The sequence below is a fragment of the Staphylococcus edaphicus genome, from assembly GCF_002614725.1.
GTDB classification, from domain to species: Bacteria; Bacillota; Bacilli; order Staphylococcales; family Staphylococcaceae; genus Staphylococcus; species Staphylococcus edaphicus.
In genome coordinates this window covers 1-57671 of record NZ_MRZN01000015.1, presented here as the reverse complement: position 1 = coordinate 57671, position 57671 = coordinate 1, and the positions used below count along the sequence as shown (strand labels likewise).

Here is a 57671-nt window from a genome sequence, read left to right as displayed (position 1 = left end):
GTAATCACAGTTTATCGTTTTTTCAAATATTTTCGATTTATATGATGAAGGAGCGTCTATGTATAATATAATTCATTTTGCTTACACAAATGCACATAATTACAAAACCGAAAAAAGTATATATAATATTATCACAGGTAAAAAGTCTCATCAAACCTTTTTTGATGCCTGTAGTCAACAGCTTATGTCATTGTATCACAGCATGCCTAATTTAAAATATCCGTCATTCGAGCGATATTCTAGTCATTTTAACATTGAATCACAGCAATATCAAAATGTCAGTAATCACCCTCGACATACATATGATAGTCTTGTGAACACGTTTAATGCAATACAATTGCTAACACAAACATTATCAAATATTAAGCATGACATTCATCAATTTATACCTGTTACACAGCATAACATTGTACAAACTCAAGTAAAACGTCTGTATCAAAAAATAACTAAGGACAATTTACAAACTCAATTTATTGAAGAACTCACAAGCTTATTTCATAATTTATGTCAAAAAAATACTAATGTTTATCTTCATTATTATTTACAAGGATTCGAAGAAAGTATGTACACGAGACAACAAGTAAGTTTGATTGAAGCTATACCTCAAGAAAAACTATTCGAATTAGAAATAAGAGATTTAGTTACATTAATGTATGAACTAGAAATTAAACAGCAATACCCACTATTGAATCAACTCATTATACTTCCTTCACTACTATATAAAACAGAATTAACCTACCATGGTATACAACAAGGTATGCGGTTTGAAGAATTAGCAGCACAACAGAATGTTAAACCAAATACAATCCAAGATCATATTTTAGAATTATTTATTAAAGGATATTTAACACAATATAGTTCATATTTATTACATAAGCAATACGAACAATTTATACCATATTACTTATCAAATCGTAGTGAACGCTTGCGGAATTATAAAACAGCATTTCCAGAACTGAGTTATTTTGAAATTAAATTAATTATTGTTGGTTTAGAAAGGGGGGATATACGTGCTTGATGAAACATTAAAAAATAGATTTGGTTTTGAAACTTTTAAACCAGGTCAAAAAGAAATTATAGAACATGTGCTCAACCAGACAGATACATTGGGCATCCTACCAACAGGAAGTGGTAAAAGCCTATGCTATCAATTACCTACATATATAAAAGAACAACCAACTCTCATCATTTCACCATTAATCTCTTTAATGGATGATCAGGTAATGCAACTTAAACGCCATGGCGAACACCATGTAGCTTGTATACACTCTGGTATGGATGAAACTGAGCGAACCCAAAATGCAAAACAATTAGCAAATAGTCGCTTTATTTTCTTAAGTCCTGAATTTCTACTTCAACCTCATAATTTTAAATTAGTTAAATCATTAGATTTAGGTATGATTGTATTAGACGAAGCACATTGTCTTTCAGAATGGGGTTATGATTTCCGACCTCATTATGCATTAATTGGCAAAATCGTCAATCATTTTCAAAATGCTACGATACTAGCTTTAACAGCTACAGCACCCTCATATCTATCATATGATTTAAAACAAATATTAAATAAATCCTTTTACGTCGTTAAGACGACAATGAATCGCGATAATATCTCGTTATCACATAAAAATTTTGCAGACGATGAGGAAAAATTAAAATGGTTATTACCAACATTGGAACATGCGGGTCCTACAATCATATATGTATCATCTAAAAAGATGTGTTTAACATTAGCACAAAAAATTTATAGTTATGGTTTTTTAACTGGGATTTATCATGGTGATTTGTCATATCAAGAACGTCATACAGTACAACATCAGTTTTTAAACAATGAAATACCTATTATCGTTGCAACAAGTGCATTTGGTATGGGAATTAATAAAAAAGACATCCGTACTATAGTTCATTTTCATTTATCTACAAGTCCTTCAAATTATATGCAAGAAATAGGGCGTGCTGGTCGTGATGGTGAGCAAAGCCAAGCAATCAGTCTATACCAGCCTGATGACAACTTTTTATTAGAAACATTGTTATTTACCGATATTGTCACAATAGAAGATGTTGAATCATTTGAACTTGGCCAGTTTCTACCGCCGGAAAAATCGGAAGTTTTAGAAATACTTTATGGTCATTATACTTATCAACAATTGCGTACTATTTTTGAGATATCATACAAGCGTAAACGTTTGGGTTATATGCGTATGTTAGGATATAAAAATCTCGATCAATGTCGTAGAGCATATATGATAGAATTTTTTGAAGAAAAGTTAAGTGAAAAGCCAAAACAATGTTGTGATAATGACTCCGAAATTAATAAAATAAATATATTAAACAGAAAAAAAGTTAAAAGAAAAATGGATTTTAATGAAAAATTACAAAATTTATTTAAATAATAGACAATTACTTTACTTCATATTTTCAAACAAGCTATAATACGATATATACACATGTTTAATAGTATTTTTTCTTAAAAAAAGTATACATATTTACATTCTTTTAGGGTAAAACAGTATATACTTAAATAAAAATAGGAAGGATGATGAATTTGTCTAACAACAATTTTAAAGATGATTTTGAAAAAAATCGTCAATCCATTGATCCAAAAGAACACCAAGATAACACTCAGGATTCGGTTAACGATTCCGTTGACAATGTAAAAGAGGAAGTGTCTGATAAATCAGATGAACAATTTCCTCCGAGAAATGCTCAACGTAGACAACGAAGAAGAGACACAGCAACAAACCAAAGTGAAAACGACGAGCAGTCAAACCAAGAACATCAATACGAAAACAACAAATTTGGTGGTCATGAACATGGTTTGCAACATGAAGACAATTCTTCTACAGATTCACAGCGTGAAAATGAATCTGTAGATCCTTCACAAAACAATAATTTAATACATGAGTCTTCAAATGATACTCCGCAATCTGATGATAAATTTGATTCAGATAATCAACATAATGATGTCGATGAAGATAATAACAAGAAAAAAGGTGCTGCTGCAGCTGGTGGTGCTACAACTGCTGGTGCTTATGCTGCTAGCAAACATAATAATGACAATTCAAGCTCTAAAGACGCTAGTAACAAAACACATGAACAAAATCAAGATTTAGAACAACATAATCAATCTACTAATTCTAAAAATCAACCTAATAATGACGAAAACAATAAAGATAAAAATGGTTCTAAGAAAAAAGGTGCTGCTGTAGCTGGTGGTGCTGCAGCTGCTGGCGCTGGTGCTTATGCAGCTGGTAAACATAAAGGTCAAAAAGACCAAAAAGATAACAAAGACAAAGTACAAGACAATGCGCAAAATAAAGAGGGTACTGGCTCTAAGAAAAAGGGTGCTGCTGTAGCTGGCGGTGCCGCAGCTGCTGGTACTGGCGCTGTTGCCTCACACTCTAAATCAGGTGGTGGCAACGGTGGCAATGGCAATAATAACCACGATCACGATGATGATAACAAGAAGAAAAAAGGCGGTTTATTAGGAAAGCTACTTCCTATTATAGCAGCAGTATTAATTTTAGCAGCAATTGGTATTTTCGGTGGAATGGCTTTAACTGGTAACAACGATGATAAAGGTAGCGATGACGATAAAAAAGTAGCTGATAATAAAGACAAAGATGCTAATAAGTCTAAAGACTCCGATAAAGATAGTAAATCTGATAAAGATAAAGCTAAAGACGATGATAGTGATAAAGCATCATCGGATTCTGAGGATAGTGATAGCTCCGATAACACTAACACTGATTCTGATCAAGCTAATAGCGATTCTCAAGATCAAGCTAACAGTGATCAAAATCAAGGCAACCAAAATGATCAAACTAGTCAAGATCAACAAAGTAATCAAGCTCAACAAAATGATCAAGCCAATAGTAATCAAAGTAACGATACAGAGCAGTCACAAAATGCAACAAACAACAGTAATCAACAAAATAATCAGTCATCAAATAGTAACTCTGGACAACAAACACATGTTGTAAATGGTCAAAATTTATACAGAATTGCGATTCAATACTACGGTGAAGGTTCACCAGAAAACGTCGAAAAAATTAGAAAAGCGAATAACATTCAAGGCAATGATATCCATAATGGCCAACGCCTTGTTATTCCACAGTAAGATTTATCAATTATGTTAAATAAAAAGAGCGCTTGCCTATAATAGGTGAGCGCTTTTTTGTATGATCAAATGTACCAAAATTTATATAGTGAATTTTCCAATTACAAAAATAAATTGCTTTAATTGCAAAATAAATACAGTTCAAAATAAGTTTCGACTACAATTGTTATAATTTTTTCAAATTCTTTCATTTGGTTTTTGCGAAACTATTGGTATAATATATTGGTGGTAAAAGGAGGACGAATAAAGTATGCAAACAGTTGAAAGTATAATCATAGGTGGCGGCCCTTGTGGATTAAGTGCTGCGATTGAACAAAAGAAAAAAGGAATAGATACTTTAGTTATTGAAAAAGGAAATGTTGTAGATGCAATCTATAATTATCCTACACATCAAACATTCTTTTCTTCTAGTGACAAATTAAGTATCGGGGACATACCATTTATAGTTGAAGAAAGTAAACCGCATAGAAATCAAGCATTGGTTTACTATAGAGCAGTTGTGAAACATCATCAATTACGAATTAATGCCTTTGAAGAAGTCCTCACTGTTAAAAAAATCAATAATCGTTTTACAATTACAACAACTAAAGACGTTTATCAATGTAGGTTTCTTACTGTAGCAACAGGCTATTACGGTCACCATAATCAACTTGAAGTTGAAGGGGCAGAACTTTCAAAAGTTATGCACTATTTTAAAGAAGCACACCCTTATTTCGATCAAAACATTACTATTATTGGTGGTAAAAACTCAGCCGTAGACGCAGCTTTAGAACTAGAGAAAGCTGGCGCAAATGTAACTGTTATTTACCGTGGTAGTGATTATCCAAAAGCGATTAAACCGTGGATACTTCCTAATTTTGAATCACTCGTTCGCCATGAAAAAATCGATATGGCCTTCAATGCAAACGTCACTAAGATTACGGAAGAGAGCGTTTTTTATGAACAAGACGGACAAACATTTGAGATTGCAAACGACTATGTATTTGCAATGATTGGTTATCATCCAGATTATGAATTCTTACAATCAATTGGTATTAAAATCAATCGTAATGAATATGGTACTGCACCAGTTTACAATAAAGAAACTTATGAAACTAATGTAGAAAACTGTTATATAGCAGGTGTCATAGCTGCCGGTAATGATGCCAACACAATTTTTATAGAAAATGGCAAATACCATGGCGGTATTATTACACAAAGTATCTTATCAAAAAAACAAACACCTCTAGAATCTTAAGCACATATCATCATATTAAAGCTGAGACAATTTGACGATATGCGCTTTGAATTTTTCACTTATGAAGTTAAGTGTTTAATTTAAAGCGCGCATGTCATAAGTCTCAGTTTTTTAATAATTTTAAAGTTGTGATTCGAAATATTTTTTTAATTGTTCTTTTGTTAAATGGTTACTCAAACCTACAAGAAGTTTTAATCTTGCTTTAGGACCATTTAATCCATTTGAAAAAATAACACCTTTATCTGCCAATGTAACGCCTCCGCCTTCATAAGCATAAATAGGGCCAACAATGCCGTTAAATGATCTAGACACTAAAATAATTGGTATATTTTTTTCTAAACATTTGTTTAAACCCTCTAAGCATGTTGGTGGTAAGTTACCTTGTCCAAGTGCCTCAATGATGATACCGTCGACATTCTTTTCACTATGAAAAGTCAACACATCACTGTCCATACCCATATAGGCCTTAACCAGCGGTATATTTAATGTGTAATCTATATCATTTAATATAAGATGATCATAGGGCTTATGATGAAATTGAACACTATTTTTAGTTACAACGCCAAGTGGACCATGGTTAGGGCTTTGAAACGTATTGGTATTCGATGTATGTGTTTTTGTAACATTTCGAGCAGTATGTATTTCGTCATTAAATACTACCATTACGCCATTATCAGAAGATTCATCACTTGTTGCTACACGTATTGCTGAAATGAAATTATACAATCCATCAGAACCAATTTCATTGGATGAACGCATAGCCCCAGTAATGGCGATTGGTTTAGAAATATCTGTCGTTAAATCTAATAAATAGGCCGTTTCTTCCAGCGTATCTGTTCCATGTGTGATCACAAAGCCATCAAAATCTTTAGTAGTTACTGCTTCCTCTATGATTTCTTTCAATTTTTCCACATATTCGATATTCATATGTGGTGAAGGCACATTGAATGGTGTCATCTCTGTCACATTTGCATATCGTGCAATCACATCTTGATGATTAGATATTGGATTATTTTTATTAGTCACCACTTTATTAGCTTCATCTTGAGACATGCTAATCGTTCCACCGGTATGTATTACAAGAACATTTTTCATGCTGGCATTCCTCCTATTTATAATTCACATATTTATGATAAAATATTATTCATAAAACAACAAGGAAGGGTTACTAAAATGAAATTATTAAATATCGCACTTGATGGACCTGCCGCTGCAGGGAAAAGTACCATCGCTAAGTTGCTAGCTGCTAAATTATCTATGATTTATGTAGATACAGGAGCAATGTATCGCGCCATTACCTACAAATACTTACAACAAAATAAACCTGAAGACTTTGAACATCTTATTAAAACTACTGATTTATCTTTAACTTATGATGAAGTTAAAGGTCAAAGAGTCATCTTAGATAATCAGGATGTCACTGACTATTTAAGAGAAAATGATGTAACAAACAACGTATCTTATGTAGCATCTAAAGAGGCTGTTAGAACTTTCGCTGTAAAAAAACAGCAAGAATTGTCAGCTAAAAAAGGTATCGTAATGGATGGAAGAGATATTGGTACTGTCGTATTACCAGATGCAGATTTAAAGGTATATATGATTGCTTCAGTTGAAGAAAGAGCGATTCGAAGACAAAAAGATAATGAAGAACGTGGTATAGATTCTAAAGTTGATCAACTTAAACAAGAGATTGCTGATCGAGACCATTATGATATGAATCGTAAAATATCACCTTTAAAAAAAGCAGACGATGCTATTACCGTTGATACAACAGGAAAAAGTATAGAAAATGTTATTGAAGAAATATTAACCTTAGTTCATTCTATTGCTTAATTCAAAATAAATATAACAGAGAATAATCCCTTTCTTTCCAAATTGTGTAAAAAGGTTATATAATACAATTAACGGGTATATAAAGTACATGTGTTTTAGATACCCATCGGTAACTGCATATAAAATAAAATTGTAAAACATAGGTGAATTTTTGTTAATTTTCCGTTAGCTAAAAACCCCAATTTTACAGCATTTTAACAATTGTTATTTGAATTCTTTTAATAAAGGGGAATTTCTTGACAATTCTATTAGATTATAAGATGTTATAAATATGTAGTGTAATAAGGAGGCAGACAAGATGACTGAAGAATTTAACGAATCAATGATTAGTGATATTAAAGAAGGGGATAAAATTACTGGTGAAGTTCAAAAAATAGAAGATAAACAAGTAATTATAGACGTTAATGGTGCAAAATTTAACGGTATTATCCCTATTAGTCAACTATCTACGCATCACATTGACAACCCAAGTGATGCTGTTAAAGTTGGTGATGAAATTGGTGCATATGTTACTAAAATAGAGTATGACGAAGAAAATGAAACTGGTACTTACATTCTTTCTAAACGTCAACTTGAAACTGAAAAATCATATGAATTTTTACAAGAACAATTAGATAATAATCAGACTATTGAAGCCAAAGTCACTGAAGTGGTCAAAGGTGGTTTAGTAGTTGATGTTGGCCAAAGAGGGTTTGTTCCAGCTTCATTAATTTCTACAGATTTCATTGAAGATTTCTCCGATTTTGAAGGTAAGGTACTTAAACTAAAAGTAGAAGAATTAGACCCTGCTAACAATCGTGTCATTCTTAGTCGTAAAGCTGTAGAAGCATTGGAAAATGCAGAGAAAAAAGATGAATTACTAGAATCACTTAATGAAGGCGATGTAATCGAAGGTCAAGTTGCTCGACTTACTAATTTTGGTGCATTCGTAGATATCGGCGGTGTTGATGGACTTGTCCACGTTTCTGAATTGTCTCATGAACATGTAAAATCTCCTGAAGATGTCGTGTCAATTGGTGAAACAGTAAAAGTCAAAATCAAATCTGTTGATAAAGATTCTGAACGTATCTCATTATCTATTAAAGATACATTACCTAGTCCATTTGAATCCATTAAAGGAGAAATCAATGAAGGCGATGTAATAGAAGGTACTGTTGTAAGATTAGCAAACTTTGGAGCATTTGTGGAAATTAAACCTGGTGTTCAAGGATTAGTTCATATCTCTGAAATCAGTCATTCACATATTGGTTCTCCGGGTGAAGTACTGGACCCTGGTGATATTGTAAGTGTTAAAGTGCTTGGTGTAGATACTGAAAATGAACGCATTTCGTTATCTATTAAAGCGACTTTACCAAATGAAAATGTTGTCGAGAGTGATAGTGAAACAACACAATCATACTTAGATAGTGGATCTGATGACGAAGATAATCCAACATTAGGTGATGTATTCGGAGATAAATTAAAAGACTTTAAGTTTTAATACAAAGTACGATGGCAACTTTAAATCTTGTCCTAATTATAACTAGGGCAAGATTTCTTTTTTTGTCATAAAAAGTAGTGTTATTATATTGGCTTCACTTTGTTTTAATATTTCTTTTTATTTATCTAACCCTTATGATAGAATTATAGAGATTAAAAAAGAGAGGAAGTTAGTTATGACTAAACCTATAGTAGCAATTGTTGGTAGGCCAAACGTTGGTAAATCGACAATTTTTAACAGAGTCGTAGGAGAACGTGTATCAATTGTAGAAGATACACCAGGTGTGACTCGTGATAGAATTTATTCATCAGGTGAATGGTTAACACATGATTTTAATATCATTGATACAGGTGGTATTGAAATTGGAGATGCGCCTTTTCAAACTCAAATAAGAGCACAAGCCGAAGTAGCAATTGATGAAGCTGATGTCATCATTTTTATGGTTAATGTAAGAGAAGGGTTAACTCAAAGTGATGAAATGGTAGCACAAATGTTATATAAATCAAAAAAACCTGTAGTTTTAGCAGTAAATAAAGTAGACAATCCCGAAATGAGAAATGAAATTTACGATTTCTATTCCCTAGGTTTTGGAGATCCTTATCCAATTTCTGGTTCTCATGGATTAGGCCTCGGTGATTTATTAGATGAAGTCGTTAAACATTTTAAAGAGGAAGAGCCAGATCCATACGATGATGATACAATTAGACTATCCATAATCGGACGTCCAAATGTGGGTAAATCCAGCTTAGTAAATGCGATATTAGGTGAAGATCGAGTTATCGTTTCCAATGTAGCAGGTACAACACGCGATGCTGTAGATACCGAATATAGCTATGACGATCAAGACTATGTATTAATCGATACAGCTGGTATGCGTAAAAAAGGTAAAGTATATGAAAATACTGAAAAATATTCCGTCTTACGTGCATTGAAAGCTATTGAAAGATCAAATGTTATTCTTATTGTCATTGATGCTGAGCAAGGTATCATTGAACAAGATAAACGTGTTGCAGGCTATGCACACGAAGAAGGAAAAGCGATTGTCATCGTAGTTAATAAGTGGGATACAGTAGACAAAGAAACAAACACTATGAAAAAATTCAAAGATGAAGTACGTAAAGAGTTCCAATTCTTGGATTACGCGGAAATCGCATTTGTTTCAGCAAAAGAGAAACAACGTCTCAGAACGCTGTTCCCATATATTAAAGAAGCTAGTGAAAATCACAAAAAACGTGTACAAAGTTCTACGCTTAATGAAGTAGTAACAGATGCCATTTCGATGAATCCAACTCCAACAGATAAGGGCCGTCGTTTAAACGTATTTTATGCTACACAAGTTGCAATAGAGCCACCGACTTTTATCGTCTTTGTAAACGATGTAGAATTAATGCATTTTTCTTATAAGCGTTATTTGGAGAATCAAATTAGAGCTGCATTTGGATTCGAAGGTACGCCCGTGCACATAATAGCTAGAAAAAGAAATTAATTATCGGAGGGGATATCATGTCTAAAGTAACTGTCTTTGGTACAGGAAGTTTCGGAACGGCATTAGCAAATGTCTTGGCTGAGAATGGGCATCAAGTGTTAATGTGGGGGAAAAACACGAACACTGTTAATGAAATAAATGAGCAACATATCAATAGCAAGTATTTAAACACAGCTAAATTGAATGAATCTATCAAAGCAACACTTGATATTGAAACAGCTGTTGCTTTTGCAGATATTTATTTAATGGCTTTACCAACTAAAGCGATGAGAGAAGTAGCAAAAACAATAGATCATTTATTATCATCTAAAAAAACGTTCATTCATGTAGCGAAAGGTATTGAAAACGAAACGTATAAACGTGTATCTGAGATGCTGGAAGATTCCATTGCTCCTGAACACAATGCAGGCATTGGTGTCTTGTCTGGCCCAAGTCATGCGGAAGAAGTTGTTATAAAACAACCTACAACTGTGGCAGCTTCATCAAAATCAGAAGACGTTCGAAAACTTACACAAGATTTATTTATGAATGATTATTTACGCGTATATACGAATGAAGACCTTGTAGGTGTTGAACTTGGTGGCGCATTGAAAAATATTATTGCTGTTGCAAGTGGCGTCATTTCAGGTATGGGATTTGGGGATAATGCAAAAGCTGCTTTGATGACGAGAGGCTTAGCTGAAATAAGTCGGTTAGGTGAAAAATTAGGTGCAGATCCAATTACTTTTCTTGGCTTAGGAGGCATTGGTGATCTAATCGTAACATGTACATCGACTCATTCCAGAAATTATACATTGGGTTATAAATTAGGTGAAGGCAAATCACTTGATACGGCTTTAAATGAAATGAATATGGTTGTTGAAGGTGTCTATACTACAAAATCAGTTTATCATTTAGCAAATGAAGTAAATGTCGATATGCCAATAACAACTGCATTGTATAAAGTATTATTTGAAAACAGACCAGTAAATGAAAGCGTTAAAGACTTAATGGGACGAGGAAAGAAAGCGGAATAACATAGTATAATTACACTTTTTTTAGAATATATAACGATTTACTATCAAAATCCTATTATTTCAACGTTTTTTGCACATAAATCATTGCAGTAGCTATAATCGTTGTGTTAAAGTCATACCATAATGATATAAAGTATCATTATAAACCCTAGGGGAGGTGAATTCATAATGAACAAGACAGATTTAATTAATGCTGTAGCAGAACAAGCGGATTTAACTAAAAAAGAAGCTGGTTTAGCTGTAGATGCAGTATTCGAATCAATTCAATCATCACTTTCTAAAGGTGAAAAAGTACAATTAATTGGATTCGGTAACTTCGAAGTACGCGAACGTGCTGCTCGTAAAGGCCGTAACCCTCAAACTGGTAAAGAAATTGATATCCCTGCAAGCAAAGTTCCAGCATTCAAAGCTGGTAAAGCTTTAAAAGATGCAGTAAAATAATTCTTTACTCAAAGTGAAGCCCTTTTAAAGGGGCTTTTTCTTTTTTATTTGATAAATAATCAAATATAACCAACTATAAGCATATCAATGTATGATATCATTCGAGATAGTTGCTTTATGAACTTATTCGTCCATTATGGACTATGGATAAGAATTACATATGAATCAAACAATTAACTATAACTCAATTCCATATAAATTGAGTTTATTACATACATAACACATGAATATATATGACTTTGATTTTCGTTGATTTTATTTTTCTCAATATAATGTTAATATGTATATGGATAATAACGTGAGGTGTGAACATGGAAACGACATTAAACATATTAGAAACACAGATTACACAGCGGCTTCGCGGTGTAAATCATTATGAATCAATATATATAAATAAAGCGTTGGCACAAATTCTTGATTCTTATGATATCCCACAAGAAGCTAAGTTGGCTTGCCTCACAATAGATACAGCGATGCGTCACTTAGACGAAGTTTCTACCAATTTATCGTCTAAAAAATCTATTTTAATCGGTGACTTGTTAAGTGCACATTTTTATACATTATTAGCTAATTTAAATGATTCAGCTTATCAAAAAGAGATTAGCACAGCTATTGTAGAAGTAAATGAAATGAAATCTTCCATTCATCATGAAACGATAGATATCAATGATATTGGACAATATATATTAAAAATAGAAAATACGTTTCCTCTAATTACGATAAATCGATTTGCTTCAAATGCTAATACAGCTTTTATCAACGATAAACTATTAGACAATTTAAGCGATAATCACCCTTCTTACTTAAGCAAATATTCTAAAGAAGTGTTAGCGTCATTTTTAGATCAAATAAAAACTGAAATTCATTCAAAAAGAGGTAATTAATATGGCAGATAATAAAGCAAAAAAAGAACAAGTTCATGATGTTTTTCAAAATATTTCTGGAAAATATGACCGCCTTAATAACATCATAAGCTTCGAACAACATAAAACATGGAGAAAGCGCGTTATGAAAGAAATGAATGTGACACCAGGATCAAAAGCTTTAGACGTTTGTTGTGGTACTGCTGATTGGACAATCTCATTAAGTAAAGCAGTTGGGCCAACTGGCGAAGTTATCGGTGTTGATTTCAGTGAAAATATGTTGGAAGTAGGTAAACATAAAACAAGTGATATGCAAAATATTAAACTTGTACATGGTGATGCAATGAATTTGCCATTTGAAGACAACGAGTTCGATTATGTCACAATTGGTTTCGGTTTAAGAAACGTGCCTGATTATCTAGCAACATTGAAAGAATTAAATAGGGTTCTTAAACCCGGTGGTATGATTGTTTGCCTAGAAACAAGCCAACCTACAACACCTGTATTTAAACAATGTTATAAACTTTATTTTAAGTTCGTAATGCCAATTTTCGGAAAAATCTTTGCGAAATCAAAAGATGAGTATGAATGGTTACAACAATCAACGTTTGATTTTCCGGATAAAGAAAAATTAAAACGCTTATTTAATCAAGCAGGTTTCAGTAATGTTAAAATCCGTAGCTTCACAGGTGGCGTTGCAGCAATGCACCTTGGCTATAAATAAAAATGAATCAACCAAAGGTGATTAGCGTGTCAAAGTTAAATATGAATAATGAAATTAAAAAAATAGAAAAACGATTAGAACTATCTATTAAAAGTAATGATAAAGTACTTGAGGCTGCTTCACACCATTTATTTTCTTCAGGTGGTAAGCGTGTTAGACCTGCGTTCGTAATTTTAAGTAGCCAATTTGGCAAAGAAATGAATGAAGACGTTTATCGTGTCGCAGTTGCCTTAGAATTAATTCATATGGCCACCTTAGTGCATGATGATGTTATAGATAAAAGTGATAAACGTAGAGGTAGTCTAACTATCTCTAAAAAATGGGATCAAAACACAGCCATACTCACTGGTAATTTCTTACTTGCTCGAGGACTTGAACATATTTCTAATATTGAAGCTAATCGTGTACACGCTGTTATATCTAGTGCCATTGTAGAAGTATGCATGGGCGAACTATATCAGTTTCAGGATCAATTTAATGGACATCAAACCATAACGAATTACTTGCGCCGTATAAATCGAAAAACGGCATTGTTAATACAATTATCCACAGAAGTAGGAGCAATTACTTCTGGTGCTGATAAAAAAACAATCCATAATTTAAAAATGATTGGCCATTATATAGGTATGAGTTTTCAAATTGTAGATGATATATTAGATTTTACAAGTACAGAGAAAAAATTAGGTAAACCTGTTGGTAGTGATTTAATGAATGGTCATTTAACCTTGCCAGTACTTCTTGAAATGAGAAATAATGACACGTTCAAACAACAAATTCAACAATTAAGTCCTGATACTAGTCATGAGACATTCATTAAATTGATTAATCAAATTAGAAATTCTGACGTTATCACACATGCGCAAGAAATTAGTGATAAATACTTGCATAAAGCATTGCGTTTAATTGACGAGCTAGAAAATGAAGATTCAAAACCATTATTTAAAAAATTAATAAAAAAAGTCGGCAAAAGAAATGTGTAACTTATGTGAAAACCATTGAAAGCGCTTTAATAACCTGTTAATATGTTAATGTGATTCAAAACACATTTTGATTTTGATGCATATTTGTGTACTTTATATTACTTATTATAAGTACAACGATACATAACAAACAGGGGGAGACACATATAATGGAAAGAACATTTCTAATGATTAAACCAGATGCAGTACAAAGAAATTTAATAGGGGAAATTATTTCTCGAATTGAAAGAAAAGGACTAAAACTAGTTGGCGGTAAGTTAATGACTGTACCGCAATCACTCGCAGAAGCGCATTATGCAGAACATACCGATAAACCGTTCTATAAACATTTAATTAGTTTTATTACTTCTGCACCAGTGTTTGCGATGGTCGTAGAAGGCGAAGATGCTGTTCATGTAGCTCGACATATTATTGGTAAAACTAACCCATCTGAAGCAACACCAGGTACGATTAGAGGAGATTTAGGCTTAACAGTAGGACGAAACATTATTCATGGCTCTGACTCAGTTGAATCAGCCAATAAAGAAATCAATCTATGGTTTAATACAGAAGAATTAAGCGAATATACCGAACCAAGAGAACCTTGGTTATACGAATAATATTTATTAATAAATACGATTTTTAAACTGATTAGATTACAGTATCTAATCAGTTTTTTTGTTCGCTAAATTAAAAGCAATAATTTTATATCAGTTCATATATAACGGACTAGATTTAATATAATTCGTTTAGCGCAAGTGTTACACTAGTAAATAATGATATTTGAAATAAATTTTATTAATGTTCATCTTTTATTATTTTACTGTTAATTTGAACAAATGAATATGATAAGATATAGAGCATATATTAATTTAAAGTACTAAAGAACGGAGTGGGTAAAGTATGAGATATTTAACTTCTGGTGAGTCACATGGACCACAGTTAACAGTCATTATTGAAGGTGTGCCAGCTAATTTAGAAATTAATGTAGCTGAGATAAACGAGGAAATGTTTAAAAGACAGGGAGGCTATGGTCGTGGTCGCCGTATGCAAATTGAAAAAGATGCTGTAGAAATAGTTTCAGGTGTAAGAAATGGGTACACGCTAGGCAGCCCCATTACTTTAATTGTTACAAATGACGACTTTACACATTGGAAGAAAATCATGGGTGCGGATCCTATCAGTGAAGAAGACCAAGATAATATGAAACGTGTTATTACTAAACCTCGTCCTGGCCACGCAGACTTAATTGGAGGTATGAAATACAATCACAGAGATTTAAGAAATGTGTTAGAAAGATCATCTGCAAGAGAAACAGCGGCTCGTGTTGCTGTTGGCGCAGTTTCAAAAATACTCTTAAAACAATTAAACATTCATTTTTACAGTAGAGTAGTGGAAATTGGCGGCATTAAAGACGATATCGAATATGACCTTGAAACAATTAAATCAAATATAGATAAGAATGACGTGCGCGTTGTTAATGATGAAATAGCACAAACGATGCGTGATAAGATTGATGACGCTAAAAAAGCAGGTGATACAATCGGAGGTGTGGTACAGACTATCATTGAAGGAGTTCCAGTAGGCATAGGTAGTTATGTACATTATGATCGTAAACTAGATGGCAGAATTGCTCAGGGTGTTGTTAGTATCAATGCATTTAAAGGTGTTAGCTTTGGCGAAGGTTTTAAAGCTGCTGAAAAACCAGGCAGTGAAATTCAAGATGAAATATTATACGATACTACAAATGGATATTACAGAGGTTCAAACCATTTAGGCGGTTTCGAAGGAGGCATGTCTAATGGTATGCCAATCATTGTAAATGGTGTAATGAAACCCATCCCAACATTATACAAGCCATTAAATTCTGTAGATATTAATACCAAAGAACCGTTTAAAGCTTCTATTGAACGTTCCGATAGTTGTGCTGTACCCGCAGCAAGTGTAGTAGTTGAAAATGTAGTTGCCTTTGAATTAGCGAAAGCATTGCTTGAAGAATTCCAATGCAACCATATAGAACAACTACAAGCGCAAATTGAAGAGCGTCGCTTATTAAACATCGAATATTAAATAGTGATCAAAATATTATGGAATAATCAGGTGATAACATGAAATTAGAAACTACTTATCAATCTAATAATTATCCAATTATTGTAGAACATCAAGCATTAGATCAATTGCATCCCTTTATCAAAGACTATCAAGATGTGGTACTCGTTGTTGATGAGCATGTCTATAATGATTGGCATGAAACGTTAGATTTTATCACTACTGAAAATAAAGCACATAAACTTGTCATTCCTTCTGGGGAAACAACAAAAACTTTATCTTATTATGAAAAAATCATTGAAAAACTACTGGCAGAACAATTAACACGAAACACATGCTTAGTTGCAATTGGTGGGGGAGCTACTGGAGATTTCACAGGATTTTTAGCTTCAACTTTATTAAGAGGCGTTGATTTCATACAGGTACCAACAACTATATTGGCACATGATTCAAGCGTTGGTGGAAAAGTCGGTATAAATTCAAAGCATGGTAAAAATTTGATCGGGGCTTTTTATAGACCCAAAGCAGTCATTTATGATCTCAATTTTTTAAATACGTTGCCTTATACTGAAATTTTAAGTGGCTATGCTGAAGTATATAAACATGCTTTATTAAACGATATTGCATCAGTTAAAAATATAGAAGCGCAATATCCTAACGAACAAGCACTCGCTTCTTTAAAGGACATCGAATATTATCTGTTTAAAGGTATAGAAACAAAGTTAAATATTATAGTTCAAGATGAAAAAGAATCTAATGTACGCAAATATCTTAATTTAGGACATACTTTTGGCCATGCTGTTGAATATCAATTTAAGATTCCACATGGTCACGCAGTAATGATTGGTATCATTTATCAATTTATTGTCTCTAATATATTATTAAACACCAATTACGATATTTTGCATTATATTCAGTATTTAAAATCATTAAATTATCCTTTGGACACTATCCAATCATTTGAATTTGAATCCTTGTATCAATTAATGTTAAAAGATAAAAAAAATAACCAAACAGGCGTTCAAATGGTACTTTTAAATGCAATTGGAGATCCACAGGTGAAACATGTAGACAAAGCCGTACTTTCACAGGCTTTCGAGGCATTCATAACATATTTTAAAAAGTAGGTGCTTGAATATTGTCAAAAACAAAATTAGTAGAAATCAATGGACCATTAGTTGGGGAAATCGAAGTACCTGGCGATAAATCAATGACACACAGAGCCATTATCTTAGGTTCTCTAGCTAGTGGTAAGTCAACTATTTACAAACCGCTTCTAGGTGAAGATTGTCTTCGTACAGTTGAAATTTTCAAACTATTAGGTGTTCAAATTGAGGTGAGTGAAGATAAAATATCAATTGATTCACCTGGGTATAAACATTTCAAGACACCACATCAAGTATTGTATACAGGAAATTCCGGTACAACGACACGTTTAGTTGCTGGATTATTGTGTGGGCTTGGCATCGAAACGGTTTTATCTGGAGATGAATCTATTGGCAAAAGACCAATGGATAGAATAATGAAGCCTTTGGAACGTATGAATGCAAATATCACTGGTATCAATGATAATTATACGCCACTTATTATTAAACCTGCTTCGATTAAAGGAATTACATATGAGATGGAAGTAGCAAGTGCTCAGGTTAAAAGTGCTATTCTGTTTGCCAGTCTGTTTGCCAGTGAACCTACAACAATCAAAGAATTAGACACAACGCGTAATCATACCGAAACCATGTTTGAACATTTCAACATTCCCATTTCGGTAACAGATCAAGCCATTGAAATGCCAAGTCGAGGCATCGAACACATCAAACCATCCGACTTCCATGTACCTGGTGACATATCATCCGCTGCATATTTTATCGTTGCTGGCTTGATAACACCGGGTAGTGATATTACAATACACAATGTTGGCATTAACCCCACACGTTCAGGTATTATAGATATCGTGACACAAATGGAAGGGAATATAACATTATTTAATCAAACTGATCATCCCGAGCCAACAGCTTCTATTCGTGTACAATATTCACCCGATATGAAACCAATTCAAATTGATGGAAACCTTGTACCTAGAGCGATTGATGAAATACCGATTATAGCATTACTTTGCACCCAAGCTAATGGGACAAGCATTGTAAAAGAAGCAGAAGAACTTAAAGTTAAAGAAACAAATCGCATTGATACAACTGCAAATATGCTTAATTTATTAGGCTTTATGTTACAACCGACGAATGATGGTTTAATCATTCATCCATCGGCACTAGAACAAACTACGACTGTTAACAGCTTTACTGATCACCGTATTGGCATGATGTTAGCTATCGCATCCTTACTAACAGATGAGGCATTATCAATTAAGCAATTTGATGCGGTCAATGTTTCTTTCCCAGGATTCTTACCGAAGTTAAAACAATTAGAAAAAGAGGGATAATAGTATGGAAGATATCTATAAACTCATAGATGATATCAACTTACAAAAATTAGATAACTTAGACACACGTGTAAATGATGCATTAAGCTCTCCTAAGGACGATGCTTTATTCATACTAGGTGAAACGTTATATAACTATGGTTTAATGCCACAAGGCTTAGAAGTGTTCCGTACGCTTTACCACAAATATCCTGATGAAAGTGAACTTTTAATCTATTTCATTGAAGGATTAATGTCTGAGAACCATACCGATGAAGCATTAGAATATCTGAACGAAGTGGAAATATCTACCGAAAGATTAATGTTAGAAGCTGATCTTTATCAACAATTAAATATGCTTGAAGTAGCAATTAGTAAACTTGATGAAGCTATAGATATTGAACCAAACGATCCGATTATTCATTACGCATTAGCAGAGTTATTGTACTTCGATGGGCAATATTTAAGAGCTACTTCTGAATACGAAACCGTTCTTGAAACAGGAGAATATGAAGTCAACGGTGTGAATTTATTTTCTCGTTTAGCTGACTGTAGTTTACAAAGCGGAAACTACAGTGATGCTATCAAAATGTTTGATGAAATTAATGAAGACGAAATGGATTCCGAAGATTATTTCAAAAAAGCAATCGCTTATGAAAAAAATGAACTTACTCAAGAAGCAATCAAGTTGGTACAAACATTATTATCAAAAGACCCTGATTTCTTACAAGCCTATTTTTATTTACAGCAATTATATGAAAATGAACATAACCATGCTGATGCAATAGAAATAGGTAAAGAAGGATTAAGATTAACGCAGTTTTATAAAGAATTAATGGTTTCTACAGGTACGATACAAATTGAGCATGGTGATGCAAATGAAGGTGTACAATTACTCATCCAAGCATTAGAAGTCGATAATGCATATCAGGAGCCATTGTTGATACTAAGTGATTTATATAGACAAGAAGAAGATTATGAATCACTAATAGGATTACTTCAATATGTAGATGAAGAAGATTTAGATCCTGTATTTATGTGGCATCTCGCCTACGCACTTGGCCAAGAAGAACGCGATAGAGAAGCACAACATTTCTTTGAATTAGCATATAATACCCTGCAATCACAATCCGCATTTTTAAGTGATTATTATTTCTATTTAGTAGAAATTGGAGAAACACAACAAGCCAAAGTAATTTTAAACCAATTATTAGAATTAGAACCAAGTAATGATACTTGGCATGACGAAGCAGAAAGATTGCAATCTTTCTAGAACAAGGAAGGTGAGTTTGAATGTCCAATACGCTACAACAATCAAAGGCAACTTTTATTGAATATCTTCTTTTTCATTATCAGTTTAAATCTAGGATTAGTGTGTGGATATTGAACTTACTCAAATCATCACCAGAATTATTACAACAAATACACTTTGTAGATGAAAGTATTCCTGGCCATAATACATTAGCATTAGCTATGGTTAATGCGGTAACACCAGTTGCAATTAAGTATACATCAGACAATCAACAAATCATAAATAGCAATGAAATTTTTGAAGTTATTGCTAATCATAATGAATCTTTTGATATAAAGATATATTTTGATAAAACACAAAAGAGAGATCAAAAACTAGATGACTTATTGTTAAAACAATTACTTCAATCTCCTTATTATGCTGTATATATGCAAGATATATACAGCATTCCTTTATCAAAGCAAAGTGAGACTTCTATTATTTCTTATTTACAAGATAATATTGATTTAAGCTTACAATTACAAGATAAAGTGTTGTTTTATCAACTCTCTCAGATTCTTAATACATTTAAATTAAGAAATGTAAACACAACAACGAAGGACTGAAGTAAATGAATATAAAAATATTATGGCAGTCAATGATCTATCATAAAGGAATACTGTACTTTTTACTCTTATGTAATTTATTAGGTACGCTTTATGGTTATATATGGTATAGTAGTCAATTGAGTGTTACTGATTTGCAGTTCAAAGCATTTGTACCTGATAGTCCAACAGCATCATTATTCCTATGCATTGTTATTTTAGCTTATATATTGGGTAAACAAATACCGATAGTTGAAGCTTTAGCCTTTGTATCACTTATAAAATACGGTGTATGGGCAGTCATTATGAATATTATTATGTTTATTCAATATGATGAAATAACAATTACAGGTTGTATGCTCATATTGTCGCATGGTGTGATGGCAATGGAAGCATTTATTTTTTATCCAAGATTTAACATATCTATCACGCCGTTCATTATTGCGATGATATGGGTGTTCCATAATGACATAATAGATTATGTTTTCATGCAATATCCTTACTATGATTTTATTGCAAGTCATATTGAAGGTGTCGCATACCTTGCATTCTGGTTAAGTGTAATTCCATTAACTCTATATTTAAATTTAACTCGATTTAAAAAGGATAAAATATTTGACCACTAGTGAAGGACACAGTAAAATGTTTATAAAGGAGTGAGGTTTTTGTCTTTTATCTATATGATATTATACTTTGTTATATTAATGGTATTACCTCTTTGGGCACAGCACAAAGTAAAATCTAATTATGAAAAATATTCACAAGTCAGATCTACAAGTGGCAAGACTGGTCAAGAAGTTGCATTAGAAATACTTCATGCTAATGGTATTTATGATGTTGATGTTGTAGAAGGACAAGGGTTCTTGACGGATCATTACGATCCTCGTAAAAAAGTCCTTGTACTTTCGCCAGCTAACTTTAGTAGACCTTCAGTTGCAGGAACAGCAATAGCTGCACACGAAGTTGGACACGCAATTCAACACGCACAAGGTTATTTCTTCCTAAGATTTAGAACATCCTTAGTACCGCTTGCAAATATCGGCAGTTCAATTGGTTACTTAGCTGTTTTTGCTGGTATTATCTTAACAAGCCTACAAAGCACTTTAGGTTCTACAGCTTTATGGATTGGTATCGCGTTTATGTCATTTGCAGTGTTATTCTCTATCGTTACATTACCAGTAGAGTTTAATGCTAGTAGTAGGGCGATGAAACAAATTCAAAGTTTAGATATTGTTAATGAAAAAGAATATCGTCATGCTAAAAAAGTACTTACTGCTGCTGCAATGACTTACGTTGCATCAACTGCAGTTGCATTAGCTGAACTTGCAAGATTTATTCTTATTGCTAGATCAAGTGAGTAATACAATATATTCCCAAACATCTTAAGATGTTTGGGTTTTTTTATGTCTTAAAACTATAATAATTATAAAATTATAGCATTCAGATTTAAAACGTATTTCCAGTCAGTCTTAACAATTACGACATACACTTAAAATATCTAAAAAAGCAATATTTCCCACCCTATAATTTAATAATAGAGTTTATTGTTGACTACTTAGTTTATAAGTCATAACTGTTGCAGGAATAATGCATGAAACATAAAATTAGTCTATACTAGAAAAGAAATCGTTAGAAATGAGAGGCGTATATTATGAAGTCTATGAAAGATATGCAAACCGAAGTTGATGACTATATCGGTCAATTTAAATCAGGTTATTTTTCCCCGTTAGCTAATCTTGCACGCTTAACAGAGGAAGTTGGAGAACTTTCAAGAGAAATCAATCACGTATACGGTGAAAAAAAGAAAAAAACTTCCGAATCAGAAAATACAATTAAAGCTGAATTAGGAGACAACTTATTTGTCTTAATGTGTATTGCCAATTCTTTAGACATTGATTTGACAGAAAGCTTTGATGAAACTATGGAAAAATTTAATACACGCGATAAAAATCGCTTCGAACGAAAATAAATTAAGAAGAATGAGAAAGGGTGTTACCGCCTTATGAAAATAGGCATCACTTGTTATCCATCTATGGGTGGTTCAGGCATTATAGCTACAGAATTGGGTATCAAACTCGCTGAACGTGGCCATGATATTCATTTCATTACATCAAATATACCATTTAGAATTCGCAAACCCTTACCGAATATGACTTTTCATCAAGTTGAAGTAAATCAATATGCTGTTTTTCAATATCCGCCTTACGATATTACTTTAAGTACAAAAATTGCTGAAGTTATTAAAGAATATGATTTAGATTTATTACATATGCATTATGCAGTCCCTCATGCTGTATGTGGTATTTTAGCTAAACATATGTCAAATAAAGATATTAAAATCATGACAACTTTGCATGGTACTGACATCACAGTACTAGGTTATGATCATTCTTTAAAAAATGCGATAAAATTTGGTATCGAAGGTAGTGATGTAGTTACAAGCGTAAGCAAATCGCTAGCACAGCAAACATACGACATTATCGAGACTGATAAAGAGATTGTACCCATTTATAATTTTGTAAGGGAAAAAGAATTTCCAACCAAACCCAATATACCAACACAAAGTGACGAAAAATTAAAAGCGTGTTATGGCATTCAACCCGATGAAAAAGTGTTGATTCATGTATCTAATTTCAGGTCAGTAAAACGGATTGATACTATTATTGATACATTTGCAAAGGTACGTAAATCTATTCCTTCCAAACTCATCTTACTTGGTGATGGACCAGAGCTGATGGATTTGAAAGAAAAGGCACGTCACCTTAATTTAGAAGATGAAGTGTTATTTTTAGGAAAACAAAATTGGGTTAGTGAATTTTATCAAATATCTGACTTAGTCTTATTACTGAGCGAAAAAGAAAGTTTTGGATTAACTTTACTTGAAGCAATGAAGTCGGGCGTTCTACCAATTGGTTCTACTGCAGGTGGTATCAAGGAAGTTATTAAGCATGAAGAAACAGGGTATATTGTAAATATCGGAGACAGTACAGCCGCAAGTGAATATGCAATTAAATTATTATCTAACTCAGAACTTTATAATACAATGCAGACACGCATGTTAGAAGATGTTGCTAAAAGATTTTCTTCTGATTTAATTGTAGACCAATATGAGTATTATTACAAAAAAATGTTAGAGGTTAACAATGACTAATTCTTTATTTGAAACAGCCAAACCAATTTTAGAAACATTACAAGCACACCATTATCAAGCCTATTTTGTTGGAGGGTCAGTACGTGATTATTTAATGAATAAACCTATTCATGATATAGACATTACTACAAGTGCGACTCCTGATGAAATCGAAGCTATTTTCGATAAAACCATACCTATAGGTCGAGAACACGGCACGATTAATGTGGTTTACAATGGAGAACAGTATGAAGTGACAACGTTTCGTGCCGAGGGTGACTATGTGGATCACCGTAGACCGAATGAAGTGTTTTTTGTAAGAAATCTATATGAAGACGTAAAACGTAGAGATTTCACGATGAATGCGATTGCTATGGATATCAATTATCAAACCTTTGATTATTTTGAAGGTCAAAAAGACATCAAACAACACATAATTAGGACTGTTGGCAACCCTGACGCGCGTTTTGGTGAAGATGCATTAAGGATTGTTAGGGGCTTACGTTTTCAGTCACAATTTGGATTCCAATTAGAAGAAGCTACTTTTAATGCAATGTTGCATCATATTAGAGATATTAAATATTTATCTATTGAGCGTATCGTTGTTGAACTAGAAAAATTAACACTAGGCAACTATGTAGAGAAAAGTTTTAATAATTTAAAACTTTTCATGACTTTTAAATATATTCCATTTTTTAAACACTTTGACTTGTCCAAATTTTCTTTGACCAAAGCAATGTCTTTCACAATGTTTATTGCATTTTTAATATCTCAGCAACGGGAAGTAAATTCTAATATTACTGATTTAAAATTGAGTAATAATGATAAAAAATATATAAAAAAATTAGTTCAATTAATTGAACTAATAGACAAAATACACACAAAAAAACAATTAAAATTATTTGTTTATGATTATGGAAAAAAAGATATACTAGAAGTACTAAGCTTTTTAGATGTCTTGGAATTAAATCAAATCACTTCTATATCACCATTAATACTAAACTATGAATCTGTAAATGAAGTAGCCAAACAGTTACCAATTAGTTCTAGAAGCGATATGGATATCAATGGAAAAGATATATTAGAAGTAACGAACACAACGAGCGGACCATGGTTAAAGACGATTTTACGTGAAGTCGAATGTGCCATAATATCAGGAGAAGTATGTAATTTCAAACCTGAACTTAAAAAGTGGGTGAAAACACGTGTCTAAATATAGTAAAGCAGTAGTCCATATATTATATCAATATGAACATGAATACATCTCAGGACAATTTATTGCGGAGCAACTGTCTATTTCCAGAACAGCAGTTAAGAAAGTCATTGATCAACTCAAAGTAGAAGGCTGTCAAATTGAATCCATTAATCATAAAGGACATCGGTTAATTCAATTACCGAATAAATGGTACAGTGGCATTGTAATACCTACGCTTCAATCGCAACAATTATTTGACCATATTGAAATAATGGAAAATGTAGATTCTACACAATTATTAGCAAAACAAAATTTGGTCGGCAATACGGATACATTTTTAATTCTTAGTGATGAACAAACTCAAGGAAAAGGGCGTTTCAATAGACCTTGGGAATCCGCAAAGGGACAGGGACTATGGATGTCCATGGTATTGCGACCAAATGTTCCTTTTGACATGATTACTAAATTTAATTTATTTATGGCCCTTGCTATAAGGGATGCCATCCAGCAATATAGTAATAGTAAGGTTGCTGTAAAGTGGCCAAATGACATCTATATTAATCATCAAAAAGTCTGTGGTTTTTTAACAGAAATGGTTGCTAATAGCGATGGCATTGAAGCTGTTATATGTGGTGTCGGCATTAATATGAATCAAACACCTTCAGATTTCAACGACGAATTGATTCAGAAAGCAACAAGTATCCGAATACATAATCATGCTGAAGTGAACCGCTATGCGTTTTTACACGCGCTAATTAAACAGATTGAGTATCGATATGCACAATTCCTTGAAGAACCATTTTCAACAATTCGTGATGAATACATAGCCGCTTCTAATATATGGAACAAGCAGCTACGATTTACTGAAAATAATAAACAATTTAAAGGTGAAGCTATTGATATAGATGCAAACGGCTTTTTAATCGTACTTGATGAAAATAATAAACAACATCAATTGATCAGTGCTGATATTGAATTATAGTACAAAAAAATGAAAGGAGGGATCAGAGTGACAAATCCTTGCTATGCAGTTGTAGACCTAGAAACAACGGGAAACCAATTAGATTATGATGAAATTATTCAAATAGGCATAACATTTGTGAGAGAAAATAAAATCATTGGCACATATCACTCAATGATTAAAACAGATTTAGAAATTCCTCCTTTTATTCAAGCATTAACTTCAATCGAGGAGGATATGTTAAATCAAGCACCTTATTTTCACGAAATTGCTGAAGATATCTATAAACAAATAGACGGTTGTATCTTTGTAGCACATAATGTGGCCTTCGATTTAAATTTCATCAAGAAATCTTTTAAACGTTGTAACATCAATTATCGTCCAAAAAAAGTTATGGATACCTTAGAACTGTTTAAAGTTGCATTCCCTACGGATAAAAGTTATCAGCTAAGTGAATTGGCAGAAGCGCATGGTATTGTTTTAACTAATGCTCACCGGGCAGATGAAGATGCAGCTACTACTGCCAAATTAATGATTTGTGCATTCAAAAAATTCGAATTATTACCTTTAGATACGCTCAAACAATTATATTATTTGAGTAAAAATCTCAAATATGATTTACATGATATTATATTTGAAATGGTGCGAAATTATGATAATCAATCATTTAGCGATCGATTCGAGCAGTTTGAGCAAATTATTTATAAAAAACAGATAGACTTTAAAGCGCCTACTGTTAATTTTGATGGAAACTTAAAAGAACTATACACGTTAGTAACTAAGGCGTTGGACTTAACTTATCGACCACAACAACTATATTTATCTGAAATCATCTTAGAACAACTTATGCAGAGTGAAAAGGCAATGATTGAAGCACCTTTAGGAAGTGGTAAATCATTTGCTTATTTACTTGCATCACTCATGTATAATATCGAAACAGGCAAACATGTCATGATTTCTACAAATACAAAATTATTACAAAACCAATTATTAGAAAAAGATATACCTGCGCTCAAACAAGCATTAGATTTTACAATTAATGCTACGTTGATAAAAAGCAAACGAGATTACATTGCTTTGGGTTTAATTAGTCAAATACTTAAAGAAGAATCTAGTAATTATGAAGTTTGTATTTTGAAGATGCAATTATTGATCTGGATTACTGAAACAGATACAGGTGATATTCAAGAATTAGACTTAAAAGGTGGACAAAAAATGTATTTCGAGCAAAAGCTCGAAACCTATGTTCCTGTTCGCAATGATATAAATTATTTTAATTTTATTAAACGTAACGCTAAAAACATTCAAATTGGCATTACAAATCACGCTCATTTAATACATGCTGCTCACGATAATTCTATTTATCAATTATTTGATGATTGTATTATTGATGAGGCACATAGATTGCCTGATTATGCTTTAAATCAAGTTACAAATGAACTTAGCTATGCCGATATCAAATATCAGCTAGGTTTAATCGGTAAAACAGAAAATGAAAAATTACTTAAATCTATTGATCATCTCGAACAACAGCGTATTCTTGAAAAATTAGACATTCCGCCTATAGATGTTTTTGGATTAAAAACAACAGTAAATGAATTACATGATTTAAATGAACAACTGTTTACTACAATGTATGATATAATTCATGCCTCTGAAATTCAGGATGATGAAGTACATAAAATTCATTTCGTGTATCATTTTGATGTATCACCTATATTAAATGACTTGCACGCTATCATTCACAAATTAAATATGACATTAGAATTCTTTAATGGCATGAGTCACAAATCGATTAAATCAGTACGTAAACAATTTCTATATATTAATGATCGTTTTAAGGATATAGAACAAAGCTTTAAAAATAATCACACAAGTTATTTATCTATTAAAAATTTAAACCAGAAATCTACAATAAGGCTTAATGTAAAAGATTATGATGTTAAAGAAATTCTCACAAAGCAAGTATTAGACAAATTCAAGTCACTCACATTTATTTCAGGGACGCTAACGTTCAATCATTCGTTTGATAACTTTAAGCAATGGTTTAATAAAGATATTGAATTTAACACGTATGAAATTGACTCGGCAATGATGTCACCATATCAAACGACAGTATTCATTCCTAATGATGTTTCTTCTTATAATTATAAGAATATAAATGATTATGTTAGCTCAATTATAAATTATGTGATTGAATATATTTCTATTGTCGAATCAAAATGTCTCATACTATTTACAAGTTACAAAATGATGCATATGGTGCAAGAATTAATGAACGAATTACCTGAATTTGAAGATTACGTCGTTTTAACGCAGCAACAAAATCAAAATTATAAAATCGTTCAACAGTTTAATAGCTTTAATAAAGCCATATTGTTAGGTACAGGAACTTTCTTTGAAGGCTTTGATTTTCAATCAAATGGCATTAAATGTGTGATGATAGCTAAGTTACCTTTTATGAATCAGAATAATACGAAGTATTGGCTTATGGAGTCTGAATTCACTTCTACATTTAAAGAATATGTGTTACCAGACGCCGTGACACGCTTTAGACAGGGTCTGGGTAGATTGATTCGTGGTGAAAATGATAAAGGAATCATTGTATCATTTGATGATCGGTTAATTCGTAGTAACTACAAACAATTTTTTGAGCAATCATTAGAAAGTTATCGTCAAAATAAAGGTGATATTAAACAATTTTCTACAATACTTAAAAAATTAAAAAAAGATACAGCTAAGAAACAATAAACATAGCACACGCAACTAGAACTTATATAGGTATTTTGTTAAAATATATAAGGATAACTGAAGAAGAAAACACTATAATAGGAGACTGGTTATGAATATAACGATAAAAGAAGCAAAACAGTATATTGGTCAAGAGGTTACCATTGGTGCTTGGTTAACTAATAAACGTTCAAGTGGAAAGATTGCTTTCTTACAATTAAGAGATGGCACAGGCTTTATGCAAGGAGTTGTTGCTAAAGCAGAAGTCGATGAAGCGGTTTTCCAAAAGGCAAAAGAAATCACACAAGAATCATCATTATATTTGACAGGTGTAATTAGTGAAGATAATCGTTCTGATATCGGCTATGAAATGCAAGTTAAAGCAATTGAGGTCATATCTGAGGCGCACGATTATCCTATCACACCCAAAAATCATGGTACAGAGTTCTTAATGGATCATCGTCATTTATGGCTACGTTCTAAAAAACAACATGCTGTTATGAAGATAAGAAACGAAATTATTCGTGCCACTTATGAATTCTTTAATGACAACGGCTTTACAAAAATTGATCCGCCAATCCTAACAGCGAGTGCCCCTGAAGGTACAAGTGAATTATTCCATACAAAATATTTCGATCAAGATGCATTCCTATCTCAAAGTGGTCAGCTATATATGGAAGCGGCAGCAATGGCACATGGAAGAGTATTCTCTTTTGGACCTACATTCCGTGCTGAAAAATCTAAAACACGTCGCCACTTAATTGAATTCTGGATGATTGAACCAGAAATGGCATTTTGTGAACATGCTCAAAGCTTAGAAGTACAAGAACAATATGTGACACATGTTGTACAATCCGTATTGAATAATTGTAAATTAGAATTAAATGCATTAGAAAGAGATACAACAAAACTAGAAAAAGTAACAACACCATTCCCACGTATCACATATGATGATGCCGTTGTATTCCTAAAAGAAGAAGGTTTTGATGATATTGAATGGGGTGAAGATTTTGGCGCACCACATGAAACTGCTATTGCTAATCACTATGATTTACCTGTGTTCATCACAAACTACCCAACTAAAATCAAACCATTCTATATGCAACCAAATCCAGAAAATGAAGACACTGTTTTATGTGCTGATTTAATTGCACCGGAAGGCTATGGTGAAATTATTGGTGGCTCTGAGCGTATTAATGACCTTGAATTGCTTGAACAACGTTTAGCTCAATTCGAATTAGATGCTGAAAGCTATAGTTATTATTTAGATTTACGTCGTTATGGTAGCGTTCCACACAGTGGATTTGGTTTAGGTTTAGAGAGAACAGTAGCATGGTTATCAGGCGTTGAACATGTTCGTGAAACTGCACCATTCCCACGTTTATTAAACCGTTTGTATCCATAGTAAATATAAACAATTTTCAATTTCGTCCAGTCTAGTAATCAATGGCTGGACGTTTTTATAACACATTTTACAGAACAGGAGGGGGTTATCTTTGAATAGCGAACAACTGAAAATACGACCAGTCCTCATCAGACGTGAACTGTTAGATCATTATAATCAACTAGGAATAAACGAAGCTGAATTGGTTATATTAATTAAACTATTACATGCCTCTGAAACTTCAAATAAACAACCTTCTATTGAATCATTACAACAAGGAACTACACTTGGCTCAAGAGAGGTTACTACGATTATACAAAGTTTAATACAACATGATTTACTTGAATTAAGAGTCAATAAAGATGAAGAAGGTAAATTTACTGAGTATATGAACCTTGATCAATTCTATGTGAAATTATATGAGATAATGGAACAAATGAATATTAAAGTAGAAGAACAAAATACAGAAGTCGAGTTTAATACTTTATTTCAGCAAATTGAACAAGCCTTTGGACGACCATTATCTCCATTTGAAATTGAAACATTGAACCAATGGTTAGATATTGATAAACATGACGTAAATGTTATTCAAGCTGCATTAGATGAAGCTACAAGTCAAAATAAACTAAGCTTCAAATATATCGATCGCATTCTATTGAATTGGAAAAAAAATAATGTAAAAACCATTGAAGATTCCAAAAAAATTAGCCGTCAATTTAATCAACCTAAAATGAAACATACTATTAAAAAAGTACCTAAATTTGACTGGCTGAACGGGGAGAATCCAAATGATAAGTAATAAAAAAGCACTAGAAATGGTTGATGTCATCGCTCATATGTTTCCGAATGCTGAATGTGAGCTAAATCACGATAATCCATTTGAATTAACCATTGCCGTACTATTATCTGCACAAACCACAGATATCTCAGTTAATAAGTTAACAAAAGATTTATTTCAAAAATATAAGACACCAGAAGATTATATAAATGTAGATATTTCTGAATTAGAAAGTGATCTACGTACGATTGGCCTTTATAGAAATAAGGCAAAAAATATTCAGAAATTGTGTCATTCTTTATTAGAGCAATTTGATGGTAAAATCCCACATACACATGCTGAATTAGAAAGTTTGGCAGGCGTAGGTAGAAAAACTGCCAATGTCGTTATGAGTGTTGCTTTTGATGAGCCTTCTTTGGCGGTTGATACACATGTGGAAAGAATATCCAAACGGCTAGGTATCTGTAGATGGAAAGACAATGTGAGACAGGTCGAAGATAAATTATGCCACGTTGTACCTAAAGACCGCTGGAATAAGACACATCATCAACTTATATTTTTTGGCCGATATCATTGTCTTGCTAGAAGTCCAAAATGTGATGTGTGCCCGTTATTTAATGATTGTAGAGAAGGACAAAAACGCTATAAAGCCAATTTGAAAGAGGCGTAATGTGATGATTACTAAAGAAGCATTTATAGAATTAGAAGAACAAATTGATTACTTTGCTAAAGCTAAACAACTAAAGTCACCTGATGCAAAATTATTATTAGATCAATATTTTGATTTGATTGAACAATATTTTAAACAAATCAATAATGTTCAAGTCATTGAGTTTTCAAATTTAGATGCATATCCTGTTGTGCCTATGAATTTTGAAGAACGGTATCATTATATAATCGCTAGAAAATATCATTTTATGGGCTACAGTCAAATGAAAACTTTAAAATCTGAGCTTATAAAAATGAATGCCTCATACCAAATTAGACGTAAAAACAAACACTCATAATTCAATTGATAGAATTAGAATGAGCGTAATATCAATTGTCCTTATTTTAAAGTTTATTATAATATCAAAGTCACTCATAAAAATTCAATTATGGCATAACCATATAAATAAAAAAGCTGAAGCATTCATACATAATGTTTCAGCTTTTTGTATTTAATTTTTTCGTATTTAAATAATCTAACTTCATAACAATCCATTACAAACTGACATGGTACAAAGTATCAAACTTGCAATCAAAAACCCCCGATATCCAAATAACTATGGATATCGGGGGTTGAGTATAACTGAAATAATTAACGTGCTGCGCTTTGTTGATTACTTGATGAATTATTGCTGTTTGAATTAGAAGATGATGAATTATTACTACTGCCACCTTGGCCCTGTGGTTTGTTAGTCGTTGTATTATCATCTGGTTGACCTTTGACTGATAAAGCATCTTTTGAATCTCCAGATACAGAATCAGGTTTAGAGAAATCTTTTCCATCTCTAGGTGAAATGTTATTCATTACATCTTCTAATAAGTATTGTGGGTATTCTTGTTCTTCATGACCTACAAATGAATTTGTACCGCCTTGTTTAACTTCATTGAATCCCATCCATACTGACATACTATATTTAGGTGTAAATCCATTAACCCAAACATCTTTTGCCGCATTATCTGGTAGGTTATATTGTTGGTAAGTTTGCTCACCGTAAGTTCCCGTACCAGTTTTAGCAGCTAAATTAACGCCTGACACGCCATGACCATAAGCAGAACCATACGCTTCAAATGTACCTTTAAGTACTTCTGCTAACATATATGACGTAGAATCTTTCATAGCTTTCTTACTTGTATGATCGTATTCTATTGTTTCGCCATCTTGTTTAACAACCTTTTTAATTGAGTGGGCATTGTTATACTCACCACCATTTGCAATAGAAGCAAATGCTGAAGCTAATTGTGTAGGTGAGAATTCTGATGCTGAACCACCTAATACTTCAGATGGACCAATATCTCCTTCATAGTCTAAACCTACTTTTTTAGCAAAATCTTTTGGTGCGTCATTACCTGCATTTTCTTTTGTTGACTGCCATGCTTTGAGTGCTGGAATATTAAAACTTTGACGTAACGCATCATAAAGTTTTACTGTTCCATGACTCTTAGTGTCATAGTTTCTGAATGTAACACCATCTACTTGATAAGACTCTTCATCTTGAATTGCATGATTCGTTGCCCAAGACATATTTTCAATAGCTGGACCATATGCAAGGAATGGTTTTAATGAAGAACCAGTAGGGTGGGCATCTGTTGCTAAGTTTCTATCTACAATATCTTTGTAATTTCTACCACCAGATATAGCAACTAAGCCACCCGATTCACTATCTACAATTGAAGAACCAACTTGTTGATCTTCATTTTTATAGTAACTACCATTATTCACTCGTTCTTGTAATGTTTGTTGCACATCTTTGTCCATATTCGTATAAATCTTAACGCCGCTATTTAATACAGAACCTAATTCTTCGTCTTTAAATTCTTTATTGTTCATAAGTTCAGATTTCACAAAATTTACATATGAATCATAATCTTCGTTTGAGTTATCCTCACTTACTTCACGATCCTCAGATGAACGTTTGACTAAATTGTCTTGTAAAGATGTATTCTGAGCTTCTTCTTTTTGTTTCTTAGTGATTCTATTATGATATTCCATTAAGTAAAGCACAGTATCTTTACGAGACTCAGCTTCTTTTGGATGATCATAAACATTATAGGTATTTGGAACCTGTGGTAAACCAGCAAGATAAGCCGACTCTGCTAAATTTAAGTCTTTTAAATCTTTATCAAAGTAATATTTAGCGGCAGCTTTTACACCATATACACCATCAGAGTAGTAAATTTTATTTAAATACATTTCAAAAATTTCATCTTTACTGTACTCTTGCTCTAATCTGTATGACAGGTAAGCTTCTTGTGCTTTACGTGCAATTGATTTTTGGTCTGTTAAGAATGAACGTTTAACTACTTGTTGAGTTAATGTTGATGCACCTTGTGAACCAAAGCCACCAGTAACGTTCTTAGCTACAGCGCCAAATAAACGTTTGTAATCCAATGCGCCGTGATCATAGAAACGGTTATCTTCAGTAGCTAAAACAGCTTCTTTCATTGTTTTAGGTACTTCGTCTAAATTGACATGTTCCCGGCGTTGCCCGTTATCTATCGTTTTAATTAAATCGCCGTCTTTATCATATATCTTAGCTGGCACTGGATCTTTCAATTTCGCTTCATTAAATGCAGGAGACTTCCATGCATAATAAGCAAATAACAAGATTCCTATTAAAGCTAAAACGATAAAGGCTATGATTAGAAAACCAAAAATCTTAATTATCGTTCGTTTTATATTCCTATTCTTTTTTTGCTCGGACTTTCCATTCTTATTATTAGATTGAGAAGTCCTCTTTTTCTCCGTCATACGCGGTCCTCACTTTCATCTAATATCAACTTATCAACTGTTTTGAGATAATTCAATCGTGGTTGATACTGATAAGGAATATAGTAACCATTTTTTCTTATTTCTTCAACCGTTATCGACTTTTTAATTTCTTTAACGTGTCTTTCCCAAAATTTTTTAAAATTTGAATAGGGAAGTAAATACACTTCATCAAGCGATTTAAAGCGAATTAATAAAAACACAATTCCATGTTGTTGATAACATGCTTCCATATGTTTTACTTGGTGTTCATGCATGTTATTTAAAGGAAATGACGTCTTGTTTTTCGTTTCCTTCGCCTCAAAATCTAAATAACGGCCATGATAAATGCCGTTATAATCTGTTGTCGACGGCGTTCTAAAATAAGCCTCATTTATTACTGCCTTACTTCTCATAGGATAATGAACATTCACAATCTGAACCGGGGTGGGTTTCTTATGTATTACAGCCATACCGCGATCCAAATAAAACGTATTCGATAGCTCAATATCTTTTTCAAGTGACATACCTCTGCCACCATAGTCAATTTTACTCGTTTGTTCCTTATGAGTTCGTCCGACCTGAGACTTATTTCTATTAAATGGTTTTCCATTAGGATAATTCATTTATTTTCACCACTTTAGTTTGGTAATCCAAAACTTGTTTCATTATACATGACTTTGGCAAATTTTTCCAAACTATAAAATATGAATCAATGTATTTATATATACATCAAATACATTTTAACGTGCTTTGCCCAATTAAACAATATTTGAAACAAAATAAAGTACTTAACGATATAAATATTAGACGACACTTTAAACATGACGGCTAACACCTTTTATGGTAAATTTGTGATGTAGGGGGTATCCTCATGCAACAACTATTAATGCTACTATTAGATAATGTGTCAAAAATGTCCGAAAAATACGAAAAAGCTAAATCTACTGGAGAAGATTACGATTTTTACGTAGACGTGGTACCATTTACCAAATACATTGACCAACAACTTAACCATCTCATTACATATGAACAATCGATACTTCAACTACAATATATGAATAAACAAAAATTTGATTTATTAATTTCAAATATTGAATCCTTATCTGTAGAGTGCCACTTTAAACGTACGAGTAGAAAACTATTTAATGAGAAAGTAAAAGCAGTACAATATGATTTAAGTTATATACAAAGAAATGAGCAATGTCTATGATTAAGACTGTTTACGTTACTGGATACAAATCATTTGAACTTAATATATTCAAAGATGATGCGCCTGAAGTTTCCTATTTAAAAAAATTTATTGAACATAAATTAAATCAATTGATTGAAGAAGGCTTAGAATGGGTATTAATACAAGGGCAGATGGGTATAGAGTTATGGACAGCAGAAGTCGTAATCGCGTTAAAAGAAACCTATCCGGATTTAAAATTAGGAATTATCACACCGTTTTATGGTCATATCGATAGATGGAATGAACAGAACCAAGCAAAATATCAACATATTGTACAAAATGCTGATTTTGTAGATAGTGTCTTTCATTCATCATATGAGGGTCCTCACCAATTTAAGCAAACAGATCAATTTATGTTAGATCATTCTGATTCAACGCTATTAATTTATGATGAGGAACAAGAAGCTAGTCCAAAGTTCTTTAAGCAGATGTTAGTTGATTTTATGGAAAAAACAAATTATACTTGTGATATTGTGACGTTCGATGAATTAACAGAATTTATCAACGACTTACAGTGGTCTCAAGAACAAAGTTTCGAATGAGGTGGAGAAAAATGTCAGAAGTTTCATTAAAGTTATCAGCAAAAGATATATATGAAAAAGATTTTGAGAAAACGATGACTCGTGGTTATAGAAGGGAAGAAGTAGATGCTTTCTTAGACGACATCATAGCTGATTATCAAAAAATGGCAGATTTAGATAGTGAAGTGGTTAAACTTTCAGAAGAAAACAACAAATTAAAAAAAGAACTTGAAGAGTTAAGATTACGTGTAGCAACATCGAGACCACAAGAAAATAAAAATTTCTCTTCAAATAGTAACGCAACTACTAACCATAATAACAATAATAATGTCGATATTTTGAAAAGAATTTCAAACCTAGAAAAAGCTGTATTCGGCAAATAATCATTTAAAGTGATGTTATTAACCTAGACATAATATCACTTTCCATAAAGATAAGTTTTGACTTTGCTCAGAACTTATCTTATTTTTCATTTGTTTACCTTTTGAAATAATGATATACTTCTAAAGATGGTATTTCGGGTAATCGCTATAGCGATATAGAGGAAAGTCCATGCTCACACAATCTGAGATGATTGTAGTGTTCGTGCTTGATGAAACAATAAGTCAAGGCATTAAGTTGACGGCAACGAAATAACCTAAGTCATACGATATGGTTAAATTAGTTTGAAAGTGCCACAGTGACGTAGCTTTTACAGAAATGTAAAAGGTGGAACGCGGTAAACCCCTCGAGTGAGCAATCCAAATTAGGTAGGAGCACTTATTTAACGGAATTCAACGTATATATAAGACATACATTAGATGTATGTAGACAGATGGTTACCACCTGCGTACGAGTGTTTCTAGTACACGTTAGCAGTACAATGGTACAAAACATGGCTTACAGAAATATCATCACTAGACCCAAGCTCTCCCATTTCGGAGAGCTTTTTTAATTGCTATACACATATGATTAAAAAAGCTAATTATTTCTATGTATGATTAGGTCAATGTCATATCTATTTAAAATAACTTTTGATAAAATAAAAACAAATCAATACAAAGAAGGAGCAATACAATGTATCAATTATTAGCTGTATGCCCAATGGGACTAGAAGCAGTTGTAGCCAAAGAAATTCAAGAACTAGGTTACGACACAACAGTTGAAAATGGCAGAATATTTTTTGAAGGCGACGAAACTGCAATCGTGAAATGTAATTTATGGTTACGAACTGCAGATAGAATCAAAATTGTTGTTGGCCAGTTTAAAGCAACAACTTTTGATGAATTATTTGAAAAAACCAAGGCATTACCTTGGGAAACACTCATTGAACAGAATGGTAACTTCCCAGTGCAAGGTCGAAGCGTTAAATCTACTTTGTTCAGTGTGCCTGATTGTCAAGCAATCGTAAAAAAAGCAATCGTAGAACGTCTAAGACAAGCATACCAAGAACGTGGATGGTTAAGTGAAACAGGTGCTAAATATCCAGTTGAAGTTGCAATTTTAAAAGACAATGCACTTTTAACCATAGATACTTCTGGTTCAGGTTTAAACAAAAGAGGGTACCGTTTAGCACAGGGTGAAGCTCCTATCAAAGAAACACTTGCAGCAAGTCTCATTCGCTTAGCAAACTGGACAGGTGATACACCTTTAGTTGATCCATTCTGTGGTTCGGGTACGATAGCCATTGAAGCCTGTTTAATCGCTCAGAACATCGCTCCTGGATTTAATCGTGATTTCGTTTCTGAGAACTGGGATATTATGCCTGATCGTTTATATGATGAAATGAGAGATGAAGCCGACCAACAAGCTAACTATGACCGTAAATTAGAAATTTATGCTTCTGACATTGACCCTGAAATGATTGACATTGCTCGTAGAAATGCAGAAGAAGTGGGCCTAGCAGATATCATTCAATTTAGTGTAAAAGATGTTAATACACTTACTATTAAAGAAGAAAAACCTATGGCATTAATTGGTAACCCTCCATATGGTGAGCGTATCGGTGATAGAGACAAAGTAGAAGAAATGTACCGTTACATTGGAACACTCATGCAGGAACATCCGCAATTATCTACGTATGTCCTTACGAGTAGTACTGAATTTGAATTTTTAGTAAATAAAAAAGCAACTAAACGTAGAAAACTATTTAATGGTTATATTGAATGTACGTATTACCAATATTGGGGAGATAAAAAGCCTCGTACTTAGTATCATTTACTAAATTGAATTTTAGAAAGCGGTGACTCAATTGAATACAGAATTTAAAAAAGGGATTGTCTTTGCGTTCGGAGCATATTTCCTATGGGGCATACTTCCTATTTATTGGGATTTAATCAGTGATATTGGTGCATTTGAAATATTAGCTTTTAGAATTGTCTTTTCATTGATATTTATGCTATTCATGTTAACTTTATCTAAAAATACCGCTCCGTTTAAGCGAGATGTGAAACAACTTATTGCCAATCCTATTCAACTTGTTGCTATTATTGCGGCGGGATATGTAATAACAATTAATTGGGGCACCTTTATATGGGCAGTTACGAACGGCCATGTACTTCAATCAAGTTTAGGTTATTATATTAATCCACTTGTGAGTATTTTACTGGCACTTATATTTTTAAAAGAACGTTTCAATAAATTGGAGTGGGTTGCAATCGGCCTCGCAGTTATTGGTGTTCTTTATATGACCATAAAGATAGGAGTATTTCCAGGAATTTCCTTATTACTTGCTGGTTCATTTGGTGTATACGGATTAATTAAAAAAATCGTACCTATCGATGCAATCAGTAGTATTACAATTGAGTGTATCGTTACAGCTCCAGCAGGACTTATTTATTTGTGGTATATATGGCATCATGGAGGATTATCCTTTGGGTTGAACAGCTCTTCCTTCTGGTTAATTTTCTCAGGAGCGGTGACGGCTATACCACTTATCTTATTCTCAGCTGGCGCTAGACGTATTCCATTGTCATTAACCGGGTTCATACAATACATAGGGCCTACGTTAATGTTTGTATTAGGTATATTTTTATTCAAAGAGCCATTTGATATGGACCAGTTAATCACGTTCATATTTATATGGATTGGTATTATTATTTATAGTATTTCTCAATATTTTAAAATTAAGAAAGATAAAAATCCCATAATAAAATAATCGCATCACAATTAAGTCTCTATTCATTATCATGAATAAGAGACTTTTGTTGTTATAAATGTTTAAAGTTAATTTATAAATGCGAATTGATTAATAACGTTTAAGTATTTCGTAATAGGTAACTATAATATTGTGAGTGTAAAAACGTAAGAATAAACAGAAAATGTGAATTTTGAAGCATTTAAAACTATAATGTTAGATAAAGTAATAAGTTAAAGCATTACGTCTTGCATAATAATAGCAATAAAATTGAATTGGAGTGATTAGATGACTAGAGTATTAATATTAGGAGCAAATGGTGCAGTTTCTAAAGCAGCTATCAACTCGTTTTTAGAAAATACATCGTATACCTTGCGATTATTTTTGAGAGATGCAAATCGATTACCAGATTATGCTTCTGATCGCATTAGAGTAAGAGAAGGCGATGCAACAAACTTTGAGGATGTAAATAGTGCAATGGAAGATGTTGATATTGTCTTAGCTTCATTGTCTGGTGAATTAGATAAAGAAGCACAAACGATTGTAGATGCGATGAATGCAAATAACGTAAAAAGACTTATTTTCGTTACTTCACTAGGTATATATAATGAAGTTCCAGGAAAATTTGGTACATGGGTTCAAGAACAAATCAGCGAATACTCAACAATATATAGAAAGGCCGCTGATATTGTTGAACAGTCTGATTTGGATTATACAATCTTCAGACCAGCTTGGTTGACGCACACGAATGAAATTGATTATGAAATAACTAAAAAAAGCGAAGCTTTTAAAGGTACAGAAGTTTCTAGAAAGAGTGTGGCCGCTATAGCAGTACAGATAGCTAAAGACCCTACACTCTATTCAAAGGATAATATAGGGATTAATAAGCCACAAACGAATTTTGAAAAACCAAGATGGAAATAAATTAATGCTTACAAACAAATAATTAACTATTTCTAAAAGTCATGCCAATATTTATTGGCGTGATTATTTTTATGAATGCTTTGTCAAATACAGAAAAAAGGCATACACGTACCTAAATCTTATGTTTCTTGAAAAGCATTAATTATTATTTTGCTTATGTAGCATATTTCCACATAAGCATTTTTCTTTTCATATATAGCTCCGTTTAGGGAATTGATTTTAAGAAAGGTATATCACCACTTAGTCTATAACATGTTCAAAAGTAATCTATATAATTGGATAAAAATCCCATTGAAACTATTTTATTTCAAATACTCACTTTAGACATGCACGCATTTGTTATACAATGAGTAGTAATTACATATAAGTAATAAAGGGGATACGAAAGATGTCTAATACTGCGCAACTCGATATTTTATATAAATTAAAAAAAGAAGTAGAAAAATCTAATAACGGAAGACTTGTCCATATTATTAATCAAGTTATTAAAAAAGTTTTTTTAGAACAATATACAGCCACTTTTGTAGGTCATTTTTCGGCTGGTAAATCAACTTTAATCAATTTATTATTAGAAGAAAGCATTTTACCAAGTTCTCCAGTACCAACAACTAGTAATACAGCGATTGTATCTGTAGCTGAACAACCAGGTATCATTGCCAATTTAAGCAAACAACAATACACAATCTTAAATAACTATGACGAAGTTAAACAGATGAATCGCGAAAACTTTGATGTAGAATCCGTTGAAATTAAATTCCCATCAACTAAATTCAACAAAGGATTCACGTTGCAAGACACGCCAGGTGTTGATTCAAACGTTGCAACGCATCAATCTAGTACAGAAGAATTTATGTATACAAGCAATATCTTATTTTATACCGTAGATTATAATCACGTACAATCTGCCTTGAATTTCCAATTTATGAAGCAACTTAATCAAGCGGGTGTTCCTGTTGTATTTGTGATTAATCAAATAGATAAACACAATGAAGAAGAAATCAGCTTTGAAACATTTAAAGCTCGTGTAGAAAAGTCTATTAAAGAATGGGAAATTGAATTAGATCATACATTTTACGTTTCAAAATATGATCATGAATATAATGAAATAGATTCACTTTCTAGTTATTTAGTAGATAAAGATTCAAATCGCGAATCTATAGAGCAATATGTAAAACGGATTGTTAAATTTATTACTGATGAACAATTATCTTATGTGCAATATGAAATTCAAGATTTATTAGATAAATTAGATATTTACGAAGCGGACTTTGATCAAGCTTATCTTAACTTCAAACAACATCAAGAGGTAAGTGAAGAAGCAAAATTACTTAATAATCCAGAAGAATTATACGAATTTTTAAAGCAAAAAAGAAAAGCAATTATTGAGAATGCTTATATTATGACTCATGATACAAGAGAGACAATTAGAATATATTTAGAAAGTCGTACAAAAGACTTTAGTGTTGGTGGTTTGTTTAATAAAAAGAAAAAAACCGAAGAAGAACAACAAAGACGATTATCTGCAGTTCTAGACCAATTACAAGACAAAGTTAATCAGGAAGTGCGACAACCCTTGAGAGAGGATATGTCATTCTTAACAAGATTTATCAATTCATCTGAGATCAATGATAAAATTTTAAATCAACATTATATCATTCCATCATATCTAATTACCGATTTATATCAAATGCAAATAACAATTAGTAATCAATATGTATTGACTTTCTGTGACGATTTAATGAAAGCACTGAAACAATATATAGCTAAAGAATCAGACCCATTATTTAAAAAGGCTATAAACCATGCGCAAGCAAATGATATTGGTGCAGAACAAGTAGATGATTATAATGATTATGAAAAGTTTATAGAAATGCGCAACTTAAGAGAATCTCTGGAAACACAAAACTACATGCATTACTATATTCACATTGATGATTCTCTTGATAAACTTATAGATAGAAAAGAAATTACTTATACGCCGAAAAGTAATAAATCTGCTGAAAATAAACAAGCCAACTCCAGTGCAACGAAACAATTGAATCATACGGATAATACACAAAATATAAAACATGCACTGCATGCAATTAAAGACGTACCTTTATTTGAACAAACAAAACGAGATATAGAAGAAACGCTTAATAGATTAGATCAAAAAATTATAAAAATCGGTGTTTTTGGTACATTTAGCGCAGGTAAAAGTAGTTTAATCAATGCATTATTAGGAGACAATTATTTAGTTAGTTCTCCAAATCCAACGACTGCTGCAATGACAGAATTAACTTATGGTCATGATAGCCAAATTACTTTAAAATCAGCGCAACAACTTTTAGAAGAATTAAATCATGTGTTTGAAATCGAAAATAAAACGTTTAATAGCATTGATGAATTTCTATCTAAAAACACAAATAAATTAAAGGCTACATTAGAGAAAAATAAATTAGCTTTTGTGAATGCTGTTGAAAAACACTACACTATGTATCAAGAAATGTTAAAAGAGGGACAAACACATACCATTGCACAAGATGACATTAAAAAATGGAGTGCGGAAGATGAGTATGCAACATTTGTTAATACAGTCCACTTAAAATTACCTTTAGCATGGTTAAAAGACAAAATTATTGTTGACTCATTAGGACTTCATTCAAATAATCAGCGTCATACAAATGAAACAGAAAAAGTGCTTACTTCTTCTGATTTAATACTTTATGTTAGTTATTTTAATCATTCATTTACCGAAAACGATAAACGTTTTATTGAACATATGAAAGAAATGAATCAACTTAATGACAATCAGGCATTTAAAATGATCATCAATGCGACTGATTTAGCTGAAACGGAAGAAGATCTCAATGCTGTTATTGAATATGTAGGTGGCGCTTTAAGTCAAGTAAACATGGAGTCAGATATTTTTGCTGTATCAAGTAGAGAAGCGTTAAAATCTGGTGACGTAGGCATAGAACGATTACAAAGCAGCATTCAGCACTTTACGCAAGTTGAGTCCAAAGATATACTACAGCAGCAAATGTTAAATCAATTACAACATATTTCTGAAGCATATGAACAGATGATTGAAGAGTTTAAAAATAATAAAGAGCAAATTGAACAAAGAAAACAAAAATTACAAAGATATAAATCATCAACTATTTTCAAAAATAATCTGCTTCAAATTGCTGAACAACGGTCTTCAAATGAAGTAGAAGATCAACTTTATCATTTAAATGAACGGCTAAAATTACAATTACAAGATGAAGTTAAATCAATTTACAATGGTCAAATGACTAAGAATAACAATTTTAATGAAGAAAAACGTCAATCTACAAAAATTTATTTAGATCAAATTCATCAACGATTATATTTAGAACAAACGCTTTTAGTAGAACGTATAAAAAAATATTACCATGAACAATTACATTCAGAAATAGCACCTTTAAAGCAACGACTTGAACAATTACATGTCTTTATACAACCTGAATTTAATAAGCAAGCAATTGAGCTAGATGACCCAATTTTAAAAATTGAATTAGAAACCATGGTTAATGCTTTACCTAAATCTCTATCTAAGAAGAATATCTTACAACCAAAATCACAAAGCGCAATTCAAGAACAAATAACTTATGAAACCGTATCACTCTTAGCTCCTTGTATTGCCAGTTTAAGAGAAGCCTTGAATAATATTGTTTCTAAAATGAATGATAATGCAGATTCTAGATTGCAAGTATTCGAAAAAGAGGCACATTATCAAATACAAGAATTATTAGCATTTGATATAGATGATGCGCTTATCAAACAATTACAAGAAACAAATGCAGATTTAAAAGCAATATTGCAAATATAGAAAGAGGTACGCAAAATGTCTAAAAAAATATTACTAATAGATGGTATGGCTTTATTATTTCGCCATTTCTTTGCAACAAGTTTGCATAAACAATTTATGCGAAATTCATCAGGAACCCCTACAAATGGAGTACAAGGATTCATAAGGCATGTGTTTACAGCTATCAACGAAATACAACCTTCTCATGTCGCAGTATGCTGGGATATGGGCAAATCAACATTCAGAAATGATATGTTTGATGGATATAAACAAAATAGACCTGCTCCTCCTGATGAATTAATTCCACAATTCGATTATGTTAAAGAGGTATCGAATCAATTTGGGTTTGTAAATATTGGTGTACAAAATTACGAAGCTGATGATGTTATAGGGACGCTAGCTCAATCATATTCAGAACAAAACCAAGTTTATGTCGTAACTGGTGACAAAGACATTTTACAATGTATTAACGCTAATGTTGAAATATGGTTAACTAAAAAAGGGTTTAATATTTATAATCGCTATACACTCGATCGCTTTCAAAGTGAATACGGGCTAAATCCTTTGCAATTAATAGATGTTAAGGCATTTATGGGAGATACAGCTGATGGCTATCCAGGCGTAAAAGGCATTGGTGAAAAAACAGCTATAAAACTTATTCAAACTCATGGTTCAGTTGAATCGGTTTTGGAATCACTAGATCAATTGACAGTTGGTCAAAGAAGTAAAATCGAAACAAATATCGATAACTTGAAGTTGTCAAAAACATTAGCTGAAATTCATACAGAGGTACCTTTAAATACGACTGAATTACTTGATAAAATGCGCTATGGAACAGAACTTACTCATATCCTTAATATATGTAATGAACATGAATTATATGTTTCTGGTAAGTATCTCTCAACGCATTTTAGTTAAATTGTTAAAGTAAACATCATAAAATTGGAACACTAAATAATCCAGGCCGAACATCATTCGTTCGGTCTGGATTAATACATAAACAGTAGATAATTAATATAACAATGTTTGTACCACTTAAAACAGCTTCTAGTGACACTTATAATCGCTGTGCCATTCGCGCTCTATTTTATTATGGTATAAGTGTATATTACTTTTTGCTGTGTTTAATTATTTTATATAAAGTATTTTTGGCATGATGATTTGCTTCTTTATTTTGACTTCTAGGTACCCAACGAACAAATAACAAGTCAAATTTTTGTTCAAGTTTTATAATTTCATTATAGTAAGGCTTAAATTTTTCATTTTTTACATTACCTCTATTAACACTGTCTTCAATCAACTTAGAATCAGTATAAACTAATCCAGTTGAAATATTATGTTTAAGTGCACATTCTAATGCAAATTGGAATGACGCCCATTCAGCACTATGATTATCCATTTCACCTAAGTGTTTCGTAAAATGAAACCGTTCATCCTCTGTAATGATTACAACTGCACAAACACTTTCCCCTGGGTTACCAGCTGTTGCAGCATCAAAATATATTTTTGCCATAAATACCATCCTTCTTACCATATTTACATTTATATTAACAAACAAATGACGGTTGTACTATATAAGACCAATGATGACGTGATATTTAGACAACAACATATGAAATGATGTATAATATATAACATACTATAAAGGTCGGAATTAAAAGGAGTTTGATATTTTGAAAAAAATGTTTATTATACATGGTTACCAAGCTCACACTAACAGTCATTGGTTTGAATGGTTAGCGACACAAATGAAATCATATCACTATCAAACAGAAATTGTTTATTTACCTAATACACATAATCCTGATTTAGATGCTTGGGACACAGCAATTCAAAACAACTTAAAAAATAATTTGGATAGCGATTCAATTATTATTGCACATAGTTTGGGAGTTATTTCTATTCTAAATTATTTATCAAAAGAGGATGTGTTTTCGAATATTAAAGGCCTATTTTTAATTTCAGGATTTAATGAACGCTTACACAATCTTCCTGAGCTAGATCAATTTATCAATCAAACGCATGTTCAATTTAAAAATATTAATGCGCAACATATAGTAACAATTGGGGGAGATAATGACCCAATCGTAGATATCAACGCTACAAACAGATTATCTCAGCATTTAAATACGACTACGTTAGAATTACAGCATGATGGTCATTTCCAAGATAGTGATGGTTATCGTAGTTTTGAATTTCTTAAAAATCAAATAACCTCCATTTTAAATACAAAAAACTCTGAAATTGGAATTTAACCAATTTCAGAGTTTTTTTAGTAACCTTCATCTAATTTATTAATTTTTCCTTTGCGATACATTGATTTTGCCCAGTAACCAAAAGGCACATTAAATATCGTTGATATAACTTTCAATAAGTAAGTGGTTATGAAAATCTCAAATACTGCAGCATTAGGCATAGATCCATAAAATGCAATAGTTACAAATAAGGCGGTATCTATAATATTACTAATGATTGTACTACCATAAGCCCTAATAATAAATGTTCTATCTGAACTAAATACTTTTTTAATCAAAGTAAACAATAACACGTCCAAGTGTTGTCCAATAATATATGCCACCACTGAGCCTAAAGCGATTCTAGGTACAAGATTAAAAATCGATTCTAATGCTTTTTGTGAAGTATCAATAGGTGATGGTGTGAAATATAGAGACATTTGCATAACAATAATCATAACGAGCGTTGAACTAAAACCGATCCAGACCGCACGTTTAGCTACTTTTCTTCCATAAATATCATTTAAAATATCAGTAGCCAGATAAATTGAAGCAAACATGACATTGCCTAAAGTGGCTGAAATGGTAAAAATATCTATTGTTTTTAATACTTGAATATTAGCAAGTACGGTTCCAATTGCAATCCATGCAATCAAACCATGTTTCCCAAATAACCGGTACATTGATACTAATAGTAAAAAAGTAACTAAAAATGTGATTACACCAAATATTTCATTAAACAATTTAAATTCCTCCTAAATTTTGATGATGCGGGAGTTTAGAAACCGCAAAATAAACAACTAAGTAATTTTATCAGAATAAATTAAAAATACAAGACCATTCTCTATAAATTATATAAATCGAAAAATATCCACTTCTATGAATTTAAAGATTAAACAATCAGAGTTACAAATGATATAATAACTTCAAGTGTCAAAACTTTAAAAATAAATATAACAATAGAGTTATTTAAACAATCTAGGAGCGTGACAAATATTCTAACCTATTCTGAAAAAGAAGCAATGGCTTCTATTGATTATTTAATGAACACTTATTGCAAAGAATGTTTGCTCAAACATCATATAAGAAAAACAGAAGGTAAGACACAAGCACATCATTTTTGTATAAATGAATGTTCTGTTGGTAAAGAAATTAAACAATTAGGAAACGAGTTACAATAAATAGGGGGCAAATTTTTATGGAGATCTTAGAAGTATCACAAACACCAAATCCAAATACAATGAAAATTGTTTTGCAACTATCAGGCGAAGACTACAAACCCAATACATTTACGGCTGTTAAAGACAACCAACCTGAATTCATTAATGCAGTATTACAAATTGAAGGTATCAAATCGATTTTCCAAGCACTAAATTTTATCTCAGTAGATAAACAATCAGATTATGAATGGGAAGCGCTATTACCCAAAGTAACTAACGCCTTAGAAGAAATATAAAAAGGAGTTTTCTTAATGGAAATTGTACGTGTCGAACCAACGCCTAGTCCCAATACCATGAAAATTGTATTGAGCGAGACAAGAAAAGATAATAAATCGAATACGTATACATCAATTCTTGATGAACAACCGAAATTTATAAATGATGTATTAGCAATAGAAGGCGTAAAATCTATCTTTTACGTAATGGATTTTTTAGCTATAGATAAAAAACCAAAATATGATTGGGAAATATTATTGCCTGAAGTTACAGCAACTTTAAATGACGAATCTGAGACAATAGACACACCAATCCCAGACGAACATTTTGGTGAGGTAAAAGCTGAAGTGCTAAAGTTCAAAGGTATTCCTTATCAAGTAAAACTGACGTCTAATTCAGATGAGCAACGCAAGCAATTGCCTGAAATATATATCGATAGTATGCTTGCAGCGCAAAGAGATGATGATAATATCGTATTCCAACGAAAATGGGAAGATTTAGGTGTACGTTATGGTGACCTAAACGATATTATGTCCGAAGTGTTCGATGAAATATTAGCACTTTACCCTGAAAATGAACTAAACTCTCTTGTAGAAGATGCATTAAATACAGATGTTGTAATACCAGAAAAAAAATATAAACATGTTACACTTGAAACCTATCAAGCAACAGATGATTGGAAAGCACGTTTAAGAATGCTAAAATCTTTTCCAACACCAACTGAACAAGATTTTCCACTATTAGGAGACGCTGTTAGTGAAGAAGAGAAAGTGCCATTAAGACGTGAAGCTATTGTATTACTCGGCATGATAGAAGATAATGCTGTATTACCTTATTTATATAAAGGACTACATGATAAAAGCCCAGCAGTTAGAAGAACAGCTGGTGATTGTTTAAGTGATTTAGGGTTCAAGCAAGCCTTACCAGAAATGGAAAAAGCCTTAGACGACCCTCAGAAGATAGTAAGATGGCGTGCTGCCATGTTTATTTTTGATGAAGGTGGACCAGAACAACTTGAGTCCCTTCGAGCACATGAAAATGATTCAGCTTATGAAGTTAAACTGCAAATTGAAATGGCAATAGCTAGAATTGAAAATGGCGATGAAGCATTAGGTTCCGTTTGGAAACAAATCGCAAATAGAAACAAATCATAACATTTTGATTTAAAGGAGATTTTTAAATGAATGCATATGAAGCTTATATGAATGAACTTGCTACCCAAATGCGTAGTGAATTAACACAACGTGATTTTAAAAGTTTAGAAACTGCAGAAGCCGTTTCTGACTATATGAATCAAGTAGGAAATGAAGATACAACATTTGTCGTTATTAACTCCACATGTGGGTGTGCTGCAGGTTTAGCAAGACCAGCAGCTGTTACTGTCGTAGAACAAAATGAAAAAAAACCTACCAATAAAGTTACAGTGTTCGCTGGACAAGATAAGGAAGCAACTGAAGAAATGCGTTCTTATATTCAACAAGTACCATCTAGTCCATCATACGCACTTTTTAAAGGTCAAGAATTAAAACATTTCATACCTCGAGAACACATTGAGGGAAGAGATATTCAAGATATTTGTATGGATATTAAAGATGCATTTGACGACTATTGTTAATTTAGAATACGTAAGTTCATCAACCGAAAATTTATTAAATGTTATAGCGTAGCACAAAATCAGTTTAAAAGATTATTATGCCAACTTACTATGTTAAAATAAGCCATTGAGCCATAGTAACGTTGGCATTTATTTTACAAAAAAGATACTAACGCTTATTAAAGTTACAAAAAATGATGTATAATTTACTCAACGTACATTATTTTTACACAATCAATGTTAAATCCTTTATCTTATAACTATTATCAAATATGATAAAAACAAAATGAAGTTTGGAAGGAGTGGACTATGATGTTAAATGCTTTTGATCAGGCGTATCATAATTTATGTGAAGAAATATTAGAAATTGGCCAACAAAAGAATGATCGAACAAATACGGGTACAATTTCAAAATTTGGTCATCAACTAAGGTTTGATTTAACAAAAGGATTTCCGTTACTTACGACTAAAAAAGTATCTTTCAAATTAATTGCAACAGAACTCTTATGGTTTATTAAAGGTGACACAAACATTAAATATTTACTTCAATATAATAATAATATATGGAATGAATGGGCTTTTGAAAAATTTGTGCAATCCAAGGATTATACAGGACCCGATATGACAGATTTTGGTCATAAAGCACAGAATGATGCCTCTTTTAATGAAATATACAAAAAAGAAATGAATAAATTCAAAGAACGTATTTTAAACGATGACGTTTTTGCTGATAAATACGGAGATTTGGGTAATGTTTATGGTAAACAATGGCGTGATTGGGAAGATAAACATGGTCATCATCACGATCAATTAAAAACTGTCATCGAACAAATTAAAGCTAATCCAAATTCTAGACGCCATATTGTATCTGCTTGGAATCCTACTGAGATTGATACAATGGCTTTACCTCCATGTCATACCATGTTTCAGTTTTATGTACAAGATGGCAAATTAAGTTGTCAATTGTATCAAAGAAGTGCAGACATCTTTTTAGGCGTTCCATTCAATATTGCAAGTTACAGTTTATTAACACATTTAATTGCAAAAGAATGTGGCCTAGAAGTGGGAGAATTTGTGCATACATTTGGCGACGCCCATATTTATTCAAATCATATTGATGCTATCGAGACACAATTAGCTCGAGAAAGTTATGAACCACCTATACTCAACATAAATACAGATGTATCAATTTTTGATCTTAATTATGAAGATTTAGAAATTAAAAATTATACATCACATCCAGCCATTAAAGCACCTATTGCTGTTTAATGTGAAAATAACTTAAATTCATAATCATTTTACTATATAATTATTATGGTGTTTCATTGTATACAGCTTTCAAATCAATATTAGGAGGAATATTATGACACTTTCAATACTTGTAGCCCATGATCAACAACGCGTTATCGGTGTCAATAATCAGTTGCCTTGGCATTTACCAAGTGACTTAAAGCACGTTAAGAAGCTGACTACAGGACACACGCTCGTAATGGGTCGTGCAACTTTTGAATCTATCGGGAAACCTCTTCCTAATAGAAGAAATGTTGTGTTAACCAAAAATAAGTCGTTTCATCCAGAGGGTGTGGATGTTATACACTCTTTCGAAGAAATTTATGACTTACCTGGCCATGTTTTTATATTTGGTGGTCAATCCTTATTTGAAGAAATGATAGACAAAGTTGATGATATGTATATTACTGTAATAGAAGATAAATATAATGGAGATACGTTCTTCCCGCCTTATACATTTAAAGAATGGGAAGTATCAACTTCAAACAAAGGTGAATTGGATGAGAAAAATACAATTCCTCATACTTTTTTACATTTAGTTCGTAAGGAAACTTCATAGGAGGCAATTTATGATGAAAAAGAAAATCGTGACTGATTCAACATCTGATTTATCACATCATTATTTAAGTGAAAATGATGTCCATGTGATATCACTTAATTTAACAATCGATGGTGAATCCTATATTGATCAAGTAGATATATCATCAGAAGCTTATATTCAAAGATTAGAGGAAAATGCGGATACGAAAACGAGTCAACCTGCAATTGGCAAATTTATTGAATTATATGATGAATTAGGTGCGGATGGTTCTGAAATCATAAGCATCCATATGACTTCTGGTTTAAGTGGTACCTATCAAACCGCATTACAAGCCAGTGAAATGACTGATAGCAATGTTACCGTTATTGATTCAAAATCTATTTCATTTGGTTTAGGTTACCAAGTACAACACATTGTTGATTGGAATAACGAAGGACTACACACAAATGAAATCGTTGCAAAAATTTCAGAATTACAGAAAAATATTAAACTTTATGTTGTTATTGGACAGTTAAACCAGTTAATTAAAGGCGGTCGTATTAGCAAGACTAAGGGACTCATTGGCAACATGATGAAAATTAAACCAATTGGAACGCTAGAAGATGGAAAAATTGAACTAATACACAATTCTCGAACGCAAAATGCAAGTGTTCAATTTCTAAAAAAAGAAGTAAGTGCCTTTATTGGAGATAAAAAAATTAAAGCTGTCGGTATTGCACATGCTAATATCATTGAATTTGTGGATAAAGTTAAGAAACATTTTTCAGAAGAATTCAATATTTCGCAATTTGATACAAATGTCACAACACCTGTTATTACAACACATACAGGCCAAGGTGCCATTGGCTTAATTGTATTACGATCATAAACAATGCCTACTAAGTGTGCTATGAAGATACTTCAAATGCTTTTTGTCTTATTTATTATATAATCAATTTCATAGCAAATCTCTTAAAATAGTGGTAACTTTATGACAAAATAGATTTAGGAGGTATACTATGGCTTATGCGACATTAGCAGGAGGTTGTTTTTGGTGTTTAGTTAAACCATTTACTTCCTATCCTGGGATCGAAAATATTGTTTCTGGTTATAGTGGTGGACATACAGATAATCCAACTTATGAAAGTGTAAGTACAAATCAAACAGGTCATGTCGAAGCAGTTCAAATTACTTATAATCCAGAAATTACTACCTTCGAAAATATTTTAGATGTTTATTTCAAAACATTTGATCCAACCGATAATGACGGTCAATTTTTTGATCGTGGTGAACATTACATGCCTGCTATTTTTTACCATGATGCAAATCAGAAAAAGGCAGCAGAAGCTAAGATTCAGCAATTAAATGAACAAGGTATCTTTAAAAACCCTGTCATTACACCCATTAAACCATATAAAAACTTTTATCCAGCTGAAACGTATCATCAGGATTACTATAAAAAGAATCCATTGCATTATGAACAATATCAACGCGGATCAGGGCGTAAAAGTTTTATAGAAAAACATTGGGGGAAACAAAATGATTAAAAAAAATAAAAATGATTTAAATGAAATGGAATATCTAGTTACGCAAGAAAGTGGTACAGAACCACCATTTCAAAATGAATACTGGAATCATTTTGAAAAAGGTGTTTATGTAGATAAAATTTCAGGAAAACCATTATTCACCTCAGAAGAAAAATTCGAATCGGATTGTGGATGGCCAAGTTTTTCTAAAGCATTGGATGATGAGGAAATTGTCGAACTTGTGGACAAGACCTTTGGTATGGTGAGAACTGAAGTACGTTCCGAAGATGCAAATAGTCATTTAGGACATGTATTCAATGATGGTCCCAAAGAAAGTGGAGGCTTGAGATACTGTATAAACTCTGCCGCTGTACAATTTATACCATACGAAAAATTAGAAGAATTAGGTTATGGCGATTTAATACCACATTTTGAAAAATAAGGAGCGAACATATTATGTTTAAAAAATTATTCGGCAAAGGCAAAGAAGTAAATAAAGAAAGTGCGATTTATGCACCTATTACAGGAGAATATGTAAAAATTGAAGATATTCCTGACCCAGTATTTGCTCAAAAAATGATGGGTGAAGGTTTTGGTATCAACCCAACAGAAGGTGAAGTTGTTTCGCCAATCGAAGGTAAAGTTGACAATGTCTTCCCAACTAAACATGCCATTGGGTTAAAGGCTGAAAACGGCTTAGAACTACTCGTTCATATTGGATTAGATACAGTTCAATTAGATGGACAAGGGTTTGAAATCTTAGTTGAAAGTGGCGACGCAGTTAATGTAGGAGATCCGTTGCTAAAATTTGACTTAGACTATATCAAAGAAAATGCAAAATCTGTTGTTTCACCTATCATCATTACAAACTCTGACAACACATCATCAATTTCACTTGCTGACGTAACAACGGTTACTAAGGGAGAAACTAAAATTATTGATGTGACAATGAACTAATGAAAGACCATTCATTTTATCGTTTTGCACTTACGGCACGAGGTCGTAAAGATGAAAAAGGTGAATTAGCAGAAGAAATTTTTGACGATTTATCCTTTCCAAAACATGAAAAAGATTTTCATATATTGTCAGATTATATAGAAACTCAAGGAGATTACACCATTTCGTTATCAGTTTTTGATGATTTATATGAAGAATATACAGAATGGCTAAAATTTTAAGTACTATAACATTTGAGTATACAGATTAAAATATATTAAAATAATACAGTATCATTTGTTGCTGGGATTAATCTAAATGGTTCAATCCCAGCTAATTTTATTTCTCAGGATTTAAGGCAACATTAATTTTTTACATAAGTATTGGAAGTGATTAAATGTCAGACCGTAAAGACATAAATGAATCGACTCAAGAAGGCAATGAAAACCAATCGACTCAATCATCAAATAAACGAATCCATTTTAAGCGCAGTCACTTTATATTAATGTTGATAGCAACGATTGTTGTGACGGCTGTTATTGCAGTATTCGCAACGATTGGAATCAATCATTGGACCAGTGGTCTAAATAGTGATCAACGCGCTGAAATGAAAAAAGTAGAACAAGTATATAAAACCTTAGATGATGAATATTATAAAAAAACAAGCTCAGAAAAGCTGGGTACAGCAGCCATCGATGGTATGGTAAAAGAATTGGACGACCCTTACTCAGACTATATGACAAAAAAGGAAACAAAATCATTTAATGAAGATGTTTCGGGCGATTTTGTAGGTATTGGGGCTGAAATGCAAAAAAAGGGAAACAAAATTGAAATCACGAGTCCCATGAAGCAATCTCCAGCAGAAAAAGCTGGCCTTCAGCCTAAAGATGTCGTAACCAAAGTAAACGGCAAATCAATTAAAGGACAACCTTTAGAAGCAATTGTTAAAAAAGTTAGAGGTAAGCAAGGTACAAAAGTAACTTTAACTATTGAACGTGGAGGTCAACCGCATGATATCACTATTAAACGAGATAAAATACATGTGAAAAGTGTGGAATATAAAAAGCAGAATAATGTTGGCATCTTTACAATTAATAAATTCCAAAACAGTACCTCAGGTGAATTAAAATCTGCTATTATCAAAGCACATAAAGATGGCGTTCGTAAAATTGTATTAGATTTGCGTAACAATCCTGGTGGTTTATTAGATGAAGCAGTTAAGATGGCAAATATATTTATAGATAAAAATAAAACGATTGTACAATTACAGAAAGGTGATCATAAAGAAGACATTAAAGCTTCAAATGATGCTTCCAAAGAAGCTCAAGATATGAAGGTCTCTATTTTAGTAAATAAAGGTTCTGCAAGTGCTTCAGAGGTATTTACAGGTGCCATGAAGGATTACAATAAAGCACAAATTTATGGTTCAAAAACATTTGGCAAAGGCATCGTACAAACAACACATGAATTTAAGGATGGTTCATTATTGAAATTTACAAACATGAAATGGTTAACGCCAAAATCTCATTATATTCACGGTAAAGGTATTACGCCTGATAAGAAGATAGAAGAACCCACATATCAGTCTTTAAATGTGATTCCAAGTAATAAAACATATCAGTTGGGTGATAAAGGTAAAAATGTTAAAACAATGAAGGTAGGTTTAAATGCTTTAGGATATCATGTAAATAATGAATCTACTGAATTTGATACTGAACTAGAAAAGGCACTTGAATCCTTTCAAAAGAACAATAATTTGACAGTAAATGGACAATTTAATAAGAAAACAAATGAACAATTTACACAACAACTTGTGGTTAAAGCAAACAAAGAAGACACGGTCTTAAATAAACTTTTAAAAATACTAAATTAATTTAAGAGGAGTAATAGGTTTATGATTAGAAAAGCAAATCAAAATGATTTATCTAGCATCTTAGATATTGTTGAAGAAGCAAAAACAATTATGCAACAAGACAATAATGATCAATGGGACGAACACTATCCTTTAGAAGAACATTTTGAACAGGATATTGAAACAGGCACACTTTTTGTTCTAGAAGAAAATTCTATCATTTATGCTTTTATAGTTGTCGACCAACAGCAATCAGAATGGTATGATGAAATAGAGTGGCCAGTCGACAGAAAAGGCGCCTATGTAATTCATAGACTTGCTGGTTCATCTGAATATAAAGGGGCTGCAACACAACTATTTGACTTCGCGGTAAATTTAGCACTCGAGCATAATATTCATGTATTGTTGACGGATACGTTCGCTTTAAATAAGCGAGCACAAGGACTGTTTACTAAATTTGGCTTTAACAAAGTGGGCGAAGCAAAAATTGACTATCATCCATTTAATAAAGGTGAACCATTTTATGCCTATTATAAAAATTTAGAAGAATAGAGGTTATACTATGACGAAAATCGCATTTACCGGTGGAGGTACAGTTGGGCATGTTTCCGTAAATCTAAGCTTAATTCCAACTGCTATAGAAGAAGGCTATGATGCCTTTTATATCGGCTCAAAAAATGGGATTGAACGTGAAATGATTGAATCGCAAATACCATCAATAAAATATCACGCAATATCTAGTGGTAAATTAAGAAGATATATCTCATGGGAGAATATTAAGGATATTTTTAAGGTGTTAAAAGGTGTGCTAGACGCTAGACGCGTTCTTAAAAAAGAAAAACCTGATTTGTTATTCTCAAAAGGAGGTTTCGTTTCAGTTCCAGTAGTGATTGCAGCTAAATCCTTGAAAATACCAACCATTATACATGAATCAGATTTAACCCCAGGCTTAGCAAATAAAATTTCATTAAAGTTTGCTAAAAAAATATATACAACATTTGAAGATACCTTACAATATTTACCTAAAGAAAAAGCAAATTTTGTAGGTGCTACAGTAAGAGAAGATTTGAAAACTGGAGATAAACATAGAGGTTATCAACTTACAGAATTTAGTAATGATAAAAAAGTATTATTAGTCATGGGCGGTAGTTTAGGTAGTAAAAAATTAAATGATATCATAAGACAAAACCTTGATACCCTTCTAGAAACATATCAAGTCATTCATTTAACTGGTAAAGATTTACTAGATGCATCGTATATTGATAGAAAAGGTTATATACAATTTGAATTTGTCAAAGACGATTTAACTGATTTGCTTGCCATTACTGATACTGTAATAAGTAGAGCTGGTTCAAATGCGATTTATGAATTTCTAGCCTTACGTATACCAATGTTATTAATACCATTAGGATTAGATCAATCACGTGGTGACCAAATTGACAATGCTAAACATTTTGAAGCTAAAGGATTTGGGAAAGCAATTCCTGAAGATACATTGACAGAGCATGAATTAAAAATGCAATTAAATGAAATTGAAACAAATCGTGATGATATTATTAAACAAATGGAAACATATAAAGAAAGCTACACACGTCAAGATTTATTCAAAAAAATTGTTGAAGATGCATTAGACTAACGGGAGGTGCATGCAATGAGTCGTTGGAAAAGAATATCATTACTCATCATTTTTACATTAATATTTGGCATCATTGCATTCTTCCATGAATCAAGGTTAGGTAAATGGATTGATAATGAAGTATATGAATTTATTTATTCTTCGGAAAGTTTTATCACTACTACTATTTTTCTTGGAGTGACTAAAATTGGAGAAGTTTGGGCTATGGTTTGTTTATCACTCTTACTCATTGCTTACTTAATGTTAAAACGATTAAATATTGAAGCTTTATTCTTCGCAATTGCAATGAGTTTATCAAGTACGCTAAATCCATTATTGAAAAATATCTTTGACAGAGAGCGTCCAACATTACTTAGACTTATTGATATCTCAGGGTTCAGCTTTCCTAGTGGCCATGCAATGGGTGCTACAGCGTTCTTTGGCAGCACCATATATATAGCCAATCGAGTCATGAATGGTAAATCTAAAGCTTTCATGATAGGACTTTCAGCTTTATTTATTATTATGATATCTTCCTCAAGAGTTTATCTTGGCGTACATTATCCGACAGATATTATAGCTGGTATCATTGGTGGTGCTTTTTGTGTTGTACTATCAACATTGATTTTAAGACATAAATTACAAATTTAAATTATATAACAAGTCTAAGCGCTATATCGTAAAATGGTTATTATATTTACGAATCGCTTAGGCTTGTTGTTTGTCGTTTTACTTCTTCTAAACAAGTATATGCGAACTAGCATTATTATAGAACCTATTTATGATAAAAGTGACACTTTATCGTTATAAGTAAAAAGCAGTTAGATGAATTTAACATCTAACTGCTTCAGACTGTCGACAAAGTCTACGACTTTGTTGGCAGTTTTTTTATGCACGCTTTCCGCGGGCACTGCCTTAGCCTGTAGTCTTCGGCTAGTGCTATTCCCGCAGGAGTCGGCATAAATCACTGC

Annotated in this window: 58 protein-coding genes and 1 other RNA gene; 54 read left to right on the top strand and 5 right to left on the bottom strand. The window is 32.3% G+C overall.

What is annotated here, in order from left to right:
* The first annotated feature begins 58 nt into the window (after positions 1-58).
* The 4 genes from BTJ66_RS09505 (at position 59) to ypdA (ending at position 5354) form a co-directional block, all read left to right on the top strand.
* The gene (locus tag BTJ66_RS09505; protein WP_099090726.1) at positions 59-1018 is read left to right on the top strand and encodes a helix-turn-helix domain-containing protein; all 960 of its coding nucleotides are present in this window, start codon (positions 59-61) and stop codon (positions 1016-1018) included.
* Entirely contained in the window at positions 1011-2390 is a 1380-nt protein-coding gene (locus tag BTJ66_RS09500) for a RecQ family ATP-dependent DNA helicase (protein ID WP_099090725.1), read from the top strand. The genes BTJ66_RS09505 and BTJ66_RS09500 overlap by 8 nt, the downstream gene beginning before the upstream one ends.
* 146 nt (positions 2391-2536) lie before the next feature.
* Complete coding sequence (gene ebpS / locus BTJ66_RS09495; RefSeq protein WP_167380387.1) at positions 2537-4117, top strand: elastin-binding protein EbpS; 1581 nt, start codon at positions 2537-2539, stop codon at positions 4115-4117.
* A gap of 250 nt (positions 4118-4367) precedes the next feature.
* Positions 4368-5354, top strand: a complete 987-nt coding sequence (gene ypdA, locus BTJ66_RS09490) for a bacillithiol disulfide reductase YpdA (protein ID WP_099090723.1) — start codon at positions 4368-4370, stop codon at positions 5352-5354.
* Positions 5355-5474: 120 nt separating this feature from the next.
* On the opposite strand, the gene BTJ66_RS09485 is transcribed toward ypdA, so the two are convergent.
* The gene (locus tag BTJ66_RS09485) at positions 5475-6449 is read right to left on the bottom strand and encodes an asparaginase (RefSeq protein WP_099090722.1); all 975 of its coding nucleotides are present in this window, start codon (positions 6447-6449) and stop codon (positions 5475-5477) included.
* Between the two features lie 78 nt (positions 6450-6527).
* Here BTJ66_RS09485 and cmk point away from each other — a divergent pair, with 78 nt between their 5' ends.
* The 25 genes from cmk to BTJ66_RS09360 all read left to right on the top strand — a co-directional run bounded on the left by cmk (position 6528) and on the right by BTJ66_RS09360 (position 31642).
* Entirely contained in the window at positions 6528-7187 is a 660-nt protein-coding gene (gene cmk, locus BTJ66_RS09480) for a (d)CMP kinase (RefSeq protein ID WP_099090721.1), read from the top strand.
* A 298-nt stretch (positions 7188-7485) separates the two neighbouring features.
* Complete coding sequence (rpsA, locus tag BTJ66_RS09475; protein WP_099090720.1) at positions 7486-8667, top strand: 30S ribosomal protein S1; 1182 nt, start codon at positions 7486-7488, stop codon at positions 8665-8667.
* Positions 8668-8842: 175 nt separating this feature from the next.
* Positions 8843-10153, top strand: coding sequence for a ribosome biogenesis GTPase Der (der, locus tag BTJ66_RS09470; RefSeq protein ID WP_099090719.1), 1311 nt, complete (start codon positions 8843-8845; stop codon positions 10151-10153).
* 17 nt (positions 10154-10170) lie between these two features.
* On the top strand, positions 10171-11169 hold the full coding sequence (locus BTJ66_RS09465; protein WP_099090718.1) for an NAD(P)H-dependent glycerol-3-phosphate dehydrogenase: 999 nt from the start codon (positions 10171-10173) through the stop codon (positions 11167-11169).
* Positions 11170-11337: 168 nt separating this feature from the next.
* The gene (locus BTJ66_RS09460) at positions 11338-11610 is read left to right on the top strand and encodes an HU family DNA-binding protein (RefSeq protein ID WP_002483248.1); all 273 of its coding nucleotides are present in this window, start codon (positions 11338-11340) and stop codon (positions 11608-11610) included.
* A 311-nt stretch (positions 11611-11921) separates the two neighbouring features.
* Positions 11922-12494 (top strand): heptaprenyl diphosphate synthase component 1, encoded by a 573-nt coding sequence (locus tag BTJ66_RS09455; RefSeq protein WP_099090717.1) that lies wholly within the window; start codon positions 11922-11924, stop codon positions 12492-12494.
* Position 12495: 1 nt separating this feature from the next.
* Positions 12496-13197 carry a demethylmenaquinone methyltransferase gene (locus BTJ66_RS09450; protein ID WP_099090716.1) on the top strand — a complete coding sequence of 234 codons (702 nt, stop codon included), beginning with the start codon at positions 12496-12498 and terminating at the stop codon, positions 13195-13197.
* Positions 13198-13223: 26 nt separating this feature from the next.
* On the top strand, positions 13224-14177 hold the full coding sequence (locus BTJ66_RS09445; RefSeq protein ID WP_099090740.1) for a polyprenyl synthetase family protein: 954 nt from the start codon (positions 13224-13226) through the stop codon (positions 14175-14177).
* Positions 14178-14326: 149 nt separating this feature from the next.
* Entirely contained in the window at positions 14327-14776 is a 450-nt protein-coding gene (ndk, locus tag BTJ66_RS09440) for a nucleoside-diphosphate kinase (protein ID WP_099090715.1), read from the top strand.
* 283 nt (positions 14777-15059) lie between these two features.
* Positions 15060-16226, top strand: coding sequence for a chorismate synthase (gene aroC, locus BTJ66_RS09435; protein ID WP_099090714.1), 1167 nt, complete (start codon positions 15060-15062; stop codon positions 16224-16226).
* Between the two features lie 38 nt (positions 16227-16264).
* Positions 16265-17332, top strand: a complete 1068-nt coding sequence (gene aroB / locus BTJ66_RS09430) for a 3-dehydroquinate synthase (protein WP_099090713.1) — start codon at positions 16265-16267, stop codon at positions 17330-17332.
* A gap of 11 nt (positions 17333-17343) precedes the next feature.
* Positions 17344-18642: a 3-phosphoshikimate 1-carboxyvinyltransferase gene (gene aroA / locus BTJ66_RS09425; RefSeq protein ID WP_099090712.1), complete on the top strand. Its 1299-nt coding sequence runs from the start codon at positions 17344-17346 to the stop codon at positions 18640-18642.
* A gap of 4 nt (positions 18643-18646) precedes the next feature.
* Positions 18647-19894 carry a tetratricopeptide repeat protein gene (locus BTJ66_RS09420; protein ID WP_099090711.1) on the top strand — a complete coding sequence of 416 codons (1248 nt, stop codon included), beginning with the start codon at positions 18647-18649 and terminating at the stop codon, positions 19892-19894.
* 20 nt (positions 19895-19914) lie between these two features.
* Positions 19915-20478, top strand: a complete 564-nt coding sequence (locus BTJ66_RS09415) for a YpiB family protein (RefSeq protein ID WP_099090710.1) — start codon at positions 19915-19917, stop codon at positions 20476-20478.
* Positions 20479-20483: 5 nt separating this feature from the next.
* Positions 20484-21083 (top strand): DUF1405 domain-containing protein, encoded by a 600-nt coding sequence (locus tag BTJ66_RS09410; protein WP_099090709.1) that lies wholly within the window; start codon positions 20484-20486, stop codon positions 21081-21083.
* 39 nt (positions 21084-21122) lie between these two features.
* The gene (locus tag BTJ66_RS09405) at positions 21123-21818 is read left to right on the top strand and encodes a zinc metallopeptidase (protein ID WP_099090708.1); all 696 of its coding nucleotides are present in this window, start codon (positions 21123-21125) and stop codon (positions 21816-21818) included.
* A 290-nt stretch (positions 21819-22108) separates the two neighbouring features.
* A complete protein-coding gene (locus BTJ66_RS09400; RefSeq protein WP_099090707.1) occupies positions 22109-22426 on the top strand; it encodes a nucleotide pyrophosphohydrolase in 318 nt (105 codons plus the stop codon).
* 33 nt (positions 22427-22459) lie between these two features.
* Positions 22460-23608, top strand: a complete 1149-nt coding sequence (gene bshA / locus BTJ66_RS09395) for an N-acetyl-alpha-D-glucosaminyl L-malate synthase BshA (protein WP_099090706.1) — start codon at positions 22460-22462, stop codon at positions 23606-23608.
* Positions 23601-24800 (top strand): CCA tRNA nucleotidyltransferase, encoded by a 1200-nt coding sequence (locus tag BTJ66_RS09390; protein ID WP_099090705.1) that lies wholly within the window; start codon positions 23601-23603, stop codon positions 24798-24800. Before bshA ends, BTJ66_RS09390 begins: the two co-directional genes overlap by 8 nt.
* On the top strand, positions 24793-25764 hold the full coding sequence (locus tag BTJ66_RS09385; RefSeq protein ID WP_099090704.1) for a biotin--[acetyl-CoA-carboxylase] ligase: 972 nt from the start codon (positions 24793-24795) through the stop codon (positions 25762-25764). Before BTJ66_RS09390 ends, BTJ66_RS09385 begins: the two co-directional genes overlap by 8 nt.
* Before the next feature lie 27 nt (positions 25765-25791).
* Positions 25792-28494, top strand: coding sequence for a helicase C-terminal domain-containing protein (locus BTJ66_RS09380; RefSeq protein ID WP_099090703.1), 2703 nt, complete (start codon positions 25792-25794; stop codon positions 28492-28494).
* A 91-nt stretch (positions 28495-28585) separates the two neighbouring features.
* Positions 28586-29878 carry an asparagine--tRNA ligase gene (asnS, locus tag BTJ66_RS09375; protein WP_099090702.1) on the top strand — a complete coding sequence of 431 codons (1293 nt, stop codon included), beginning with the start codon at positions 28586-28588 and terminating at the stop codon, positions 29876-29878.
* A 91-nt stretch (positions 29879-29969) separates the two neighbouring features.
* Positions 29970-30656 carry a DnaD domain-containing protein gene (locus BTJ66_RS09370; protein WP_099090701.1) on the top strand — a complete coding sequence of 229 codons (687 nt, stop codon included), beginning with the start codon at positions 29970-29972 and terminating at the stop codon, positions 30654-30656.
* Positions 30646-31305 (top strand): endonuclease III, encoded by a 660-nt coding sequence (gene nth, locus BTJ66_RS09365; RefSeq protein WP_099090700.1) that lies wholly within the window; start codon positions 30646-30648, stop codon positions 31303-31305. The genes BTJ66_RS09370 and nth overlap by 11 nt, the downstream gene beginning before the upstream one ends.
* Positions 31306-31309: 4 nt before the next feature.
* The gene (locus BTJ66_RS09360; RefSeq protein WP_099090699.1) at positions 31310-31642 is read left to right on the top strand and encodes a YpoC family protein; all 333 of its coding nucleotides are present in this window, start codon (positions 31310-31312) and stop codon (positions 31640-31642) included.
* Between the two features lie 293 nt (positions 31643-31935).
* Here the strand turns inward: BTJ66_RS09360 and BTJ66_RS09355 are convergent, their stop codons facing one another.
* Positions 31936-34092, bottom strand: a complete 2157-nt coding sequence (locus BTJ66_RS09355) for a transglycosylase domain-containing protein (RefSeq protein ID WP_099090698.1) — start codon at positions 34090-34092, stop codon at positions 31936-31938.
* Positions 34089-34715: a Holliday junction resolvase RecU gene (gene recU, locus BTJ66_RS09350; RefSeq protein ID WP_099090697.1), complete on the bottom strand. Its 627-nt coding sequence runs from the start codon at positions 34713-34715 to the stop codon at positions 34089-34091. Before recU ends, BTJ66_RS09355 begins: the two co-directional genes overlap by 4 nt.
* A 248-nt stretch (positions 34716-34963) precedes the next feature.
* Here recU and BTJ66_RS09345 point away from each other — a divergent pair, with 248 nt between their 5' ends.
* The 9 genes from BTJ66_RS09345 to BTJ66_RS09305 all read left to right on the top strand — a co-directional run bounded on the left by BTJ66_RS09345 (position 34964) and on the right by BTJ66_RS09305 (position 44615).
* Positions 34964-35302, top strand: coding sequence for a DUF1798 family protein (locus tag BTJ66_RS09345; protein ID WP_099090696.1), 339 nt, complete (start codon positions 34964-34966; stop codon positions 35300-35302).
* A complete protein-coding gene (locus BTJ66_RS09340; protein ID WP_099090695.1) occupies positions 35299-35865 on the top strand; it encodes an SLOG family protein in 567 nt (188 codons plus the stop codon). The genes BTJ66_RS09345 and BTJ66_RS09340 overlap by 4 nt, the downstream gene beginning before the upstream one ends.
* An 11-nt stretch (positions 35866-35876) precedes the next feature.
* Positions 35877-36227 carry a cell division regulator GpsB gene (gpsB, locus tag BTJ66_RS09335; protein WP_099090694.1) on the top strand — a complete coding sequence of 117 codons (351 nt, stop codon included), beginning with the start codon at positions 35877-35879 and terminating at the stop codon, positions 36225-36227.
* A 130-nt stretch (positions 36228-36357) separates the two neighbouring features.
* Positions 36358-36731: RNase P RNA component class B (gene rnpB / locus BTJ66_RS09330), an RNA gene on the top strand.
* Between the two features lie 169 nt (positions 36732-36900).
* Positions 36901-38034, top strand: a complete 1134-nt coding sequence (locus tag BTJ66_RS09325; protein WP_099090693.1) for a THUMP domain-containing class I SAM-dependent RNA methyltransferase — start codon at positions 36901-36903, stop codon at positions 38032-38034.
* Between the two features lie 40 nt (positions 38035-38074).
* Positions 38075-38980: an EamA family transporter RarD gene (gene rarD, locus BTJ66_RS09320; protein WP_099090692.1), complete on the top strand. Its 906-nt coding sequence runs from the start codon at positions 38075-38077 to the stop codon at positions 38978-38980.
* Between the two features lie 267 nt (positions 38981-39247).
* Positions 39248-39883, top strand: a complete 636-nt coding sequence (locus tag BTJ66_RS09315; protein WP_099090691.1) for an SDR family oxidoreductase — start codon at positions 39248-39250, stop codon at positions 39881-39883.
* A gap of 388 nt (positions 39884-40271) precedes the next feature.
* Entirely contained in the window at positions 40272-43718 is a 3447-nt protein-coding gene (locus BTJ66_RS09310; RefSeq protein ID WP_099090690.1) for a dynamin family protein, read from the top strand.
* Positions 43719-43733: 15 nt separating this feature from the next.
* Positions 43734-44615 (top strand): 5'-3' exonuclease, encoded by an 882-nt coding sequence (locus tag BTJ66_RS09305; RefSeq protein WP_099090689.1) that lies wholly within the window; start codon positions 43734-43736, stop codon positions 44613-44615.
* Between the two features lie 190 nt (positions 44616-44805).
* Here BTJ66_RS09305 and BTJ66_RS09300 read toward each other — a convergent pair whose 3' ends face one another.
* On the bottom strand, positions 44806-45210 hold the full coding sequence (locus tag BTJ66_RS09300; protein WP_099090688.1) for a ribonuclease HI family protein: 405 nt from the start codon (positions 45208-45210) through the stop codon (positions 44806-44808).
* Between the two features lie 169 nt (positions 45211-45379).
* Between BTJ66_RS09300 and BTJ66_RS09295 the strand changes: the two genes are divergently transcribed.
* Positions 45380-45952 (top strand): RBBP9/YdeN family alpha/beta hydrolase, encoded by a 573-nt coding sequence (locus BTJ66_RS09295; protein WP_338014380.1) that lies wholly within the window; start codon positions 45380-45382, stop codon positions 45950-45952.
* Positions 45953-45969: 17 nt separating this feature from the next.
* Here the strand turns inward: BTJ66_RS09295 and BTJ66_RS09290 are convergent, their stop codons facing one another.
* On the bottom strand, positions 45970-46674 hold the full coding sequence (locus tag BTJ66_RS09290; protein WP_099090686.1) for a queuosine precursor transporter: 705 nt from the start codon (positions 46672-46674) through the stop codon (positions 45970-45972).
* Positions 46675-46917: 243 nt separating this feature from the next.
* Here BTJ66_RS09290 and BTJ66_RS09285 point away from each other — a divergent pair, with 243 nt between their 5' ends.
* From BTJ66_RS09285 to BTJ66_RS09215, 15 genes are all read left to right on the top strand, one after another.
* Complete coding sequence (locus BTJ66_RS09285; RefSeq protein WP_099090685.1) at positions 46918-47112, top strand: zinc-finger domain-containing protein; 195 nt, start codon at positions 46918-46920, stop codon at positions 47110-47112.
* Positions 47113-47129: 17 nt separating this feature from the next.
* On the top strand, positions 47130-47387 hold the full coding sequence (locus tag BTJ66_RS09280; protein ID WP_099090684.1) for a NifU N-terminal domain-containing protein: 258 nt from the start codon (positions 47130-47132) through the stop codon (positions 47385-47387).
* Positions 47388-47402: 15 nt separating this feature from the next.
* Positions 47403-48521: a conserved virulence factor C family protein gene (locus BTJ66_RS09275; RefSeq protein ID WP_099090683.1), complete on the top strand. Its 1119-nt coding sequence runs from the start codon at positions 47403-47405 to the stop codon at positions 48519-48521.
* Between the two features lie 26 nt (positions 48522-48547).
* Positions 48548-48982, top strand: a complete 435-nt coding sequence (brxA, locus tag BTJ66_RS09270; protein ID WP_099090682.1) for a bacilliredoxin BrxA — start codon at positions 48548-48550, stop codon at positions 48980-48982.
* Positions 48983-49273: 291 nt separating this feature from the next.
* Complete coding sequence (locus tag BTJ66_RS09265) at positions 49274-50230, top strand: thymidylate synthase (RefSeq protein WP_099090681.1); 957 nt, start codon at positions 49274-49276, stop codon at positions 50228-50230.
* 94 nt (positions 50231-50324) lie between these two features.
* Entirely contained in the window at positions 50325-50810 is a 486-nt protein-coding gene (locus BTJ66_RS09260; RefSeq protein ID WP_099090680.1) for a dihydrofolate reductase, read from the top strand.
* A gap of 10 nt (positions 50811-50820) precedes the next feature.
* Positions 50821-51660, top strand: a complete 840-nt coding sequence (locus BTJ66_RS09255) for a DegV family protein (protein WP_099090679.1) — start codon at positions 50821-50823, stop codon at positions 51658-51660.
* A gap of 130 nt (positions 51661-51790) precedes the next feature.
* On the top strand, positions 51791-52318 hold the full coding sequence (gene msrA, locus BTJ66_RS09250; RefSeq protein ID WP_099090678.1) for a peptide-methionine (S)-S-oxide reductase MsrA: 528 nt from the start codon (positions 51791-51793) through the stop codon (positions 52316-52318).
* The gene (gene msrB / locus BTJ66_RS09245; protein ID WP_099090677.1) at positions 52311-52739 is read left to right on the top strand and encodes a peptide-methionine (R)-S-oxide reductase MsrB; all 429 of its coding nucleotides are present in this window, start codon (positions 52311-52313) and stop codon (positions 52737-52739) included. The genes msrA and msrB overlap by 8 nt, the downstream gene beginning before the upstream one ends.
* A 14-nt stretch (positions 52740-52753) precedes the next feature.
* Entirely contained in the window at positions 52754-53254 is a 501-nt protein-coding gene (locus BTJ66_RS09240) for a PTS sugar transporter subunit IIA (protein ID WP_099090676.1), read from the top strand.
* Positions 53254-53475: a YozE family protein gene (locus BTJ66_RS09235; protein ID WP_099090675.1), complete on the top strand. Its 222-nt coding sequence runs from the start codon at positions 53254-53256 to the stop codon at positions 53473-53475. Before BTJ66_RS09240 ends, BTJ66_RS09235 begins: the two co-directional genes overlap by 1 nt.
* 155 nt (positions 53476-53630) lie before the next feature.
* Complete coding sequence (locus BTJ66_RS09230; protein WP_099090674.1) at positions 53631-55106, top strand: S41 family peptidase; 1476 nt, start codon at positions 53631-53633, stop codon at positions 55104-55106.
* Positions 55107-55127: 21 nt separating this feature from the next.
* Complete coding sequence (locus tag BTJ66_RS09225) at positions 55128-55637, top strand: GNAT family N-acetyltransferase (protein WP_099090673.1); 510 nt, start codon at positions 55128-55130, stop codon at positions 55635-55637.
* 10 nt (positions 55638-55647) lie between these two features.
* Positions 55648-56721: an undecaprenyldiphospho-muramoylpentapeptide beta-N-acetylglucosaminyltransferase gene (locus BTJ66_RS09220; protein WP_099090672.1), complete on the top strand. Its 1074-nt coding sequence runs from the start codon at positions 55648-55650 to the stop codon at positions 56719-56721.
* Positions 56722-56736: 15 nt separating this feature from the next.
* Positions 56737-57351, top strand: coding sequence for a phosphatase PAP2 family protein (locus BTJ66_RS09215; protein ID WP_099090671.1), 615 nt, complete (start codon positions 56737-56739; stop codon positions 57349-57351).
* Positions 57352-57671: the final 320 nt, after the last annotated feature.

Bases quoted from the DNA above. Each gene is read 5' to 3' on its own strand.
- BTJ66_RS09505 (WP_099090726.1), top strand. From the start codon at position 59: ATGTATAATATAATTCATTTTGCTTACACAAATGCACATAATTACAAA.
- ebpS (WP_167380387.1), top strand. From the start codon at position 2,537: ATGAATTTGTCTAACAACAATTTTAAAGATGATTTTGAAAAAAATCGT.
- ypdA (WP_099090723.1), top strand. From the start codon at position 4,368: ATGCAAACAGTTGAAAGTATAATCATAGGTGGCGGCCCTTGTGGATTA.
- BTJ66_RS09485 (WP_099090722.1), bottom strand. From the start codon at position 6,449: ATGAAAAATGTTCTTGTAATACATACCGGTGGAACGATTAGCATGTCT.
- cmk (WP_099090721.1), top strand. From the start codon at position 6,528: ATGAAATTATTAAATATCGCACTTGATGGACCTGCCGCTGCAGGGAAA.
- rpsA (WP_099090720.1), top strand. From the start codon at position 7,486: ATGACTGAAGAATTTAACGAATCAATGATTAGTGATATTAAAGAAGGG.
- der (WP_099090719.1), top strand. From the start codon at position 8,843: ATGACTAAACCTATAGTAGCAATTGTTGGTAGGCCAAACGTTGGTAAA.
- BTJ66_RS09465 (WP_099090718.1), top strand. From the start codon at position 10,171: ATGTCTAAAGTAACTGTCTTTGGTACAGGAAGTTTCGGAACGGCATTA.
- BTJ66_RS09460 (WP_002483248.1), top strand. From the start codon at position 11,338: ATGAACAAGACAGATTTAATTAATGCTGTAGCAGAACAAGCGGATTTA.
- BTJ66_RS09455 (WP_099090717.1), top strand. From the start codon at position 11,922: ATGGAAACGACATTAAACATATTAGAAACACAGATTACACAGCGGCTT.
- BTJ66_RS09450 (WP_099090716.1), top strand. From the start codon at position 12,496: ATGGCAGATAATAAAGCAAAAAAAGAACAAGTTCATGATGTTTTTCAA.
- ndk (WP_099090715.1), top strand. From the start codon at position 14,327: ATGGAAAGAACATTTCTAATGATTAAACCAGATGCAGTACAAAGAAAT.
- aroC (WP_099090714.1), top strand. From the start codon at position 15,060: ATGAGATATTTAACTTCTGGTGAGTCACATGGACCACAGTTAACAGTC.
- aroB (WP_099090713.1), top strand. From the start codon at position 16,265: ATGAAATTAGAAACTACTTATCAATCTAATAATTATCCAATTATTGTA.
- BTJ66_RS09420 (WP_099090711.1), top strand. From the start codon at position 18,647: ATGGAAGATATCTATAAACTCATAGATGATATCAACTTACAAAAATTA.
- BTJ66_RS09415 (WP_099090710.1), top strand. From the start codon at position 19,915: ATGTCCAATACGCTACAACAATCAAAGGCAACTTTTATTGAATATCTT.
- BTJ66_RS09410 (WP_099090709.1), top strand. From the start codon at position 20,484: ATGAATATAAAAATATTATGGCAGTCAATGATCTATCATAAAGGAATA.
- BTJ66_RS09400 (WP_099090707.1), top strand. From the start codon at position 22,109: ATGAAGTCTATGAAAGATATGCAAACCGAAGTTGATGACTATATCGGT.
- bshA (WP_099090706.1), top strand. From the start codon at position 22,460: ATGAAAATAGGCATCACTTGTTATCCATCTATGGGTGGTTCAGGCATT.
- BTJ66_RS09390 (WP_099090705.1), top strand. From the start codon at position 23,601: ATGACTAATTCTTTATTTGAAACAGCCAAACCAATTTTAGAAACATTA.
- asnS (WP_099090702.1), top strand. From the start codon at position 28,586: ATGAATATAACGATAAAAGAAGCAAAACAGTATATTGGTCAAGAGGTT.
- nth (WP_099090700.1), top strand. From the start codon at position 30,646: ATGATAAGTAATAAAAAAGCACTAGAAATGGTTGATGTCATCGCTCAT.
- BTJ66_RS09360 (WP_099090699.1), top strand. From the start codon at position 31,310: ATGATTACTAAAGAAGCATTTATAGAATTAGAAGAACAAATTGATTAC.
- BTJ66_RS09355 (WP_099090698.1), bottom strand. From the start codon at position 34,092: ATGACGGAGAAAAAGAGGACTTCTCAATCTAATAATAAGAATGGAAAG.
- recU (WP_099090697.1), bottom strand. From the start codon at position 34,715: ATGAATTATCCTAATGGAAAACCATTTAATAGAAATAAGTCTCAGGTC.
- BTJ66_RS09345 (WP_099090696.1), top strand. From the start codon at position 34,964: ATGCAACAACTATTAATGCTACTATTAGATAATGTGTCAAAAATGTCC.
- BTJ66_RS09340 (WP_099090695.1), top strand. From the start codon at position 35,299: ATGATTAAGACTGTTTACGTTACTGGATACAAATCATTTGAACTTAAT.
- gpsB (WP_099090694.1), top strand. From the start codon at position 35,877: ATGTCAGAAGTTTCATTAAAGTTATCAGCAAAAGATATATATGAAAAA.
- BTJ66_RS09325 (WP_099090693.1), top strand. From the start codon at position 36,901: ATGTATCAATTATTAGCTGTATGCCCAATGGGACTAGAAGCAGTTGTA.
- BTJ66_RS09315 (WP_099090691.1), top strand. From the start codon at position 39,248: ATGACTAGAGTATTAATATTAGGAGCAAATGGTGCAGTTTCTAAAGCA.
- BTJ66_RS09310 (WP_099090690.1), top strand. From the start codon at position 40,272: ATGTCTAATACTGCGCAACTCGATATTTTATATAAATTAAAAAAAGAA.
- BTJ66_RS09305 (WP_099090689.1), top strand. From the start codon at position 43,734: ATGTCTAAAAAAATATTACTAATAGATGGTATGGCTTTATTATTTCGC.
- BTJ66_RS09300 (WP_099090688.1), bottom strand. From the start codon at position 45,210: ATGGCAAAAATATATTTTGATGCTGCAACAGCTGGTAACCCAGGGGAA.
- BTJ66_RS09295 (WP_338014380.1), top strand. From the start codon at position 45,380: ATGTTTATTATACATGGTTACCAAGCTCACACTAACAGTCATTGGTTT.
- BTJ66_RS09280 (WP_099090684.1), top strand. From the start codon at position 47,130: ATGGAGATCTTAGAAGTATCACAAACACCAAATCCAAATACAATGAAA.
- BTJ66_RS09275 (WP_099090683.1), top strand. From the start codon at position 47,403: ATGGAAATTGTACGTGTCGAACCAACGCCTAGTCCCAATACCATGAAA.
- brxA (WP_099090682.1), top strand. From the start codon at position 48,548: ATGAATGCATATGAAGCTTATATGAATGAACTTGCTACCCAAATGCGT.
- BTJ66_RS09265 (WP_099090681.1), top strand. From the start codon at position 49,274: ATGTTAAATGCTTTTGATCAGGCGTATCATAATTTATGTGAAGAAATA.
- BTJ66_RS09260 (WP_099090680.1), top strand. From the start codon at position 50,325: ATGACACTTTCAATACTTGTAGCCCATGATCAACAACGCGTTATCGGT.
- BTJ66_RS09255 (WP_099090679.1), top strand. From the start codon at position 50,821: ATGATGAAAAAGAAAATCGTGACTGATTCAACATCTGATTTATCACAT.
- msrA (WP_099090678.1), top strand. From the start codon at position 51,791: ATGGCTTATGCGACATTAGCAGGAGGTTGTTTTTGGTGTTTAGTTAAA.
- msrB (WP_099090677.1), top strand. From the start codon at position 52,311: ATGATTAAAAAAAATAAAAATGATTTAAATGAAATGGAATATCTAGTT.
- BTJ66_RS09240 (WP_099090676.1), top strand. From the start codon at position 52,754: ATGTTTAAAAAATTATTCGGCAAAGGCAAAGAAGTAAATAAAGAAAGT.
- BTJ66_RS09235 (WP_099090675.1), top strand. From the start codon at position 53,254: ATGAAAGACCATTCATTTTATCGTTTTGCACTTACGGCACGAGGTCGT.
- BTJ66_RS09230 (WP_099090674.1), top strand. From the start codon at position 53,631: ATGTCAGACCGTAAAGACATAAATGAATCGACTCAAGAAGGCAATGAA.
- BTJ66_RS09225 (WP_099090673.1), top strand. From the start codon at position 55,128: ATGATTAGAAAAGCAAATCAAAATGATTTATCTAGCATCTTAGATATT.
- BTJ66_RS09220 (WP_099090672.1), top strand. From the start codon at position 55,648: ATGACGAAAATCGCATTTACCGGTGGAGGTACAGTTGGGCATGTTTCC.
- BTJ66_RS09215 (WP_099090671.1), top strand. From the start codon at position 56,737: ATGAGTCGTTGGAAAAGAATATCATTACTCATCATTTTTACATTAATA.